54 protein-coding genes and 1 tRNA gene (2 of these 55 cut by a window edge) are annotated in these 56,543 nt (G+C 57.9%); 28 read left to right on the forward strand and 27 right to left on the reverse strand.

Features of this window, described 5'->3' with window-relative positions:
• The 4 genes in view from FIU92_RS16280 to dnaQ are tightly spaced (each overlapping or abutting the next) and all read left to right on the forward strand, a layout consistent with a single transcriptional unit that may run on beyond the window.
• On the forward strand, window positions 1-228 hold the 3' end of the coding sequence (locus FIU92_RS16280; protein WP_152459616.1) for a nucleoside triphosphate pyrophosphatase. It extends 372 nt beyond the left edge of the window; the window shows 228 of its 600 coding nt (coding positions 373-600); its start codon lies beyond the left edge, outside the window; its stop codon occupies window positions 226-228.
• On the forward strand, window positions 225-1,058 hold the full coding sequence (locus tag FIU92_RS16285; protein ID WP_152459617.1) for a shikimate dehydrogenase: 834 nt from the start codon (window positions 225-227) through the stop codon (window positions 1,056-1,058). Before FIU92_RS16280 ends, FIU92_RS16285 begins: the two co-directional genes overlap by 4 nt.
• The gene (coaE, locus tag FIU92_RS16290) at window positions 1,055-1,648 is read left to right on the forward strand and encodes a dephospho-CoA kinase (RefSeq protein ID WP_152459618.1); all 594 of its coding nucleotides are present in this window, start codon (window positions 1,055-1,057) and stop codon (window positions 1,646-1,648) included. Before FIU92_RS16285 ends, coaE begins: the two co-directional genes overlap by 4 nt.
• Entirely contained in the window at window positions 1,641-2,363 is a 723-nt protein-coding gene (gene dnaQ / locus FIU92_RS16295) for a DNA polymerase III subunit epsilon (protein WP_152459619.1), read from the forward strand. The genes coaE and dnaQ overlap by 8 nt, the downstream gene beginning before the upstream one ends.
• A gap of 24 nt (window positions 2,364-2,387) precedes the next feature.
• Here dnaQ and secB read toward each other — a convergent pair whose 3' ends face one another.
• Together secB and FIU92_RS16305 are read right to left on the reverse strand one after the other, a co-directional pair.
• Window positions 2,388-2,888 (reverse strand): protein-export chaperone SecB, encoded by a 501-nt coding sequence (gene secB, locus FIU92_RS16300; RefSeq protein ID WP_152459620.1) that lies wholly within the window; start codon window positions 2,886-2,888, stop codon window positions 2,388-2,390.
• Between the two features lie 54 nt (window positions 2,889-2,942).
• Window positions 2,943-3,443, reverse strand: coding sequence for an FxsA family protein (locus tag FIU92_RS16305; RefSeq protein ID WP_152459621.1), 501 nt, complete (start codon window positions 3,441-3,443; stop codon window positions 2,943-2,945).
• A gap of 108 nt (window positions 3,444-3,551) precedes the next feature.
• Between FIU92_RS16305 and FIU92_RS16310 the strand changes: the two genes are divergently transcribed.
• The 3 genes from FIU92_RS16310 to FIU92_RS16320 are packed head-to-tail and all read left to right on the forward strand — an operon-like array spanning window position 3,552 to window position 5,835.
• On the forward strand, window positions 3,552-4,211 hold the full coding sequence (locus FIU92_RS16310; protein WP_152459622.1) for a Tim44/TimA family putative adaptor protein: 660 nt from the start codon (window positions 3,552-3,554) through the stop codon (window positions 4,209-4,211).
• Window positions 4,208-5,248 carry a murein transglycosylase A gene (locus FIU92_RS16315; RefSeq protein WP_152459623.1) on the forward strand — a complete coding sequence of 347 codons (1,041 nt, stop codon included), beginning with the start codon at window positions 4,208-4,210 and terminating at the stop codon, window positions 5,246-5,248. Before FIU92_RS16310 ends, FIU92_RS16315 begins: the two co-directional genes overlap by 4 nt.
• Window positions 5,248-5,835 (forward strand): Smr/MutS family protein, encoded by a 588-nt coding sequence (locus FIU92_RS16320; protein WP_152459624.1) that lies wholly within the window; start codon window positions 5,248-5,250, stop codon window positions 5,833-5,835. The genes FIU92_RS16315 and FIU92_RS16320 overlap by 1 nt, the downstream gene beginning before the upstream one ends.
• Here FIU92_RS16320 and FIU92_RS16325 read toward each other — a convergent pair.
• The 3 genes from FIU92_RS16325 to hslU form a co-directional block, all read right to left on the reverse strand.
• The gene (locus FIU92_RS16325; protein WP_172978513.1) at window positions 5,832-7,052 is read right to left on the reverse strand and encodes an MFS transporter; all 1,221 of its coding nucleotides are present in this window, start codon (window positions 7,050-7,052) and stop codon (window positions 5,832-5,834) included. The genes FIU92_RS16320 and FIU92_RS16325 overlap by 4 nt on opposite strands.
• Window positions 7,049-8,179, reverse strand: coding sequence for an alpha/beta hydrolase (locus FIU92_RS16330; protein WP_371419720.1), 1,131 nt, complete (start codon window positions 8,177-8,179; stop codon window positions 7,049-7,051). Before FIU92_RS16330 ends, FIU92_RS16325 begins: the two co-directional genes overlap by 4 nt.
• A gap of 68 nt (window positions 8,180-8,247) precedes the next feature.
• The gene (gene hslU / locus FIU92_RS16335) at window positions 8,248-9,555 is read right to left on the reverse strand and encodes an ATP-dependent protease ATPase subunit HslU (RefSeq protein WP_152459626.1); all 1,308 of its coding nucleotides are present in this window, start codon (window positions 9,553-9,555) and stop codon (window positions 8,248-8,250) included.
• A 192-nt stretch (window positions 9,556-9,747) separates the two neighbouring features.
• Between hslU and FIU92_RS16340 the strand changes: the two genes are divergently transcribed.
• On the forward strand, window positions 9,748-10,989 hold the full coding sequence (locus tag FIU92_RS16340) for an MFS transporter (protein WP_152459627.1): 1,242 nt from the start codon (window positions 9,748-9,750) through the stop codon (window positions 10,987-10,989).
• Here FIU92_RS16340 and hslV read toward each other — a convergent pair.
• The gene (gene hslV / locus FIU92_RS16345) at window positions 10,981-11,538 is read right to left on the reverse strand and encodes an ATP-dependent protease subunit HslV (RefSeq protein ID WP_152459628.1); all 558 of its coding nucleotides are present in this window, start codon (window positions 11,536-11,538) and stop codon (window positions 10,981-10,983) included. The two genes, FIU92_RS16340 and hslV, sit on opposite strands and share 9 nt — an antisense overlap.
• A 197-nt stretch (window positions 11,539-11,735) precedes the next feature.
• On the opposite strand from hslV, the gene FIU92_RS16350 reads away from it, so the two are divergent.
• A complete protein-coding gene (locus FIU92_RS16350; RefSeq protein WP_152459629.1) occupies window positions 11,736-11,930 on the forward strand; it encodes a DUF1127 domain-containing protein in 195 nt (64 codons plus the stop codon).
• Between the two features lie 61 nt (window positions 11,931-11,991).
• On the opposite strand, the gene FIU92_RS16355 is transcribed toward FIU92_RS16350, so the two are convergent.
• From FIU92_RS16355 to regB, 10 genes are all read right to left on the reverse strand, one after another.
• Entirely contained in the window at window positions 11,992-12,354 is a 363-nt protein-coding gene (locus FIU92_RS16355) for a Lin0512 family protein (protein WP_152459630.1), read from the reverse strand.
• Complete coding sequence (locus FIU92_RS16360; protein ID WP_152459631.1) at window positions 12,351-12,701, reverse strand: Lin0512 family protein; 351 nt, start codon at window positions 12,699-12,701, stop codon at window positions 12,351-12,353. Before FIU92_RS16360 ends, FIU92_RS16355 begins: the two co-directional genes overlap by 4 nt.
• A gap of 74 nt (window positions 12,702-12,775) precedes the next feature.
• On the reverse strand, window positions 12,776-13,096 hold the full coding sequence (gene trxA / locus FIU92_RS16365; protein ID WP_152459632.1) for a thioredoxin: 321 nt from the start codon (window positions 13,094-13,096) through the stop codon (window positions 12,776-12,778).
• A gap of 60 nt (window positions 13,097-13,156) precedes the next feature.
• The gene (gene addA / locus FIU92_RS16370) at window positions 13,157-16,513 is read right to left on the reverse strand and encodes a double-strand break repair helicase AddA (RefSeq protein WP_152459633.1); all 3,357 of its coding nucleotides are present in this window, start codon (window positions 16,511-16,513) and stop codon (window positions 13,157-13,159) included.
• Window positions 16,510-19,434, reverse strand: a complete 2,925-nt coding sequence (addB, locus tag FIU92_RS16375; protein ID WP_152459634.1) for a double-strand break repair protein AddB — start codon at window positions 19,432-19,434, stop codon at window positions 16,510-16,512. Before addB ends, addA begins: the two co-directional genes overlap by 4 nt.
• Window positions 19,427-20,113, reverse strand: coding sequence for a nucleotidyltransferase family protein (locus FIU92_RS16380; RefSeq protein ID WP_152459635.1), 687 nt, complete (start codon window positions 20,111-20,113; stop codon window positions 19,427-19,429). The genes addB and FIU92_RS16380 overlap by 8 nt, the downstream gene beginning before the upstream one ends.
• The gene (locus tag FIU92_RS16385) at window positions 20,110-21,114 is read right to left on the reverse strand and encodes an aminoglycoside phosphotransferase family protein (protein WP_152459636.1); all 1,005 of its coding nucleotides are present in this window, start codon (window positions 21,112-21,114) and stop codon (window positions 20,110-20,112) included. Before FIU92_RS16385 ends, FIU92_RS16380 begins: the two co-directional genes overlap by 4 nt.
• The gene (gene tsaE / locus FIU92_RS16390; RefSeq protein ID WP_152459637.1) at window positions 21,111-21,584 is read right to left on the reverse strand and encodes a tRNA (adenosine(37)-N6)-threonylcarbamoyltransferase complex ATPase subunit type 1 TsaE; all 474 of its coding nucleotides are present in this window, start codon (window positions 21,582-21,584) and stop codon (window positions 21,111-21,113) included. Before tsaE ends, FIU92_RS16385 begins: the two co-directional genes overlap by 4 nt.
• A gap of 41 nt (window positions 21,585-21,625) precedes the next feature.
• Window positions 21,626-23,134 carry a PAS-domain containing protein gene (locus FIU92_RS16395; protein ID WP_152459638.1) on the reverse strand — a complete coding sequence of 503 codons (1,509 nt, stop codon included), beginning with the start codon at window positions 23,132-23,134 and terminating at the stop codon, window positions 21,626-21,628.
• A 66-nt stretch (window positions 23,135-23,200) separates the two neighbouring features.
• Window positions 23,201-24,598: a sensor histidine kinase RegB gene (regB, locus tag FIU92_RS16400; protein WP_152459639.1), complete on the reverse strand. Its 1,398-nt coding sequence runs from the start codon at window positions 24,596-24,598 to the stop codon at window positions 23,201-23,203.
• Window positions 24,599-24,688: 90 nt separating this feature from the next.
• On the opposite strand from regB, the gene FIU92_RS16405 reads away from it, so the two are divergent.
• From FIU92_RS16405 to FIU92_RS16415, 3 genes are all read left to right on the forward strand, one after another.
• Window positions 24,689-25,315 (forward strand): SCO family protein, encoded by a 627-nt coding sequence (locus tag FIU92_RS16405; RefSeq protein WP_152459640.1) that lies wholly within the window; start codon window positions 24,689-24,691, stop codon window positions 25,313-25,315.
• A gap of 80 nt (window positions 25,316-25,395) precedes the next feature.
• Window positions 25,396-25,950 carry an ActR/PrrA/RegA family redox response regulator transcription factor gene (locus tag FIU92_RS16410; protein WP_152459641.1) on the forward strand — a complete coding sequence of 185 codons (555 nt, stop codon included), beginning with the start codon at window positions 25,396-25,398 and terminating at the stop codon, window positions 25,948-25,950.
• 101 nt (window positions 25,951-26,051) lie between these two features.
• Entirely contained in the window at window positions 26,052-26,423 is a 372-nt protein-coding gene (locus tag FIU92_RS16415; protein ID WP_152459642.1) for a VOC family protein, read from the forward strand.
• Between the two features lie 78 nt (window positions 26,424-26,501).
• Here the strand turns inward: FIU92_RS16415 and FIU92_RS16420 are convergent, their stop codons facing one another.
• Together FIU92_RS16420 and FIU92_RS16425 are read right to left on the reverse strand one after the other, a co-directional pair.
• Complete coding sequence (locus FIU92_RS16420) at window positions 26,502-27,215, reverse strand: GDSL-type esterase/lipase family protein (protein ID WP_152459643.1); 714 nt, start codon at window positions 27,213-27,215, stop codon at window positions 26,502-26,504.
• A gap of 51 nt (window positions 27,216-27,266) precedes the next feature.
• Window positions 27,267-27,860, reverse strand: coding sequence for an HD domain-containing protein (locus FIU92_RS16425; RefSeq protein WP_152459644.1), 594 nt, complete (start codon window positions 27,858-27,860; stop codon window positions 27,267-27,269).
• A gap of 206 nt (window positions 27,861-28,066) precedes the next feature.
• On the opposite strand from FIU92_RS16425, the gene FIU92_RS16430 reads away from it, so the two are divergent.
• From FIU92_RS16430 to FIU92_RS16445, 4 genes are all read left to right on the forward strand, one after another.
• Window positions 28,067-28,381: a hypothetical protein gene (locus tag FIU92_RS16430; RefSeq protein WP_152459645.1), complete on the forward strand. Its 315-nt coding sequence runs from the start codon at window positions 28,067-28,069 to the stop codon at window positions 28,379-28,381.
• Window positions 28,382-28,484: 103 nt separating this feature from the next.
• Window positions 28,485-29,873, forward strand: coding sequence for an adenosylhomocysteinase (ahcY, locus tag FIU92_RS16435; protein WP_152459646.1), 1,389 nt, complete (start codon window positions 28,485-28,487; stop codon window positions 29,871-29,873).
• Window positions 29,874-29,886: 13 nt separating this feature from the next.
• Complete coding sequence (locus tag FIU92_RS16440) at window positions 29,887-30,636, forward strand: extensin family protein (protein ID WP_152459647.1); 750 nt, start codon at window positions 29,887-29,889, stop codon at window positions 30,634-30,636.
• Window positions 30,637-30,776: 140 nt separating this feature from the next.
• Window positions 30,777-31,118 carry a DUF2853 family protein gene (locus FIU92_RS16445; RefSeq protein ID WP_152459648.1) on the forward strand — a complete coding sequence of 114 codons (342 nt, stop codon included), beginning with the start codon at window positions 30,777-30,779 and terminating at the stop codon, window positions 31,116-31,118.
• Between the two features lie 218 nt (window positions 31,119-31,336).
• Here the strand turns inward: FIU92_RS16445 and FIU92_RS16450 are convergent, their stop codons facing one another.
• The 5 genes from FIU92_RS16450 to tsaD all read right to left on the reverse strand — a co-directional run bounded on the left by FIU92_RS16450 (window position 31,337) and on the right by tsaD (window position 35,561).
• Window positions 31,337-32,650, reverse strand: coding sequence for a hypothetical protein (locus tag FIU92_RS16450; RefSeq protein ID WP_152459649.1), 1,314 nt, complete (start codon window positions 32,648-32,650; stop codon window positions 31,337-31,339).
• A 161-nt stretch (window positions 32,651-32,811) separates the two neighbouring features.
• A complete protein-coding gene (locus tag FIU92_RS16455) occupies window positions 32,812-33,234 on the reverse strand; it encodes an EVE domain-containing protein (protein ID WP_152459650.1) in 423 nt (140 codons plus the stop codon).
• Complete coding sequence (locus FIU92_RS16460) at window positions 33,234-33,503, reverse strand: YciI family protein (protein WP_152459651.1); 270 nt, start codon at window positions 33,501-33,503, stop codon at window positions 33,234-33,236. Before FIU92_RS16460 ends, FIU92_RS16455 begins: the two co-directional genes overlap by 1 nt.
• Window position 33,504: 1 nt before the next feature.
• Entirely contained in the window at window positions 33,505-34,467 is a 963-nt protein-coding gene (locus FIU92_RS16465; protein WP_152459652.1) for an NAD(P)H-dependent glycerol-3-phosphate dehydrogenase, read from the reverse strand.
• Window positions 34,464-35,561 carry a tRNA (adenosine(37)-N6)-threonylcarbamoyltransferase complex transferase subunit TsaD gene (gene tsaD / locus FIU92_RS16470; RefSeq protein ID WP_152459653.1) on the reverse strand — a complete coding sequence of 366 codons (1,098 nt, stop codon included), beginning with the start codon at window positions 35,559-35,561 and terminating at the stop codon, window positions 34,464-34,466. The genes FIU92_RS16465 and tsaD overlap by 4 nt, the downstream gene beginning before the upstream one ends.
• Window positions 35,562-35,659: 98 nt before the next feature.
• On the opposite strand from tsaD, the gene FIU92_RS16475 reads away from it, so the two are divergent.
• From FIU92_RS16475 to FIU92_RS16485, 3 genes are read left to right on the forward strand one after another with little or no spacing between them, the layout of a single operon-like run.
• A complete protein-coding gene (locus tag FIU92_RS16475; protein ID WP_152459943.1) occupies window positions 35,660-36,373 on the forward strand; it encodes a uroporphyrinogen-III synthase in 714 nt (237 codons plus the stop codon).
• Window positions 36,374-36,427: 54 nt separating this feature from the next.
• The gene (locus FIU92_RS16480) at window positions 36,428-37,708 is read left to right on the forward strand and encodes a COG4223 family protein (protein ID WP_152459654.1); all 1,281 of its coding nucleotides are present in this window, start codon (window positions 36,428-36,430) and stop codon (window positions 37,706-37,708) included.
• Between the two features lie 10 nt (window positions 37,709-37,718).
• On the forward strand, window positions 37,719-39,212 hold the full coding sequence (locus tag FIU92_RS16485) for a heme biosynthesis protein HemY (protein ID WP_152459655.1): 1,494 nt from the start codon (window positions 37,719-37,721) through the stop codon (window positions 39,210-39,212).
• Between the two features lie 342 nt (window positions 39,213-39,554).
• Here FIU92_RS16485 and FIU92_RS16490 read toward each other — a convergent pair whose 3' ends face one another.
• Window positions 39,555-40,070, reverse strand: a complete 516-nt coding sequence (locus tag FIU92_RS16490) for a TetR/AcrR family transcriptional regulator (protein ID WP_152459656.1) — start codon at window positions 40,068-40,070, stop codon at window positions 39,555-39,557.
• A 152-nt stretch (window positions 40,071-40,222) separates the two neighbouring features.
• On the opposite strand from FIU92_RS16490, the gene FIU92_RS16495 reads away from it, so the two are divergent.
• Complete coding sequence (locus FIU92_RS16495; protein WP_254705323.1) at window positions 40,223-40,696, forward strand: cupin domain-containing protein; 474 nt, start codon at window positions 40,223-40,225, stop codon at window positions 40,694-40,696.
• 259 nt (window positions 40,697-40,955) lie between these two features.
• Here FIU92_RS16495 and FIU92_RS16500 read toward each other — a convergent pair whose 3' ends face one another.
• Window positions 40,956-41,597: a TetR/AcrR family transcriptional regulator gene (locus FIU92_RS16500; protein WP_152459658.1), complete on the reverse strand. Its 642-nt coding sequence runs from the start codon at window positions 41,595-41,597 to the stop codon at window positions 40,956-40,958.
• Window positions 41,598-41,684: 87 nt separating this feature from the next.
• Here FIU92_RS16500 and FIU92_RS16505 point away from each other — a divergent pair, with 87 nt between their 5' ends.
• On the forward strand, window positions 41,685-42,845 hold the full coding sequence (locus FIU92_RS16505; RefSeq protein WP_152459659.1) for an efflux RND transporter periplasmic adaptor subunit: 1,161 nt from the start codon (window positions 41,685-41,687) through the stop codon (window positions 42,843-42,845).
• Between the two features lie 12 nt (window positions 42,846-42,857).
• Window positions 42,858-46,001 (forward strand): efflux RND transporter permease subunit, encoded by a 3,144-nt coding sequence (locus FIU92_RS16510; RefSeq protein WP_152459660.1) that lies wholly within the window; start codon window positions 42,858-42,860, stop codon window positions 45,999-46,001.
• Window positions 46,002-46,519: 518 nt separating this feature from the next.
• Here the strand turns inward: FIU92_RS16510 and FIU92_RS16515 are convergent.
• Window positions 46,520-46,606: transfer RNA gene (locus FIU92_RS16515), tRNA-Leu, on the reverse strand.
• Window positions 46,607-46,807: 201 nt separating this feature from the next.
• Between FIU92_RS16515 and FIU92_RS16520 the strand changes: the two genes are divergently transcribed.
• Window positions 46,808-47,791, forward strand: coding sequence for a complex I NDUFA9 subunit family protein (locus FIU92_RS16520; RefSeq protein WP_152459661.1), 984 nt, complete (start codon window positions 46,808-46,810; stop codon window positions 47,789-47,791).
• Here the strand turns inward: FIU92_RS16520 and FIU92_RS16525 are convergent, their stop codons facing one another.
• Window positions 47,792-48,595: an undecaprenyl-diphosphate phosphatase gene (locus FIU92_RS16525; RefSeq protein WP_152459662.1), complete on the reverse strand. Its 804-nt coding sequence runs from the start codon at window positions 48,593-48,595 to the stop codon at window positions 47,792-47,794.
• 230 nt (window positions 48,596-48,825) lie between these two features.
• Here FIU92_RS16525 and FIU92_RS16530 point away from each other — a divergent pair, with 230 nt between their 5' ends.
• The 5 genes from FIU92_RS16530 to mtgA all read left to right on the forward strand — a co-directional run.
• Complete coding sequence (locus FIU92_RS16530) at window positions 48,826-50,259, forward strand: NAD(P)-dependent oxidoreductase (RefSeq protein WP_152459663.1); 1,434 nt, start codon at window positions 48,826-48,828, stop codon at window positions 50,257-50,259.
• 23 nt (window positions 50,260-50,282) lie between these two features.
• On the forward strand, window positions 50,283-50,720 hold the full coding sequence (locus FIU92_RS16535; protein WP_152459664.1) for a GFA family protein: 438 nt from the start codon (window positions 50,283-50,285) through the stop codon (window positions 50,718-50,720).
• Window positions 50,717-55,249 (forward strand): glutamate synthase large subunit, encoded by a 4,533-nt coding sequence (gene gltB, locus FIU92_RS16540; RefSeq protein WP_152459665.1) that lies wholly within the window; start codon window positions 50,717-50,719, stop codon window positions 55,247-55,249. The genes FIU92_RS16535 and gltB overlap by 4 nt, the downstream gene beginning before the upstream one ends.
• Before the next feature lie 180 nt (window positions 55,250-55,429).
• Window positions 55,430-56,344, forward strand: coding sequence for a Hint domain-containing protein (locus tag FIU92_RS16545; protein WP_152459666.1), 915 nt, complete (start codon window positions 55,430-55,432; stop codon window positions 56,342-56,344).
• A 39-nt stretch (window positions 56,345-56,383) separates the two neighbouring features.
• Window positions 56,384-56,543 carry the 5' portion of a monofunctional biosynthetic peptidoglycan transglycosylase gene (gene mtgA, locus FIU92_RS16550; RefSeq protein ID WP_152459667.1) on the forward strand. Its footprint extends 575 nt past the window's final position, so the window shows 160 of its 735 coding nt (coding positions 1-160); it begins with the start codon at window positions 56,384-56,386; its stop codon lies beyond the right edge, outside the window.

Below are 56,543 nucleotides of genomic sequence, written 5' to 3' on the forward strand. Positions count from 1 at the left end.
CATGTGGGGCAGGTACGATTGCGGATGCGGGCCAGTTCCGATGCCTATCTGAAAGATTACGTCGCGCGAAACTGGGACAGTATCCGCCACGCCGTAGGAGCTTACAAGCTGGAGGAAGAAGGTGTCCGCCTGTTCGCCACCATTGACGGCGACTATTTTAACGTTTTGGGTATGCCCCTGTTGGAGCTGCTCAACTTTCTGGCTGTCAAAGGGGTAATCGATCAATGACGGACTATCGGGTTCCTTTGGCCGGTGTGATTGGACATCCCATTGGTCACTCACGATCCCCCAAACTGCATGGTCATTGGCTGAAGACATACGGTCTTGCCGGTCATTACATCCCGATGGATGTGGCACCCGCCGACCTGGAAACTGTGCTGCGCACCCTGCCCAAGGCGGGTTTTGTCGGCGCCAATGTGACCGTTCCCCACAAGGAAGCCGCCTTGAAGATCGCGGATCATGCGTCTGACCGCGCAACGGTGATAGGTGCGGCGAACACTCTGGTGTTTCGTGAAGATGGCTCGATCCACGCGGATAACACTGACGGGTACGGGTTCATGGAGAATCTTCGCACCGGTGCGCCAGACTGGAATGCAAAGGACGGACCGGCTGTTGTCTTCGGGGCCGGAGGGGCCGCGCGCGCCGTGTTGCAGGCATTGTCTGACGCGGGTGTTCCAGAAATCCTGCTGACCAACCGAACCCGCGCCCGAGCGGATCATCTGAAAGAGGAATTCGGTCAACGTATCCGCGTGGTGGATTGGGTTCAGGCCGGAAATGTCATCGAAAACGCAGAACTCGTGGTGAACACCACTTCGTTGGGCATGCAAGGCCAACCGGAATTGCGGGTTCCGCTTGACGGGTTGCAGCCCGGTGCCGTGGTGACGGATCTGGTTTATGCGCCATTGAAAACCCGCCTGTTGCAAACCGCTGAACAGGCTGGATGCACCGCAGTCGATGGGCTGGGCATGTTGTTGCATCAGGCAGTGCCCGGTTTCGAACGCTGGTTCGGCATGCGCCCCGAAGTTGATGCTGATGCGCGTGCGGCGGCCTTGGCATGAGTTTTGCGCTTGGCCTAACCGGTTCCATCGGCATGGGGAAAAGCACAACGGCGCAGATGTTCGTCGAAGAAGGTTGTGCCTTGTGGGATGCGGACGCGGCGGTGCATCGCCTGTATTCCAGGGGGGGCGCGGCCGTTGGCCCCATGGAACGATTGTTTCCGTCGGCCATTCAGGACGGTGCGGTCAACCGGGAGGCGCTGAAACAGATAATTGCGGCCGATCCTGCTGCGCTGAAGGCCATCGAAGCCATCGTCCACCCTCTGGTCGCTGCTGACCGCGCAGCATTTCGTGAAGCCGCGACAAACGACATCCTGGTCTTCGACATTCCGCTTTTGTTTGAAACGGGCGGTGACGTGGCGATGGACGCGGTGGCTTGTGTTTCGATCCCGGCCAACGAGCAAAAGCGGCGTGTCATGGAACGTGGTACAATGACCGAGGCGCAGTTCGAGCAAATCCGCGCCAAGCAGATGCCGAATGAAGAAAAATGCGCGCGGTCGGATTACGTCATCGTGACCGACACTCTGGACCACGCCCGCGCGCAGGTGCAGGATGTGGTCAGGCAAATACGGGCGGGGATGGCAGATGCGTGAAATTGTACTCGACACCGAAACCACGGGTTTCGATCCCGAAAGCGGTGATCGGATCGTGGAAATCGGCGCCGTTGAACTGTGGAACCACGTCGCAACGGGTGAGACGTATCACGTCTACATCAACCCCGAACGTTCGATGCCGGAAGAGGCATTTGGCGTGCATGGCATCGGCCCGGACCTGTTGGAAAACCCACGTCCGCCGGAAAAGGGTGAAGTGACGCTGAAAGACAAACCGGTTTTTGCCAAGATCGGTCACGCTTTTCGCGAATTCGTCGGCGATGCGCGGCTAGTGATCCACAATGCATCTTTCGACATGAAGTTCCTGAATGCCGAACTGAAATGGATGGGTGCCCCGCTCATCCCGATGGAACAGGCGCTGGATACGCTGGCGATTGCGCGCAAACGGTTTCCCGGTTCGCCGGCCTCACTGGATGCGCTTTGCCGTCGCTTCAATATCGACAACTCGAACCGTGTGCTGCACGGCGCATTGCTCGACTCGGAAATCCTGGCCGAGGTTTATCTTGAGCTGATCGGAGGACGACAGCCCGATTTTGGACTGTCAACATCTGCATCATCCGTGGCAGGCGGCGGCGATGATTGGCGACCGGCACCACGAGCAACGCCACTGCCGTCTCGTATTACCGAGGATGAACGCGCGGCACATGATGCATTCATAGAAAAACTGGGCGACAATGCCCTATGGACCCGCACCTGACCCTGTCAGGCACGGGCCAAACCCTCAGGCGTCTGTCTTCTGGGACTGTTCGGCCTGACGACGCATCAATTCGTTGCGGTACAGGGCGACGAAATCGATATTGTCCAGATTCACCGGTGGGAAACCGCCGTCACGGGTGATGTCGCTGACGATGCGGCGCAGGAACGGGAACAGCATCCGCGGGCATTCGATCATCAGGAACGGGTGCAGCTGGTCTTCCGGCACACCTTCCACGTGGAACAGGCCGCAATAGTCCAGTTCACAAAGGAACAGAACGTCTTCCAGGCCTTTGGCTTTGGATGTCAGGTTCAGCTTGATCGACACTTCGAACTGGTGGTCTGCCGGGCGCTTCTTGGCGTCAAGATTCACCTGAACCGCGATTTCGGGCTGTACGTCACCGGAAACACCCTTCTGGGCCATCACGTTCTCAAAGGACATGTCGCGGATGAACTGCCCCAGAACACGCATCTGAACTTGCGGGGCGGCTTTGGCCGCAGTGTTTTCTGCAGCTTTTTCTTCGGCCATGGATCTACTCCAAAAATGAAATTCGCCACTGCTTATCAAGTTGGGCGCGGCACCTCAATGCCGGTGGGGGCCTTCCACCCATTTAGACGGCTTTGACGGATCATTTTTCGGGCGGACCTCGGTAAAGTCGCCATCTATGATGTCACCCTGATCGAACGGATTTCCCCGAGACTGAAAACCGGGGCCTTGGCCCATCTGAAACTGGGTAACGGTGACTTTTGATCTGAGATACCTGAAAACCGCAACCCGCACGCCGGGAACAAGCAACGCAAATCCAATGGCATCAGTGAAAAATCCCGGTGTAAGCAACAAAGCGCCCGACAACAGGATCATCGCACCATGCGCCAGCGGTTCGGTCGGGTCGTCCAGTTCGGCAAACGACCGTTGCAGGTTTCCCAACGCCATGCGACCTTGTGTCCGCACCAAAACAGTGCCCAAAACCGCCGTCAGCACTACGATGGCAAGGGTTGGCCACAAGCCGATCAACCCGCCAACCTGAATAAACAGCGCGATCTCGATGATAGGCACCAACAAAAATGCCAAGAACAGATACATTTGCGTTATCCTTTCCCTTAGGCCGGGCTGTGGACTTGCCACCTACGGTCACCTACATAGTGGCATGAGGCCGCGTATACAAAGCCGCGGTTCTGAAAAGAGGATGAAATGAACGAACCCATGATCCAGTTGCTGGTCCTGGCCGGAATTGCCGTTTTCCTGATCCTGCGCCTCAAGAGCGTGTTGGGCACGCGTGAAGGTTTTGAGAAACCGCCTGTGCAGCAGCAGCCCGAAGCGCATAAGTCGCGCCGCGATTTCGAAGTGATCGAAGGCGGCCCGGATCATGACATCACAGACCATGTCCCGGAAGACAGCGAGCTGGCACAGACGCTGGCGGCGATGAAACGCGTTGAACCCGGTTTTTCCGTCACCGAGTTTGTTCAGGGTGCCCGCGGTGCCTATGAAATGATCGTGATGGGGTTTGAGAAGGGCAACCTGGACGAGATCCAGCCATTCCTGTCGGAAGAAGTTTTTGAATCCTTCGTTGCGGGCGTCGCCGCACGAGAAGATCAGGGCCTGACGATCGAGGCCGAGTTTATCGGTGTCCGAGAGACGACCCTGACGGATGTGAAATTCGACAAGGATACCAATCAGGCCGAGATCACTATGAAATTCGTGGGTGAACTGACATCGGTCGTGCGGGATCGCGGTGGCGATATCGTCGAAGGCAGCCCCAACACCGTGAAACGCCAAAAGGACAGCTGGACCTTTGCCCGTGTGATGGGCAAGGACGATCCGAACTGGCTGCTTGTTGCCACGGACGCATGATTGCCACGCTCCGGTCGCTTTTACTGGTGGGTGCAATGACCACTGCCAGCGCTGCCGGGGCCGAGGCAACGCGATCCATTCTGTCGTTCGATGATCTGCGTGGCTGGGCCGAGGATGACCACGGTGCAGCCCTGTCAGTTTTTCTGAACACCTGCGGGGATCTGAAGGATCCCGATTGGCGGGCCCTGTGCGGTGTGGCAAGAACCTATGATGCCGAAGCGGCACGGTCGTTCTTTGAGCTCTTTTTTCGCCCTGTTCTGGTCGAGGATGGTGAGGATGCCCTGTTCACGGGGTATTTCGAACCCGAACTTGATGGTGCACGTACCCGGACGGATCGTTTCAAATACCCCATCTACAAAATGCCGCCCGAGGCCCGCGCTGAGGGGCCCTGGCTGAGCCGGCGAGAAATCCTGACCAGTGATGTCATGCAGGGCCGCGGGCTTGAGATTGCCTGGGTCGATGACCCTGTAGAGTTGTTTTTTCTGCAAATCCAGGGTTCGGGCCGCATTCGATTGCCGGATGGCGGCGCTTTGCGCGTCGGGTATGGCGGTGCGAACGGGCATCCCTACAGGTCAATTGGCGTGGAACTGGTGCGGCGCGGCATTCTTGGCGCGCATGAGGTCAGCGCGCAGATGATCCGCGCCTGGGTGCGCAAGAACCCCGAGGCCGGCGCGGAATTGCTGCTCCACAACCCATCATACGTGTTTTTCCGCGAAGTTTCACGTGTCGCGCCCGAGCTTGGGCCGCTGGGCGCCATGAACCGATCTGTCACGACCATGCGCAGCATCGCGGCTGATCCGGCCTATACCCCGCTGGGTGCGCCGGTGTGGGTGGAAAAAGACGGCAAGGAACCGATCCGCCGCCTGATGATTGCGCAGGATACGGGTGCGGCCATCAAAGGCGCGCAGCGGGCCGATATCTTTTTCGGAACGGGGGACGAAGCCGGTCAGGCCGCGGGCAAGCTGAAGGATCCTGGTCGGATGGTGCTGTTGCTGCCCATCCAGCGTGCCTATGCCCTGCTGCCGGATGAATTCTGATGACCCGGCGCAAACTGACAAGCGAAGAGATCGAGCTGTGGCGCAAGGTCGCCAAACAGGCCGAGAGGCTGCACCCCGAGATCCCGCAGACGATCCATCCGACCTCTTTGCCGAAACCCAAGCCCAAGAAAACCCCGAAACCCCGTTTTCAGGCATTCGAACTTGGACAGACCCATCAGTCGAAACCGAAACCGAACGACCTGAAGCCCACGGTGACGGATGCGTTGCGCAATGCACCGGTTCAGATGGACAACAAGGCCTTTGGCCGGATGAAGCGCGGCAAGCTGAAACCCGAAGGCAAGCTGGATCTGCACGGTATGCGGGTGGCTTCGGCCCATCCGACGTTGATCCGATTCATCCTGAGCGCGCAAGCACAGGGTAAGCGTCTGGTTTTGGTCGTGACCGGCAAAGGCAAGGATCGGGACGAGCCCGGTCCGATTCCGACGCCGCGAGGTGTTCTGCGAAATCAGGTTCCTCACTGGTTGTCGATCCCACCGCTGGCCCAGGCGGTGTTGCAGGTCACGCCGGCTCATATAAGCCACGGCGGAGACGGGGCGTATTACGTGTATCTCAGGCGGGTGCGTTAAAGGTCGCGACACGCGCGGGAAATACCGACCCAAACAAGGCTGCATACCAGCACGAAGAACAGACCAATCCAGAAAAACTGAATGCTCAGCGGGATACCAAGGTCAATCAGAACGCCGGTCAGACCTGGGCCGATGGCTGACCCCAGTACCATGACAGCCGCAGCCAGCGCCTTGATGGCCCCGATATGCCGGGTCCCATAGAATTCTGCCCAGAACGCGCTGGGCAACGTGCTGTTCGCTCCGACCGTCAGGCCAAGAAACACCAACCCGATCGTCGCGCCGCTGATTGATTCAGTCATGCCCAAAACCACAAACCCAACCGCCATCGGAAGCTGATAGAATGGCATGATGCGCGCAGTGCCCCATTTGTCCAATGCCCAGCCCGCAGCAAACATCGACAGCAGTGATACTCCGGTAAAGATCGGGAACAGAGCGACCAGTTGGATATGCTGCCAGCCTTTGACCTCGGCGAAATAGACCTGATGGAAGAAAAACGCGGTGATGAATGCCGATGGCGCAAGCACGGCGGGCACCATGAACCAGAACAAGGGGTCAAACAGCGCGTCGCGACGGCTCCAGTGGCGACCCTGCATCCCAATGGCAGAGGATTCGCTGGCAAGGCTTTGCGGTGTTCGTTCCTCGCGCAACAGCCGCATCAGAACGGGTATTCCCAAGGCAGTCATCCCTGCCGCGACCACCCACAGCCAACGCCAGTCCAGGTAAACCATGGCTGCAACAAAGATCAGGGGCAGCAGGGCCTCACCGATGGCATAGCCGATGGATGCAATGGAAAGCGCCTTGCCCCGCGTGACCGTAAACCACCGCGCCATGGCGACCGCGGCCAGATGTGTGCTCATCCCCTGACCCAGCAGGCGCAACAGAAAAATCACCACCGGCAACAGCAGAAGCCAGGTATTCAGCGCCATGGCAAGGGCGGCCAGGGCCAACCCAGCCAGAACCGCCGGACCCAGCACCCGGACGCGAAAGATATCCGTCAGCCCTCCGGCCCAAATCATCACGATGGCCGACAGGGTTGTGCCCAATGTGTATAGCCCACCCCACGCACCGTGGCCGAGGCCGAATTCCGCGCGGATTTCACCGGCAAAGATCGAGATGAAGAATGTCTGCCCGAAGCTGGATAAAAACGTCAGAAGAACGCCGGCGCCAAGCCAGGTGGCATTGTCCAGAAGATACCGACGCAGCTTGAACCGCGTCACGGAGTGGTAACCTGTGCCTGCCCAGTTTCCGTCAGAACAATTTCAGTGGCCCCGTCTGGATTGCGCTCGCTGGGTGGCACCAGAATATCAATGGTCGGTCGATCTTCCCGCCCGAAGGTATTGTTGACACGCCGCAACGAGTTGAGGATCGACAATAAAGCCGGAGAGGTCGCGGCAACGAAATGCGAGGATGCCGCGTCACTGTTGAAAGCAGTCGTGTCGATCACGCTGATCGGGAATTCCTCGAGCGAGTCAACCGAACTGATGTTCCCCAACCGCTGGCCCTCATCCGTGCCACGCAAACGGCCCGAGATGTTCAGGATCTTGTCCTTTTGCGACACCATTACGATGAACGGATCGGGGGGGTTGTCGATACGTTTCATCTGCGAGCGAAACAGATCAAGATCAAGGTCAGGCGAGATCAGAACGACCCCTTCGATGTTTCGCTTGGCCCAGCCGGGTTCCTGCAATTCGGTTTGCCGCATCATCTCCATCGTCAACGCGCCGCCCATGGAATGCGCGACCAGAATAACGCGTTTGACACCCATGGCTTTCAGTTCGCGGATGGTCTGTTCCAACCCGTCGCGGGCGAACAGCATACTGTCCAGATCATAGGCATATCCATAGCCCGTCGCGCGGCTGGGCCAGGAATACACCAGCGTTGATCCGGGGAGGCCGATGTCATGTGTCAGCTGCGCCGCGCGGAAGATCGTTTCGGTCTGGGTCGAATTGTAGCCGTGCACAAAGATAGTGACGTCATCCTGTCCTCGCAGGTGTTTGCGCAGCCCCTGCGGTCCATCCAACTCGGTCACGTCTGCCAGAACGAATTCTTTCCGCGGATTCGGGTTCGCGTAGGAGAAGCGGAGCGTACCCGGAGTATGCGTGGGTGGAATAGAAACCGTCGTTTCCAGGAACCTGAGCGTTTCACCGCGTCGGAATCCATAGGAGCCATCGGCCTCACGCGCGCGGGTCGTGCTTGCGAAGATGGTTTCAGGTTTTCCGATGTTCACGGCACCGGGCACGACCTCGGACACCGTCCGGTCGACACAGGCGCTGAGCGAAAGGGATATGAACAGAATGACGAAGTATCGCAGCACGGGCCAGACCTCGGGGTGACTTGTGCACACGCTAGCCTATTCCTGCGCGACGTCCAGCATGGCAAGACCAAAACAACGGCAAAAAACGGCTGGCCGTGTTACAAAACGTAACGGCTCAGATCAGAGGACTTGGTCAATTCACCAAGATTGTCGCTGACAAACTGTGCATCAACGGTGATCTCCGAACCGGCTTTGTCCGGTGCAGCGAAGGACAGTTCTTCGAAAACCCGCTCCATGACCGTGTAAAGCCGCCGCGCGCCGATGTTTTCGATACTCTGGTTCACGTCAGCCGCAATCTTCGCCAATGCCGCGATGCCGTCTTCGGTAAAGCTGACGGTCACGTCTTCGGTGCCCATCAACGCCGTGTATTGCAAGGTCAGGGCATTGTCGGTTTCGGTCAGGATGCGCACGAAGTCTTCTTCGGTCAGGGCGCGCAGTTCAACGCGGATCGGCAGGCGCCCCTGCAATTCCGGCAACAGATCCGACGGTTTGGCGATGTGAAACGCACCCGAGGCGATGAACAGGATATGATCCGTTTTGACTGGGCCGTGCTTGGTGCTGACGGTGGTTCCCTCGATCAAGGGCAGAAGGTCGCGCTGCACGCCTTCGCGGCTGACATCGCCGCCGCGTGCGTCAGAGCGGGCGCAGACCTTGTCGATCTCATCCAGAAATACGATGCCGTTCTGTTCGACGGATTCCAGCGCGGTGCGGGTGACGGTTTCGTCATCCAGCAGCTTGTCGGCCTCTTCCCCGATAAGCGCATCATAGCTTTCGGCGACGGTCATGCGTTTCTTGACGGTCCGCCCGCCAAAGGCCTTGCCGAAAATGTCGCCCAGATTCATCATGCCCATCTGACCGCCCGGCTGCCCCGGAATGTCGAACATCGGCATCGGGTTCGAGGTGTCGGACAGTTCCAGCTCGATCACCGTGTCGTCCAGTTCGCCGGCTTTCAGCTTTTTGCGGAACATCTCGCGCGTGCCTTCGCGCGCATCTGCGCCTGCAATGGCTTCGATCACCCGATCTTCGGCGGCCTGATGGGCCTTGGCCTTGACGTCTTCGCGCATGAACTCGCGGGTTTGCAGGATGGCCGCATCTGCCAGATCGCGCACGATCTGTTCCACGTCACGACCGACATATCCGACTTCGGTGAACTTGGTGGCCTCGACCTTTATAAACGGCGCGCGGGCCAGTTTTGCCAGGCGGCGGCTGATTTCGGTCTTGCCAACGCCGGTGGGGCCGATCATCAGGATGTTCTTGGGATAGACTTCTTCCCGGATGTCGTCCGGCAATTGCTTGCGGCGCCAGCGATTGCGCAGGGCGACGGCCACGGCGCGCTTGGCGTCCTTCTGCCCGATGATGAAGCGATCCAGTTCCGAGACAATCTCGCGCGGGGTCAGGTCGGTCAAAGGGCAGTCCTTTCGGTCGGCATTTGTGTCATGCGGCTTAGGTAATCACCGCGCGGGCGAAAACAACCAAGCCTGTATTCATGGCCGCGTTGGTTAGCAATGCCGGCTCAGGTTTGCAAATGCTTTGCTTGGGGAATGCGCGAACCCTCTGCTACAGTGATTTCAAGGGTTTGAGGGTCAGGAGCGTAAGACATGACAAATATTGCCAAGATTACCCTTCTGTTTGTGGTGTTTGTGGATCTGATCGGACAGGGGTTGGTCTTTCCCATCATCAACTCGCTGATCATGGAAACGAAATCCGGGTTTCTGCCCGAAAACACGCCCGAGGGGCGCAGGCATTTCTATTACGGCCTTGTGATCGGGTGCTTTTTCCTGTCGTGGTTTCTGGGCGTTGTCTATGTTTCGAAAGTATCGGATTCGATCGGGCGCAAGAACGCTTTGCTGGTGTGTCTGGGCGGTGCTCTGGCCGGGTATGCCCTGACCATTGCCGCGCTTTATCTCAACAGCCTTCTTCTGCTGATCGTCGGGCGTTCGATCACCGGGTTCACAGCGGGCAACCAACCCATTGCGCAAGCGGCGATGATCGACGGCAGCACCGACGCGACAGACCGGGACCGGAACATGGGCTATATCGTGACGGGCGTCAGCTTTGGCCTTGTGGGCGGGCCGATCATCGGCGCGGTCTTGTCTGACGCCGCCCTGCTGGGCGGCTTCGCCACGCTGAGAACGCCCTTTTACGGCGCATTTGTCCTTGTGCTGATTGCAATCTTTCTGGTCCTGTTTTTCTTTCAGGATACCCGAACGGATCGTGCGCCCTTTGTTTTCCGCCCCCGTGACATAACAGACAGCCTGATGGCAGTGCGTAGTCATCCGATGGTGTTGAAGATCCTGCCGGTCTATTCGTTCTTCATGATCGCCAATGTCACCTTCTACGTCTTTGTCGACAATTTCCTGACCAGCGCCTTCGGATACGGAGTCATCGGCGGCAGTATGGCGATGGTCGTCATCGGTGTGGCGCTGGCCTTCTCCAGCACGTTCCTGGTGAAACCCGCGCAAGAGAAATTCAGCAAACATGCGATAATCCACACGTCACTCATCGTCATGGTGATCTGCGGTTTCGCGTTCGCCTTCAGCCCAAGCGGCGTGGTCAGTTATGTGCCGGTCTTTTTCTTCTATTTCCTGTTCGGAATCGCCTACCCCACCATGCTTGGGCTGTTCTCTTCCAGCGTCAGCGAAGCGGATCAGGGCTGGGTCATGGGTGTGACCACTGCCGTGTTCTGCCTTGCGGGCGGGATCATGTCGCTGATCGGGGGCGGATTGATGAGCATCGATATCCGCGTGCCCTACTACATCGTGATCATCGCAGCGATCATTGGCCTGATCGGCATGCATCGCCGCTGGAAAGGCAAGGAGATTTCGGCGCTGTTAGCCTGAGATCGTCTCAACCGTCAGATTACCATTGGTATAGACACAGATATCGGCCGCGATGGCCATTGCCTGACGCGCGACCTCTTCCGCCGACTTGTCACTGTCCATCATCGCGCGGGCAGCGGCCAGGGCAAAATTGCCCCCGGATCCGATGGCAGCCACGTTGTGTTCAGGTTCCAGCACGTCACCCGCCCCGGTGATCACGAACATGTCCTTGCCGTCCGTGACGATCAGCATCGCTTCGAGCTTTTGCAGGTATTTGTCGGTACGCCAGTCTTTGGCCAATTCCACAGAAGCACGGGCAAGTTGGCCCGGTGTCGCCTCGAGCTTGGCCTCCAGCCGTTCCAGCAAGGTGAAGGCGTCTGCCGTCGACCCGGCAAAGCCGGCGACAACTTCGGACCCTCCGGGGGACAGGCGACGCACCTTGCGGGCCGTGCCCTTGATCACGGTTTGACCAAGGCTGACCTGCCCATCACCGGCTATGACGATCTGACCATCCTTCTTGACGCCAATGATCGTCGTGCCGTGCCAACCGGGAAAGTCGTTGTCTGCCATGATCGTCTCCGTTTTCGCTGGCGGTATATATGGGCTGGGTCGCAGGTTGGCGCAACCCGTTCTTCAATTGCCTAAAAGATATGCAAAAAACGCATTCCGGGGTTACCAGACCAGCAATTGTGAGTCCGGGCATGCAGGACTACATGGGGCTTACAACCGACAACGGGTCGGCTGTTTCTTCACAAAGGACCGCGCACATGGCAACCACAGCTAACATTCATGCGCCGCTCGGAGCAGCTACCATCCTGCACGTAGTGGACGCGTTCACCAATGTCGTCAACACCGTTGTCGAATGGAAAGAATCCCGCAAAACCCGCAAACTCCTGTCGGAACTCAGCGACGCCCAGCTTGACGATATCGGCCTGAGCCGCGCAGACATCGCCGATCTCTGATGTTCCCGCAGATCAGCAACTCGAGACAGCCGCACGGATTTCCGAGCGGCTTTTTCTTTGTTCAGCCCTGAACGTATTTTCCAGCAAGATCAGGCAGAAACGCCTCGATCGCCGCAGTTGCAACCACGTGCCGCGTTCCCGCTTCTTCGTCGACAACGTCAAGCCCACCTTTGACTGCGCGAACCTCGGCCCTGCCCCGCGGCAGATCCGAGGCAACCAGATCGCAATCCACCTGTTCAGGATCCTGCACGCCGATCGTGACGCTGACGCGCATTTCGGAATGGTCGATCCCCAGCTTTGAAAACAACGTGATGGATGAATGGTGCAAAGCATCCTGCACCGCGCGGCGGGCTGCCTTGGTATAGTCCTGGCCGTACAGATCGTTACCTGTTCCCATCTCCAGAATGATGCGTTTTTCGCTCATTGCGCGGGCTCCATGTCGAAGGAAACGATCAGGGCGGCGTTGGCGATGACCGTGTGCCCGTCACTGTGGGGTTTTGCGATGTCCAGCCCGCCTTTGGTGACAGTAATGTTGGGATGACCATAGGGAAAGACAGCCTTCAACGCTTCGGTGTCCACCTGATCCGGCTGCTGAACCCCTATTTCGGCATCAATGATCATCGCCTCTTTCGGAAACCCGAACAGTTCCGCGATGTTGACCGAGTTGTGCCAAAGCGCATCCTTGATCGCCCGCAGTGACGCCTGAGTATAGTCCATCCGGCGCAGGGATGTGCCCATCCCGAATTCCACAAGGACCCGCGTTTTTGCCATTGGTGTCTCCGATGTCTTCAATAGAAAAGGCGCCCCGATCTGAGGCGCCTTCGAGATAATCTGTTAGAACCAGATCAGATGGATTCGTCGATCCAGCTTTGCAGGGCGGCTTTGGGCGCCGCGCCCGCGCGGTTGGAAACGACCTGACCGTCCTTGAAGATGAACAGCGCGGGGATGCCACGTACACCCATGGCGGCGGCTGAGTTCGGGTTGCTGTCCACATCGACCTTGGCGATTTTGACTTTGTCGCCATACTCGGCCGCCAGCTCTTCCAGCGCAGGGCCGATTTGCTTGCAGGGGCCGCACCATTCGGCCCAGAAATCCACGACCACGGGAACGGTCGAATTCTTGACTTCGGCGTCAAAGGTGTCGTCGGTAACGGCTACGGTCGACATATTCTGTCTCCTGAATGGGGTAAACTTGGGAACAGAACGTATGTGCCGCTTCGGGTAAGGTCAAGATATCTGGGTGCGGGCCAAAGCATCTGTCACAAGATCGTGTGGCAACCACATCAGCCGCGCCGTGCGGGTCCACAGAATGGCGGTACGAATGCTGCGATCCGGATAGATCTGCGCCAGCGCCTGCGCGTATGCCCCCATCTGTCGCAGCAGGCCTTCGGGGCAGTCTTCCGCGCGGTTTGGAACAGTGGCATTTGATTTGAAATCAATCACATGCACTTCCGTTGCCGACAGGATCAGACGATCCACAACCCCAAGTATCCGCTGCCCGTTCAGAGCGGCAGTAATGGGCACCTCGGCCAACGTGTCAGGTGCAAAGACGGGCTGCAAACCTTCCGCTGTCAGCACAGTTACGGCTTCGTTCAAAATCTCGTGCCGGTCCGTTTCGTGCATATCGGGCAGCAACCGCGCGCAAAGCTCTGGCCAAAGGTCTTTCTCGGCCACGGGAAGGTGTTCCAGCAACAGGTGCAGGCGGGTTCCGCGCAGTTTGGCCGCATCTTCATCCAGGCCGGCATCTCCGGGCAACGCCTTAGGACCACCCAGATCCGAAGGGCTGAGCGTGCCGGCAGGCGCAACCGGATCCGGTGCAGGGTGTTGGAACATGTCCGGCAATTCGACTTGCTGAACGGCAGTGTTCGGTTGATCGATCAAGGGCAGCGCGTCCCAATCCCCGTGGGACAGGCGGCGGATATCGGTACCCGGCACCTGCGAGGCCCCGGCCCGATCCATCGCCGCCTCGACCATCTGATACCAGCTGTTGCTGTCTTTCCCCAAATCACCTGCCGCCGCCACGATCAACCACTTTTCCGCCCGTGTCAGAGCCACATACAGCAACCGAAGCCGTTCGTTTTCCTCGCGGTTGCGCGCCTCTTCCCGCGCCTGCGAGATCAGGTTTGGTGACGCGTCCGCCGACACTTTCCACAAGGGTGTTCCGCCGGCCAACATGATCTCGGCGTCACGCGGGGGCTGGCGTTTGCCGGTATCCGGCAGGATGACGATCGGCGCCTCCAACCCTTTTGAGCCATGAACGGTCATCACCCGGATCCTGTTGCCGACGCCGCTCATCTGTCGTTTGATTTCCAGATCGTCCGTCTGCATCCAGACCAGAAATCCCGTCAGGCTGGGGATATCCGTTCGCTCATAGGCCAGAGCCTGGGACAACAGCGCGTTGATGCCGTCTTCGGCTTCTGCCCCCAACCGCCCCAACAGCTTGCGCCGTCCGTCATGGCGGGTCAGGATACGTTCGATCAGATCATAGGGGCGCAGAAAGTCGATCTGGCTGCGCAGATCGTTCAGCACCGACAGAGTTTCGGGAAACTCTTCCGCGCGGTTGCGCAGTGCGGCCCAAAGGAACTGTTCCTTGCGACGGTGCGCCAGATCGAAAAGCTGCTGTTCGGACCAGCCGAACAAGGGGGATTTGAGAACCGTCGCCAGGGACAGGCTGTCTTCGGGCGTGGCCAGAAAGCTGAGCAAGGCCGCTAGATCCTTGACCGCCAGTTCAGCGCCCACTTTCAACCGATCTGCTCCGGCGATAGGTAGATGCAGCGCCTTGCAGGCACGGATGATCTCGGCAAACAGGTCCGAGCGGCGTTGCACAAGGATCAGAAAATCCCCCGGCTGCACCTTTCGACGAACGAATTGGCCGGATTTGCCATCTTCCGGGATCGTCTCACCCCGTTCGATCATGTCTTTGATCGACTGTGCAACCTTTTCGGCCAGAATGACGGTGTGATGTCGTGCGCCGGGACGATCAACCGGATCGGTCCAATCCCCGTCTTCGGTATCTGCAACCTTTTCAACCACGGGCCAAAGATCAACACGACCTGGCAGATCGGCCTTGAAAGCACGGTGCTGACTGTCCTTGTGAAACCCCGCATCAGAGCGGTTTTCGAACAGGATATCGACCAGAGTCAGGATCGCGCTGGAGGATCTAAACGAGTATTCCAACGTCGAATCCCACAGTTTAGAGCCTGATTCAGCCAGTCTCCGGCCAAACTCTTCCTGCATTCTGTCAAAGGCTTGTGGATCGGCGCCCTGAAAGGAATAGATCGATTGCTTCTTGTCACCGACGACGAAGATCGTGCGTTCAACCCCGGATCGGGCCCCTTCCCCGCTGGTGAATTCCTGCGCCAGTTTCTCGATCACGTCCCATTGATCGGGGCTGGTGTCCTGTGCTTCGTCCACAAGAATATGATCGATGCCCCCGTCCAGTCGGTACAGCACCCATTCGGCCACTGCCGGATCGTTCAACACCTGCCGCGCGCGCAGGATCAGGTCGTCGAAATCCAGCCAGCCGCGCAATTGCTTGCGCCGTTCGTATTCCGGCAGGAAGGCTGCGGCAAAGCGGTGCAGAACCGCGGTTTTCTGCGCCGCGACCAGCGCCAGACGCTGTTCTCGTGCGGTTTCGATCCGCAGCATGAAGGCCTCGAGCTGCGGCATCCGGTCGGCCAGCACACCTTCGCGCAGGGGTTTGGTCGGAAAAGCGTTGAGTTTGGCCGTGAAGGGTTCCTTTGCGCCCTTCCCTGTCAGAAACACGCTTTCCAACATAGGTAGATGTGCCAATCTGGCTTCGTTGAACCCGGCCAGTTTCGCGGCGGCCTTGGCGTTGTTGCCACCGCTTTCGGTCAAAGCGGGCAGCATGGACCGGATCAGGTCGATTTCGCCACCAAGAAAAACCCGCCCAAGCAGCGCGGTTTCGTCAAAGCCGGCGGGCAGATCGAAGCGATGCAGCAGATCGGACCACCCAAGCGGCTGCACAAACAGATTGCGTTTTTGCGTGAGTGCAGCAGTCAGTTTGTCAAAACCCGTGTCCGTGACAAACCGGGCCACATCTTCAATCAACCCGGCCTGAGGGCCTGCGGCGAAATCTTCGACAATCTCCTCTCGCAACAAGGCTGCTGCGCGGTCTTCCATTTCGGTGAACTGCGGGCTGACGCCAGCCTCGAGCGGGAATCGTCGCAGCAACGAGGCGCAGAACGAGTGGATGGTCTGGATTTTCAGACCTCCCGGCGTTTCGATGGCGCGGGCAAACAGGGTGCGTGCTTGCGCCAGCTTGTCCGAGCTGATTTCGCCGGGTACACCGAGATCGGTCAGCTGTTCCAGCAGAGAGCTGTTATCCAGCATTGCCCATTCACCAAGGCGCTTGAACAACCTGTTCTGCATCTCGCTGGCGGCGGCTTTGGTGTAGGTCAGGCACAGGATGTGCTGAGGCTGGACTCCGTCCAGCAGCAAACGCGCCACCCGGTCCGTCAAAACCCGCGTCTTGCCTGATCCCGCATTGGCCGCCAGCCAGGTCGAGGCATCGGGGCGCGCGGCCTGCACCTGCCGTTCTGTTGCATCGTTGCGCGGGCTCATGTCAGGTCCTCAGGGCATGTTTCGGCTGTCCGGTCCCATTCGCCGAACCGAGCCAGGTGATCATAATCACCGATATCTGAATCCTTGTGCAGCATACGACGGGACGAAAATCCCTGATCAGGCTCTAAATAAGCGGAAATCAACTCTTTCAGCTCGGCAAGAACCTTGTCGGTCGGTTCTTTTTCCAAGGGCGCGGCAACCTCCTTGTAGCTGCCACCCATACCGATGAAGATGGCTTCGGCCACGCCTGTCGGGTCAAGGCCCTCAATCCCGCCCTGCTCGGCCATGGCCGCTTCGATCAGCAACTGCTTGTCGAATTTGGATTGCTGACTTTCCGTGGGTGGCGCGCCGGTTTTATAGTCGATGATCCGCAACGCACCCCGGCTGTTGCAATCGATCCTGTCCGCGCGCCCGACAATGGTGAAATCCAGAGGGTTCAGCACCAGCTTCATTGCCGCCTCAAACGCCACCGGCCCGCCATCAGCCCGGCGCGCGAGTTCTGCGCCAAGGAAATCCTCCGCGATCCGTTCCAACCGGGCCAGCCACAGTTTGCGGGCCGTCGGCCAGGCGACGTGTTGATCCAATAGAGCATGCGCCCGTTTCAGGAAATTGCCCCGCGCCAGCAAAGCCCTGTCGAGGACGCTGTCCTTGATGAAATGCTCGAGGATTTCGTGAATCACAATTCCTCTCAGCAAGGCATCGGGGGCCTGTACAAGCGGATCTAGCGGTTTCAGCCGAAGCACATGTTTGGCGTAAATCGCGTATGGATCGCGGATCAGCCTCTTTATCTCGGTCACAGACAGACGGCGCGGACGCGCGGCGGCCGGTGGGCGCGGAGAAGGACGCGGTGCGGGGTCGATCCGCGGCGCATCTTCCAGTGCCTCGGACCAGTTCAACCATTTTTCGCCCTGAGCGCGCATTTTGACCAGAGCTTCGGGGCCACCCTGACCCGGCAAACCCTGCAACAGGTTGGTCAGTCGGTTCAGCCAGCGCGACGGTACCGTCTCGGCATCATCCGAGCGGGTCGCGCGGGTCAACCACACTTCGGGTGCGCCGATGGCCTGCTGGAAGTCATGCGCAGACAGGCCGATCCGGCGTTCGGGCAGCAACAAGCCGGCTTTGTCACGCATCTGCCGGTTCAACCAGGGATCGGGCGTTGGCGCCTCTGGCCAACTTCCTTCATTCAACCCGCCAAGGATCAGCAGGTCGGCGCCCTGCACCCGTGCCTCGAGCGTGCCCCAGATCATGATGTGCGGATGCGGCGCATCCCGGTCACGAACCTCTTCACCCGCAAGCAGAGCACCCAGCAGATCGGCAAAGTCATGGGCCGTCATCAGGCCGCCATGCTGCGCCTCTGCGCTGAGAGAATTCAGCACCCCCAGTGCCTTTTGGCCTGCGTTTTTGTCCCACAGAGTGCCCGTTTCACCCGTGCTGCCGGCCGAGATCGCCTCGGCCAGTGTCATCAAACGCGCCACCCAGTCCGCGAGGTGCAGTTCACTGGTGATCTGCTGGTCGCAGAAATGCTGCACGACCCATTTCACCCAGCTTTCCTGGGCCTCTTTGCGCACTGCAAAAGCCGCAAGGCTTGCACTGTCAGGAAAGGGCGGGCCGTGACGGCGCAGGTCAAGTTCCAGGTCACGCGTGTGCAGCAAATGAATTCCGCGGTCACCGCCATCATGACATAGCGGGTGCTTCAAAAGGGTCAGCAGCGCCTCGCCTTCCAGACGGCGTGTGAACAGGTTGGCCACATGGCGCAGAAAACGTCCCGGTGGGGAAAGTTGCAGCGGCAGGCCCGCACTGTCGTCCGGCACGATGTTCCACCGATCCAGCGCGGCGCTGACCTGGCGGGTCAACATGCGATCCGGCGTGATCAGAGCGGCGGTCTGTCCTGTTTCCGCCGCCTGCCGCAGGCGCAGGGCGATGGCCAATGCCTCGGCGCGAGGCGATTGAGCCTCGACCAGTGTCAGGCCGTCGGTTGCGCCTTTTATTTCGGACAGTCTGGGGCCTTCGGTCATCCAGGCGTCAGTGACGGGTGCCGGACGTAAAGCTAGGGATATCAAGCGGTTACGCGAGGGTGAGGGAGCCGATAAATCCGTCCATTGGGTGATCTGACCCGGTGTAAGTTCCAGCGCGCGCATCAACTTGCGGAAACGGTATTGTGGGTGATCTTCAGACGTCAACGCATCATCCAACCCCTGCCAAACGTGATCCGGCTGGTCGAAATCAAATCCGGGCAGCACCAATGCGCCTTGCGGCAGGCGCGCGATGGCTTCCATCAACATCAGGGTGGTGCCACGGGACCCGGTAGAGCCCGCCAGAATGACCGGGTGTTGCGGGGGGGCAATCTGCCATCGCGCGATCAGGTTTTCGACCACGCGGCGCTGGCGGGCCTGTGCATCCATCGTCTGCCCGCCGGTGTCGATGAATTGATCCGCGATGCCGATAAAGGCTTGTGCCCGCGACCAGTGTCCGGACATATCGCTGACGTCCAGCTGCCGGATCGCTTCGGGCGATACGCCTTCGCCCTGCATTTCGTCAATCAGCGCGGCCAGACTGTCGGACAGGTCAAAGATCGATGACCGGGCGGCAAGGTCCGGCTGTTGTTCCAGCAGTTTGGATACAAGCTGAGTCAACTCAAGACGCCGCCGCAGAGGCGGGATAGCAGGCGGGATCCGCGCCAGATCAACCCTTTCACCCAAGTCCGTCACCAACGAGAGACGGGGCAGAAGGCAAGGTGGCCCCTGATTGAACAGATCGCGGACGCGCCGTTCCATGCGTCGTGTGTTCAGGATCAACTCTACCCGCGCCAAAGCTTCGGGTGGGCCCGAACAGCGCTGCCGCAGGCCATCGACCAATGCCTTGGGGAAATCCGTACCGGGAGGCACGGCAAATACACGGGGCACGGTGCCGGATTCAAACATCTGCCAGCAAACCCTCGGCCAGCGCGATGCCTTCCGGACGACCTACATCGCACCAGCGTCCAGGGTATTCGACCGCAAAAAGCCGACCCTGATCAAGCATCTGGTTCCAAAGCAGGTTGAGTGAAAACGCTGTTTGCGAGAACGAATGCAAACCCTGGGCCTTGAGGATCTGGGCCCCGCCGTAAACCAGACCAGGACCGCGCGTGATCCGTCCATCTTTTCCAGCGGTGAAATCACCCGATCCAATATGACCAACGGTTCTCGCAACTGGAACACACATCAGCAGCGCATCCATACGACCCGGGTCCCAGGCGTGCTGCAACAGGGTCAAAGGGTTTGGCCCTGACCAGATCGCGTCCGTGTTCAACGTGAATACGGGGTCGGTGCCCAGCATCGGCAAAGCCGCCCGCAATCCGCCACCTGTTTCCAGTATTTCAGGGTCTTCCCGAGACAGCAGAACGCCTTTGGGGCCGAGATGCGCCGCGAGCTGATCAGCGTGATAATGCAGGTTGGCAACGGTACGGACGGGATCAAGATCTTCGACAAGATCCAGCGCATGATCAATCAGTGGTCGCCCCGCCACTTCGATCAATGGCTTCGGCCGGTCTTTGGTCAGCGCGCCCATGCGGGTGCCGAACCCGGCTGCGAACAGCATTGCGGCAAATGGCGATCCGGTCATTGCGTTCTCAACTTGGCCAGGTTTTGCGGTGTGGGTCTGGGCAAAGCTTCGTGCAGCAGGGACGCCACCGAAACCAGGGCAGGGTGATCCAGATCGCGCATCAGATGTGCCCAGACGGCCGGGATCATGTCCACATAGTGAGGCTTGCCATATTCCGTCGCCAGACGTGCAAAGACGCCAAGGATACGCAGGTTTCTCTGGGCCCCCAAAACACTGTAGGCCGTGCGGAAATCATGGTCGTCCATACCTGACGCAGAGATGTAGTGGTTGATCATCTGCATTTCGATCCCGGCCGAGACATCTCGGCGTACATCCTGTAGCAGAGACACCAGATCGTAGGCCGGGTGCCCCAGCATGGCCAACTGAAAGTCCAGCAACCCGACGCGCTTCACGCCTTCGCGCTGCGGCAGCCACAACAGGTTTTCCGCGTGATAATCCCTGAGAACGACGACTTTCGAACCGGATGTTTCACGATGCAGGATGTCCGCGAACCGGTGCTCGAACCGGGACATGGCGTCTTCATCACATGTTCCCAGGATACCGGCCGCATACTTGGTGAAAGCCAATGCCGCCAGTTCCGTCATCAGGGACGGATCATAAGACGGCAAGGCAAGAGAAGGCGCCTGATGCAGGTGGAGCAGCACGTCGGTGGCGGCCCGGTACAATTCACGCTCTTTGCCCGGGTCTTTTTTCAGGACGCGCGCAAAAAGATCATCACCCAGATCTTCCAGCAACAGAAAACCGTACTGGGTATCTTCGGCATAGATTTCCGGCGCGCTCAGACCAACCGATCGGAGGTATTCGGCAACCCGCACGAAGGGTTCAACATCGTCACTTTTTTCAGGTGGCGCGTCCATCAAAACCGCAGTGCGCCCGTTGGTTGGATCAACTAGCCGTTCGTATCGCCGGTTCGAGGCATCGCCTGCCAGTGGCCTACGTGTTGCCCCGGCCCAGGGTGTTTGCGCAATCAGGGCCTCGGCCAGGACCGTCCTGTTGGTCATGCGGTTCTCTCCAGTTTTTCCGCCCATTTCGGAGCAGTCCAAGACAGGGTCACACAGCGGAAATCGATATTGTTTGGGTCTGTTTCAAAGGTCAATGTCAACGCACCTTGGGGCGCCAACGGGCCCAGCTTGTCCGGCCATTCCACAAGGCAGATTGCCGTATCGAAAGCGTCCGTCAGACCCAGTTCGTCAACTTCTTCGGCCGCGCTCAGACGATACAGGTCGCAATGCCATATTTCCCCTGATGGCGTGTCGTAAGCCTGGACCAAAGTGAAAGTTGGCGAGGGCACATCTTCGGTTTCTGCCATCAATGACTGAATGAGGTTGCGCGCGAAATGTGTCTTGCCGCTGCCGATCGGGCCCTCCAGCAGAACGACATCGCCCGGGCGCAGTGATGTTCCCAATTGCCGTGCGAAAACTGCGGTTTCTTCGGGCGATTTGAAAGTCAGAGATCGGGCGGTCTGTGTCATGCCGCCACAATGGCCTTGCGCCTGACCGGCTGCAACCCGGTTCAGGCGCTGATCTGTTCCATCGCGGTGGATTTCGAGGGAAACTCGGATTGCGTAAACCGCACGATTGTCGCGCCGTTATGAACCGGTGTGACGGTGCAATCCACGGTTATGCCGGTTCTCATCTGGATTTCAGCTGTCCATTCGGCGCGGTTTTCCCGCATTTCGACAAAATCCCGCACCTCACCCAAAACCGGTGTCGCAATACAGAGGTCTTGCCAGCGTCGCGTGACGTCGGTGACCGTTTCGCTTTGGAACCCGACCTCGTGCGCGTCTCCCCACAGCTTTTGATACGCATAGTTGGTGAAGGCCAGCGTACCGTCATCCGCAAAGACGGCAATCGCGTCCGCCAGTTTGTCCAGGATGGACTGCATCAGATCCATTTCTGATCGAAAGCGCCGCGTCAGGGTGATTTCGGCGGTGATATCCTCGAATAGAAACGCCACTGCGCCGTCCGGGTGAGGGCGGCCGCTGACGGAATAGACCGATCCGGATGGCAGCGACCACGTCTCGTGATAGTTTCCATCTTCAGCCGCTTCGAGAAGGTCGTTCATCTGACGCCGCCAGCTGCGGTAATTCTTCGGCTCCGGCATCATGTGTTGATCCCGCAAGCGGTCGAAGAAACTGCTCAGGCTGGGGCGGCAACTGAGGAAATCGGGCGGCAACGTGGTCAGATCGATCAGGGCCGGGTTGAACAGGGCCAATTGCCGATTGCGGTCAAAAATGGCGAGACCAATGGACAATTGGGCAAAGGTCTTGGTCATGGTCTGCACGAATTTGCGCTGGGCGGTTTCCGCCTCGACAATCGCGTTGACGTCAACGGCGTAGCATAGATGACCGTTTTCGTGTTCGATCCGAGTCAAATCGAACCAAAGCTTGCGATCAGTATCTGCCACATCCACCGACACGCGGGTTTTTCCGGTAGGTCTTGTGGCATCCTCCAGGCTTTCAAAAAGCGGCGCAGTCAGATCGGCGTCCTGATCACGTGCCTTTTGAACAAGTGCGACATAGGCGGCATTGCACCATTGCACCCGATTGTCGTTATCCGCCAACCATACCGGGTAAGGGGCCAGATCCATTGCCAGACGGGTCGGTTCGCCTGGGGTAACCGATCCGGCCGAGGAGGTCCTGGCGCATTCGCAAAGTCGAACGCGGACGATACCGTCGATCCACTCACACACGACTTCTCGTTCAACCGTGCAGTCAATGGCCGATACCAGGATTTTGCCCTGATCGCGCACTTTGTCGGAAGTTTCGGGAAAGGTGGGGAAATCCCTTTGCAACAAGCGCCGCAGATCCAGCCAGTTTTCAACATGCTCAAACCCGGCCAGTGCGAAATCAGAATGGCTGATCAGTTGGTCGCCATCGAACAGGAATACGGCATCAAACAGCGAGGTGTTCGAAAACAGACCAAAAGCCTTGTCGCGCTGAGCCCGGCGTGGCAACAGCCACAGAACGGCGAAACAGCACGAAACAAGACTGATCGCGGCCAGAATAATCCAATCGGCCATCAAATTCCCCAAGCCTGAACGATACAAGCACAGACTATGCGTGGGATTGGTTAACGGTCTCTTAATTCACACCTGGATGCGCGTGTTGGATCCCGACGGGACCGGGGTGTCACCCTTCTGTGCATCAATCAGTTTGCGTGGCCAGGTCACCTTGACGATTGCCCCGCGCCGTTCAGGATTGTCGGTCAGATGCTGGTAGGGGTCCGAGCCATTGGCGAATTCCAGTTCGGCGCCGCTGCGTTCCAGCAGGGTTTTGGCGATGAACAATCCCAGGCCCATGCCTTCGTATTCCGGGCGTGCTCTCTGATCGGATTCCGCCCGTCTGCGACGCATAAAGGGGTCGCCGATGCGTCCGATCATGTGGGGCGGGTATCCACGCCCGTCATCCATGATGCTGACGGTGATCCTGCCGTCGGTCCATTCGGCCTCGACCCAGACATTTGCACGGGCGAAATCCACCGCATTCTGAATCAGGTTGCGCAACCCGTGAATGATCTCGGGTTTGCGCAGGATCGAGGGCTGCTGAACATCCCCGTCCTGCGCGGGGCCTTCTGAAAAATGAACCTCTTTGCCGCGACCGACATGTGGTTCGGCCGCTTCGTTCACCACTGTCGAAAGCGGCGCCTGCCGCAGATGCAGATCATCTTTGCCCGCCCGCCCCATGTCGCGCAGAATGTCACGGCAACGGTCTGCCTGCTCGCGGATCAAAGCGGCGTCTTCTTTCAGGTCCGGGCGGTCGTCAAGTTCTTCGATCAGTTCCGCGCTGGTCAGTTTTATCGTCGCCAGAGGCGTGCCCAGTTCATGCGCGGCAGCGGCAACGACGCCCCCCAGATCGGTCAGTTTCTGTTCGCGCGCCAGCGCCATATGCGTGGCGGCCAGCGCTTCGGACATGGATTGGACTTCGGAACTGACGCGGTGGGAATAGGCGCCGATGAAGACGATGGCGATTACGATCGCGGCCCAGTTTCCAAACAGAAGGATATCGGGGATATCCAGAACAAGCCCCAGACTTGTCCGCAACGGAAGGTGAAATTCCGCCAGCACAGTTGTCAGAACGATTGCGACGGCGCCGACAATCAGGGTCGATCGTGTGCTCATGACATTGGCTGAAATCGTGACCGGGCCCAGCAGAAGCAGCGCAAACGGATTGTTCAGCCCGCCTGTCAAGTACAGCAGAATTGACAATTGCAGCAGGTCGAACAGAACCATCAGGAAGTTTTCAAACTCGGTCAGGCGCTTGTTCTGCGGAAACAGCAATATGGCAGTCAGGTTGCCCATGACCGAGATTCCGATGGCCAGGTAACACAGGCCCAGTTCCAGCTGCACGTCATAGTATCGCTGGGCCACCGTGATTGCGGTGAGCTGGCCGATGATGGCCACCCATCGCAAAAGGATCAGGGTCCGTAGACGAATCCAGCTGCTGCGTTCCTGGCCGCGCCAAAAAGTCTGATTGGATTCTGCCATCGGTCGCTTATGTCCTGTTGCATCGGCTGGTCATCTTGATAGGTGTCCCGGCCGGAACGATCAACAACCCCTTGAGACCGGATAATCGAAATGACCCGCCTTCTCGCAATTCTCGCAACTGTTGTTCTGGCTATCGGACTTGGGGCCATGTGGATTCTGACGCGGGGTGGCGGGTCCGATGACAAATTCGCGCAATGCCGGTCCAGCCAGATCGCCGGGGGTGCCGCCGCAATTGGTGGACCATTTGAACTGGTGAACGGCAAAGGCGAGACGGTTACGGACAAAGATGTGATTACCGAACCGACGCTGGTTTACTTCGGATACACGTTCTGCCCGGACGTTTGCCCCTTCGACATGTCCCGCAACGCCGACGCTGTCGATATTCTGGCTGAACGCGGGCTTTCGGTGACACCTTTGTTCATCTCGATTGACCCGGATCGCGATACGCCCGAAGTCATGGCTGACTATGCTTTCAATCTCGGGGGCAAGACGATCGCCCTGACCGGCTCGCCAGAACAGGTCAAGGCGGCCAGCAAGGCCTACAAGACCTATTACAAGGCGCATGACAAGGGCGATGAATTCTATCTGGTTGACCATTCCACATTTACCTATCTGGTTACACCCGAAGATGGATTTCTGGAGTTCTTCAAGCGCGAAGACACGGCCGAACAGATGGCGGACAAGGTTGAATGCTTCCTGAAGCAGGCCGCGTCGTAACAAGGTTGTTTGACCTTTGTTCCCGCGCTGCTATTACTCATGTTCGAGCCAAAGGCATGAAATAGCGAAAGACCTAACATATGGCAGACACTTCTCAGCTTGACATCGGCCCTGACAAATCCCTGCTTTTGGTTGATGATGACGAGCCGTTTCTGAGACGTTTGGCCAAGGCCATGGAAAAGCGTGGCTTCGAGGTTGAGACCGCAGGATCCGTCGCGGCAGGGCGCGCGATATCCACCGCCCGGCCCCCGGCTTATGCCGTTGTCGATCTGCGGCTTGAGGATGGCAACGGATTGGACGTTGTCGAGGTATTGCGGGAAAAACGCCCTGACAGCCGTGTCGTTGTTCTGACCGGATATGGTGCGATCGCGACCGCTGTCGCGGCTGTCAAGATCGGCGCGACCGACTATTTGTCAAAGCCAGCCGATGCCACCGACATCACGAACGCGTTGCTGGCAAAGGGTGACGAGATGCCCCCGCCGCCGGAAAACCCCATGAGCGCGGACCGTGTGCGCTGGGAACATATCCAGCGCGTCTATGAGCTGTGTGACCGGAATGTTTCCGAAACCGCGCGACGGTTGAATATGCATCGGCGGACGTTGCAGCGGATACTGGCGAAACGCAGCCCTCGTTAGGTCGGCCGGCCGCTCGATGACGGTTTAGTGACTTGTAACCTTGGACCCTGTCGAGGACTGTTCGGCACATCTGGAATCTTTTGTCAAAACAGGACCACTTTATGATCGGATATGTGACCGTTGGCGTTTCGGACATGGAGCGCGCCAAGGACTTCTATACCAAACTTTTCGCGGACAAGGGCGCGAAAGTGGTTATAGACGCAGGCCGGATCGCGTTCATCGGCAACAAACCCGAAGCGCCGATGCTGGCGGTCTGCGAGCCCTACGACGGTGATGCCTGCGCCGCCGGAAATGGCAACATGGTCGCCTTTGCAGCCGACTCCAAGGATGAGGTCAAGGAACTATATGACAAGGCAATCAGCCTGGGTGCGGTGGACGAAGGCGAACCTGGTCAACGCGTCCCCGACAGGTTCTATGGTGCCTATCTGCGTGACCCGGATGGCAACAAACTGTGCTTCTACGTCTTTGGCTGAAACGGCGTGAACACAAACCCTGCCCAAGTTTCAGACAAGTCTGCGGGCAGCGGTGCTTACCGTACCCATTCAGTACCTTCAGGGTGAGCAGGAAATTTCTGCGCAGAGCTGCCGCGCCAGCTGACGATATCCGATTGCGTTGGGATGCAACCCGTCTGATGTCCAGTCGGCGGTGTTCTCGGCGAAACCGTCCGGCGGGGTCAGAAACGTGCAGTTCGCCATATCCTGACAGGCCTGTTGTGCAGCCGAATTGAAGGCCGTTCGAAACGCCTCTTGTTCCGCGGTCCAGTTTGCACCGGTGACGGGCAACACAGCACGCCAGATCAACCTGTCAGCAGGTATGAACAGGGCCTTCAACTGTGCGACATAGCCTGCAATCTTCTCTGGCGGTGTGGCGGTCAGAGCGTCATTGACCCCGATTCCCAGATACCATGTCGGAACATGGGCAATCAGTTCCGGTTTTGCCCGTGCGATCAGGCCCGGGGCGGTGTCGCGGCTGATCCCAAGATTCAGCGAGTTGGGCAGGATGTTGCTGGTCAACCACCCTTCGATTATCGAATCGCCGATGAAAGCGATCTGAATATCCGGTGAGGCGAGCGCCTGAGAAATCGGCCGCTCGTGCAGCCAGACCATGAGCTTGTAGTGATCGGTTTCCGTGACCGGGACATGTGTGCCCGAGATTTTTCTGAGCGCCTTCGAGACATACCCGGTTTCGACCAACGCTGCCGCAAGACCAACAGTCAGCACGACATTGACGACAAGCAAAACTCGGGTTCCGGTTTTTGTTTTCATCTTTCTTCCACCAGTTCCCCCGTACCACTCACCGCATTCGGAAAGCGCCTCTCAGATCTGAGCGATCAATTCTGCGTGCCGCGCCGTAAAGGCGTGCCGCACCTCGACCGGGGGTCGCAGCCTGATCTGTAAACCCGCCACGATCCCCCTGTCCGGGCGGCCAAAGAATTTCGTGGCTTCGGCCTCGGAAAACCCGGCAATCTGTGTCGCCTCCATCCAGGCGCTGATCTTGTCGGCCTTCTTGATCTGGCGCTTCACCGTTTTTGGGACCTCAGCCGGTAGTCCAAACCGTATATGGATTGCTGCCGCCAGCCGGTCGTCCAACGCGCCGTAGTCTGGGCCGACGGCGGATTTCACGGGTGAGATCATATCGCCGATCACATATTCGGGCGCGTCATGTAACAGGGCCGCCAAACGCCATTTCATGGGTGCTTTGGGGGCAATACGGCCAAAAATCTCTTCAACCAGCAGGGAATGTTCGGCCACGGAATAAGCGAAATCGCCGTTTGTCTGACCGTTCCAACGAGCGACAAAGGCAAGGCCGTGTGCGATGTCTTCAATCTCGATATCCACCGGTGTCGGGTCCAGAAGGTCCAGCCTGCGGCCCGACAGCATCCTTTGCCACGCTCTGGGTTGTGTTGCCATTCTGCCATGCCTTGTGAAGTTGGACACGTTCAATTCGCGTTTTTATGGTATGATGTACCTGTCTGGATCACACGCTGCCAACATTTTCTTGAGCGTTCGTGCTTTGAAACGGCGCGGTATGATCCCGACATTGAAGACTGAGGGGGGTGCATTCTCCTCCCAGTGTGCCCCTCTCGAACTGAAACACGTATCGAAAGGAGCACCCTATGTTCAAACGTTTATTCGCAATCGCACTGACCTTCGGAATGGCCGCCACCGCGCCGCCTGCCTTTGCCCAGAATTGTGCGGCACGGGATCACATCATATCCAAATTGCAGGAGAATTATGCCGAGGAATTGGCCTTTGGCGGCTTGCAAAAAACACGCGGCGCGCAAGCGGTGATGGAGGTTTGGACCTCGAAAGAAACTGGAAGTTATACCGTTTTGGTAACCAATGCGAACGGTATCAGTTGTATTGTTGCCGTTGGCACCGATTTTTTTGAAGCGATACCAAAGATCGAAATTGAAGGCACACCAAGCTGATATTGGCCTTATCGTTTCCGACCACAGTCTTCAAAGTTGCCACCTGCCCCAAGGAATGCTAGGGGCAGCGAGGACTGTGAATTACCGGAAAATGGAGCACCTGATGGCCGGGGACTATATCGTTAAAGACATTTCATTGGCTGGCTTTGGCCGCAAAGAGCTGGACATAGCCGAAACCGAGATGCCGGGCCTGATGTCCCTGCGCGCGGAATACGGCGACAGCAAGCCGTTGAAAGGGGCGCGCATCGTCGGGTCGTTGCACATGACCATCCAGACGGGCGTTCTGATCGAAACGCTGGTGGCGCTGGGCGCGGATGTGCGCTGGGCGTCGTGCAACATCTTCTCGACCCAGGACCACGCCGCCGCCGCGATTGCCGAGGCGGGTATTCCCGTCTTCGCCGTCAAGGGCCAGACACTGGAAGAGCACTGGGATTATCTGGACAAATCTTTCCTGTTCGAGGAAGGCCCGAACATGATCCTGGATGATGGCGGCGATGCAACGCTGTACATCCTGCTGGGTGCCCGTGCCGAAGCGGGCGAGGACATCATCCCTGTTCCGGGTTCGGAAGAGGAAGAGGTGATCAAGAAGCAGATCGCCAAGCGTATGGCGGCAAGCCCGGGCTGGTTCACAAAGATGCGGGACCAGATCAAGGGTGTTTCCGAGGAAACCACCACCGGAGTGAACCGCCTGTATCAGCTGGTGAAAGACGGCCACCTGCCGTTCCCGGCGATCAACGTGAATGACAGCGTCACCAAGTCGAAATTCGACAACAAATACGGCTGCAAGGAATCGCTGGTCGACGGTATCCGCCGCGCCACCGACACGATGATGGCCGGCAAGGTTGCAGTGGTCTGCGGTTACGGTGATGTGGGCAAAGGCTCGGCCGCGTCGTTGCGCGGTGCTGGTGCCCGTGTGAAAGTCACCGAAGTCGACCCGATCTGCGCCCTGCAAGCCGCGATGGACGGTTTCGAAGTGACCCTGCTGGAAGACGAAGTCGCCAGCGCGGATATCTTCATCACGACCACCGGCAACAAGGACGTGATCCGCATCGAGCATATGCGCGAGATGAAGGACATGGCCATCGTCGGCAACATCGGCCACTTCGACAACGAAATTCAGGTGGCCAGCCTGAAGAACCACAAATGGACCAACATCAAGGAACAGGTGGACATGATCGAGATGCCCTCGGGCAACCGCATCATCCTGTTGTCCGAAGGCCGTCTGCTGAACCTGGGCAACGCCACCGGGCACCCGTCCTTCGTGATGTCGGCCTCGTTCACCAACCAGGTTCTGGCCCAGATCGAGCTGTTCACCAAGGGTGACCAGTACGAGAACAAGGTCTACATCCTGCCCAAGCATCTGGATGAGAAAGTGGCCCGCCTGCATCTGGATCGCATCGGCGTGAAGCTGACCCAGATGGATGCGGATCAGGCCGCTTACATCGGTGTCAAACCGGAAGGTCCGTACAAGCCGGAACACTACCGCTACTGATCGCCGTCTGGGTATGACGCAGAAATCTGGGCGCCGCCGGTATTTGTACCTGGCGGCGTCTTTCTTTTTCAGGCTGGCGGTTGTTGTGATCCTTTTGGGCGGTGGTGTCTGGTGGGTGTTGGCGCATCCCGAAACGCCGATACCGTCACATTGGAACCCGTTGCGTGATCTGAAGGTAACCGCCCCGATTACACCCGTCACCAAGCTCCAACTGAACCGCGCACTGGCCAGCGAAGCACAGTGTCGGGCCGCTCTGGAAGACGCAGGTGTTCGGTTTGAGGCGATGGCGGACTTGGTTGTCGATCAGAATTGCGGCATCGCCGGTCGGGGTCGTCTGACCAAATTGGTGACATCAGGGATTGAGGATGTTGAAACCAGTTGCGCCACGGCTTTGCGCCTGACCATGTGGGAACATCACGTCGTGCAGCCCGCCGCACGCGATCTGCTTGGGACCACCGTTTCCCGATTGCGCCACATCGGCAGTTACAATTGCCGCCCCATGCGCACTGCGCAGGGTGAAAACAGTGGGTGGAGCAGCCATGCCCGCGCGGATTCGATAGATATCGTCGGTGTGGATACCTTTGACGGTCGGACGCTGACCTTGTTGTCAAACTGGCAGGGCTCGGGACCGGAAGGCGCCTTTTTTCGACGGATCTGGCGCGGGGCCTGCGGTTGGTTTCGCGTGGTTCTTGGGCCCGATTTCAATCGTTTGCACGCGGATCATTTCCACTTGCAAGGCCCGGGGTGGGGCTATTGCCGCTAGGCTTTTCAGCAAGAAACGTGCAGGCTGCGACCAAGGGGGAGAAATCGCAAATTTTTTTCCTTTTGGAAAAGCCTGCGACGCGGCTAGTCTTTCGATCATCGGTAAAAGGTGCCGGGTAAACGGATCAAGGAGACTAGGATATGGGCAAGCGCGACGAGCTGATCGCCAAATACGCAGAAGACCTGAAAACCAAATGCGGGATGGACCCCGATATGGACCTGCTGACCAAGGTCACCATCGGTTGTGGTCCGGCGATCTATGACGCAGATGCGGCAACTGTCGCGGCCAGCCAGGACTCGGAACTGGAAACCGTCAAGAACAACTTCCTGATCAAAAAGCTGGGTCTGGCAGATGGCCCCGAGCTGATGGAAGGGATCAACAAAGCCATGGAAACCTACGGCATGTCCGAGCGCAACAAGTACCGTGCCGTTGTCTATTATGTTTTGACCAAGCATTTCGGAAAAGAATCCGTTTACAGCTGACCCGGTCGAAATCTACCAAACGCCCGCCGAGATTCTGGCGGGCGTACTTAATTTGAGTTTCAATTTAAAGACTTGGCATTTGAAACCAAGGGTGCGGCTGGGCTAAGTTCAACCTGTGACCAGGACGGTCAGAACTAGATATTTCCATACGCGTGTGGTGAGTAGGGAGCACGCGGGGGTAGGGAAGGTTCTGTATCGTCAGAGCCTTCCCTCGTTTCTTATCTGAGTTCGCCAAGAATACGCGCAATGAAATTGTCGAATTCCGTGGGCCTCGGGTCCGAATTCCTGGATGACGCGCCACCGCTGCCTGCCAGGTAGACTTCTATCCGCCCCGGACGGGTCTTGCTGCCCGAATTCGTGAAATCCCTCAATATTCCGTCAAGAGCATCAGCTGCCAGCGCCGCGTTTTCAGCGTCGCTTGGATGGTAGAAACGAACCTGTGTTTCTCTGACTCGAAAACCCACGCGGTCTGTTGATACAACAGTCGCGCGGCCCTGCGTAAGCAGTTCCAAAGCCCGGCTGCTGGCGTCTTGCGACACTCTCAACGGAACAAAAAGCGAGACTTCCAGATCAATGGGGGATTGTGCGGGCGAAAGCGGTTTTACCTCTGCATAAGACGGGACCGCAGATAAAGTGATCTCTTGCAGAACAGGGTCCAAAACCATCAAGGATGTCTGCGAAAAGCTGTCTTTGTTCGACCGGTTGGTGTGGCGCCACGGAGGTTCGGCAGAAGCTGGAAACAGGGTTTGAATATCCGCAGAAGAAGCGGTGGCCAAGATGGGTTCGAGCTGTGGCGGAATGAATATGGCTGGCGGGGACAAAGACACGGCCGGTTCCGCTTCTGGGGTTGGGGGTCTTGGCTCCACCCTGTCTTGGTCATCCGCAGCCGAAATGTCTTCGGCTGGAACGGGTGGCGTCACGAGCGCTTCAACCGAGACGCTCTGGTCGAGAGGTGCGCCTGTGATCGCATCCTCGACCTCTTCGATGATTGCCGGGTTGGAAACGGGTGCGACTTCGGAAGACGCTGAATCGGCGGGGCCCTCGGCTGCTTGTGTGTCTCGTGGGGCCGGTGACTCAGCGATTCCGACGGTGGGGGCTCTGTCTGAAAGCAGCTCCTCGATTTCAGGAAGAGTTTCAGTCGCCGCATCCAGGCTGGCTGGGGGCGTTCCACCGGTGGAGCGCAAAGTTCCGGCAATATGTGTGACCGCCCATTGCAGGGACGCGCCGCAAACCAAGGCGGCCAGAATAATTCCTGCTCTAACCAAGGGTTTTTTCCGGGTTTTTGGTTCTTCCAAATGCAGGGAACGGACCCGGTCTGATACGATCTCTTCGATTTTGGATTCGTCCGGCCGGGGTAGGTGTTCTGTCTCGGAAGGTTTCAGGGCGGGTTTTTCCTGCGCTTCACCCTGCGCCCCGCTGAGCACTCTGGCACGCTTTTCACGCGCCTCTTTCAGGCGCGCTTCCCAGTTTTTTGAATTCTTTGCAGCAACGGCGTCTTCGAATATCCCATTGCCGCCTTCGTCGTCAGACATGGGTTTTTGCTTTCAAGAAAGACCGATCTTTACTCGAACACCACCAAGCAATTTCAATCGCGGAAAAACGCGACCGACATGTTCTCACCCGGCAAAGCCCATGGAAAGATAGCATCTTGCCAGGGGTTTGAGAAGTTCTGCGCCCGGTGCCACTGTCCCGTTCAGTCAGGCTGGGTTTCACCCAGCATGCAAATCACCCGCCATTCATCCTCGGTCACGGGTTGCACCGACAAACGAGAGTTCTTCACCAGCACCATGTTGGCCAGACGCTCGTCCGCCTTGATCTGGTCCAGCGTTACGGGTTTGGAAAAGGGCCGCACGGCTTTGATGTCGACACACTCCCACCGTTCATCATCGGTGGTGCTGTCGGGATGGGCCTCGGCACAGACCTCGACAATGCCAACAACGGACTTGTCCTTTTGCGAATGGTAGAAGAACCCCCGGTCCCCAACCTTCATCTGACGCATGAAATTGCGCGCCTGATAATTGCGGACACCGTCCCATTCCTCGCCCGCGTCGCCCTTTGCGACTTGCTGATCCCAACTCCAGGTCGACGGTTCCGACTTGAACAACCAATAGGCCATCAACCGATCACCTTTTTCCACGGGATCAGCTCAACCGATTGGAACAATCCTGCCTTCGCGTAAGGGTCGCCGTCGGCCCACGATTGTGCGGCGGCCGGGTCTTCCACATCGAGGATTATCAATGAACCGATCATGGCGTCACCGTTCAGCAACGGTCCGGCCTGTGACACGACGCCGGTTTCTTCGATATAGGCTAGGTGGGCCGAGCGGTTGTCTAATCGGGTTTGCAACGCGTCGGGTTTGTCACGAGCGATGAGGGCGATCAGCATGTTATTCCTCCTTGAGGGGTCGATTTAATAGGTTTTGAATGGCCTCGGTGACACTGTAGGCGCCATGGCTCAGGTCCGCCACCGTGGCGCTGATGGGCATATCCAGCCCTTCCTTGGCGGCAATGTCCGACATGGCACGAGCGGTGGCGACGCCTTCGACCGTTGTTTGGCTGTCAAAGGGCTGATTCAGACCCAAACTCAGGCCAAAACGATAGTTTCGGGACAGTTCGGAAGAGCAGGTCAGCACAAGATCCCCCAACCCGGACAAGCCCATCAGGGTGTCGGGGCGCGCGCCGCGCATCGCGGCAAAGCGCTGCATCTCGGCAAACCCGCGGGTCATCAAGGCCGCCCGGGCGCTGTCTCCCAGACCTGCGCCGATGGCGGCACCGCAGCCAATGGCCATGACATTCTTCAGCGCGCCGCCAAGTTCGGCGCCGATCGTGTCTGTGGTGCGGTAAAGGCGCAGGTTCGCCGTCGTCAGCTCGGCCTGAAGCGCCTTGCCAAGTTCGGTATCCTCGCAAGCCAGCGTCAGAGCGGTGGGCAGGCCATGTGCAATGTCATCTGCAAAACTGGGCCCGGTCAGAAGCGCGACGCTGGCATCCGGCACGCCCTCTTTGATGACCGCGACAGGTCCAAGCCCCGAGGTCAGTTCAATTCCCTTGCAGCAGGCCACCAGAGTCTTGCCGCGCAGGGCCGGGGCGTGATCTTGCAAAGCGCTGCGCAATTTCTGCATTGGCACAGCCAACAAAAGCGTGTCAGCCGTGAGCGCCTCGGCGATATCCCCAGTCACATTGATGTCCCCGGGCAAGGTTATGTTGGGCAGCCGGGTTGCATTTTCGCGCGTCTCGCGCATCTGCTGCGCCCGATCGGCGTTTCTTGACCACAGTGTCACTGGCCCATTGCCTGCCAGCGAGATAGCCAGAGCAGTGCCAAACGCACCGGAGCCCAGGACGGATACGCTCATGCCTTGGCCCCTTTCTTGCCACCGCCCAGCATGGCCGGGCTGTGCTGATCCAGAGGCCAGCGAGGGCGGGCGGTCAGGTCCAGCCCATCCCGCGCGCCGGCACGAAAGCGTTCCAGGCCAGCATAGGCAATCATCGCCGCATTGTCCGTGCACAACGCCAACGGGGGGGCGGTAAATTGGGTATTTTTTTCAGCACAAACAGACTCTAATGCGGACCGAATGGCCGAGTTCGCGGCAACCCCTCCGGCAACGGCAATCACGGGTTCAGACGGAGAGGTTTCCAGATACAAATCAATCGCACGCCGGGTCTTTTCGGCCAATGTGTCCACAATAGCCTGCTGGAATCCGGCGCACAGATCTGCGCGATCCTGGCGCGTCAAACCACCCTTTTCGTTCACGATCTGGTCGCGCATCCGCATCAAAGCCGTTTTCAATCCCGAAAAGGACAGATCGCAACCGGGCCGGTCCAGAAGCGGCCTTGGAAACCGGAATCGTTTGGGATCACCGGCGCGCGCCTCGGCTTCGACGGAAGGGCCACCAGGTTGCGGCAGACCCAGAAGGCGGGCGGTTTTGTCGAAGGCCTCGCCCGGCGCATCGTCGATGGTGCCGCCAAGGCGGGTAAAATGCTCGGGCCCGTGGGCGATCAGGAATTGGCAGTGGCCGCCAGACACCAGAAGCATCAGGTAGGGGAAGGCAATGTTGTCCGTCAGTCGTGGTGTCAACGCGTGACCGGCAAGGTGATTGACACCCACCAGCGGCAGACCGGTTGCCGCACTGATCCCCTTGGCGCACATGACGCCCGACATGACCCCTCCGATCAGACCCGGCCCCGCGGTGACCGCAACGGCGTCCACGTCCTTCAGGGAAAGACCAGCGGTGTCCAGCGCTTGCAGAACGCAGACATCCAGCTTTTCCGCATGCGCCCGGGCCGCGATCTCGGGCACGACGCCACCAAAAGGGCTGTGCAGTTCGGTTTGGCCATGTACCACGGATGACAGGATTTCGGCTTTGGCGCCCGTTGTTTGACGCACGATGGCCGCGGCGGTATCGTCGCAGCTGCTTTCCAATCCCAATACGGTAAGTGTTTGCACCATCACCCTGATCCGTTGCATCATGATCTAACGGCGGGGTATCACCCTGCGCGGATGCAAACAATCCTGAAGGGCCAAGGGGCCGCACGTTGTATTTGTTGATGACCCGCCCGCGCGCTGCCTCTGAACGGTTCGTCGCGCAGCTGCCGACCCGCACCAAATCCCGGGTTCAGGTCATCTATTCTCCGATCATGGAAATCCGGCCGTTGCCGGTCGAGGTTGAGACCGAGGGTGTGCAGGGATTGATTTTCACGTCGGCCAATGCGGTGAATGCGGCAGCCCTGAAAGGTGTGGACCGCAACCTGCCCGCTTTCTGCGTCGGACCGACAACGACCAGCACAGCGAAGGGTTGCGGCTGGCGGGCCGAACTGGTCGGGGCCACGGCGGAAGAACTGGTGGGACATCTGCTTAAGCGGAGGCCCAAAAGCCCGTTGTTGCATTTGAGGGGTGAGAACACGCGCGGCAATGTTGCCGGTCGACTGACCGAATCCGGCCTGACCGTGGGGGAACTGCCAGTCTACCAGCAATTGCTGTTGCCGCTAACATCCGAAGTGACCCGGGTGGCAGATCTGGATTCGCCAGTAATCGCACCGCTTTTTTCGCCAAGAACGGCGCGACATTTTGCCGATATTTGGACCGGATCCGCGCCTTTGTGGTTGGCTGCAATCAGCCAGGCCACGGCGGATCCCCTTTATTCATTGGACTATGCACGCCTGAAGATCGCAAAGAAGCCGACACCAAAGAAAATGCGTAAGGCTGTCAAAAAGCTTGTGAAACATGCGTTGCGGGTTGAGGGCGGCGCGGTCCCCGATTAACTTGACTGGGGCTGTTATTCATCTGAATTTGGATTCGATAAGGGGAATATTGCGGTGGCTGGTAAGAAAAAGTCCGAAGAAAAGCCGGTGGAAACCCCCAAGGCAGATGACGTCGTCGAACCCGAACTGCAACAGGAAGATACACCTGTTGACCCGACTGAGACCGTAGAAGAAGAACTTTCCGAAGCCGAAGCCGAAGCCGAAGCCGAAGCCGAAGCCGAAGCCGAAGCCGAAGCCGAAGCCGAAGCCGAAGCCGAAGCCGAAGCCGAAGCCGAAGCCGAAGCCGAAGCCGAAGCCGAAGCCGAAGCGTCGACTGAAGATACTGCCCCGGCCGAAGAAAAAGTGGTCGAGCGTGTCGTTGAAAAGCGTGGCGGATTTGTTTCCGCTTTGCTGGGCGGTGCCATCGCTGCCGCCGTCGGGTTTGCGCTGGGTAATGGCGGGCTGTTGTCAACTGGCTCGGACAGCTCGGATACCTTGGCGACGTTGGAATCCAAACTGGCAGACCAGTCCGACCAGATTGCCAAGCTGTCTCAGGCGCTTGCAAACAGTCCGGATGATGCTGGTCTGACGGATCAGGTCAAAGCGCTGTCCGACAAATTGACACCCGTGGAAAGTGACCTGAGTGCGATCAAATCCACTGTGGATACGCTGTCAGGCCAGATCGGACCATTGTCAGACCGCATTGCGACGCTTGAGAAAACCCCGATCGAATCCAGCGTGTCGCCCGAATCCATGGCCGCGTTCGAAGCTGAGCTTAAGAAGCTTCAGGACTCGCTGGCCTCGCAACGGGCCGAGGTTGAAAAAATGGTTTCCGACGCTCAGGCGCTGGAGGCGAAAGCATCAGCTGATGCGCAGGCCGCGGCCAATGCCGCCGTTCTGTCGCGCTTGCATGGGCAACTGGATGCGGGTCAGCCCTATTCCGATCTGGTTGCAGAACTGAAAGCAGGCGGTGTGGATGTGCCGGATGCCCTGTCCGGGCCGGCTGAGAAGGGTGTTGAAACACTCTCTTCTCTGCGCGACAGTTTCGCGCCTGCGGCCCGAACCGCGCTGGCCCAAGTCCGTGAAGCCGACAAGGGCACCGGCCTGATCGCATTCCTGCAACGTCAAACGGGCGCGCGCTCGGTCACGCCCCAGGAAGGGGATGGGCCAGATGCCATCCTGTCACGGGCACAGGCTGCGCTTGCGGACGGAGACCTGGCCAAAGCCTTGAGCGAACTGAAATCACTTCCCGAAGCGGCACAGGCTGCAATGTCCGATTGGGAACAGGCGGCCCAAACACGGGTCGCCGCCGTCGATGCGGCGAATACACTGGCTTCCAGCCTGAACTCGAACTGAAGGACCTGCCATGCTGTGGTCACTGTTTAAGATCCTCGTTTTTGTTGCGATTATCGGCCTGCTGGCGTTGGGCGGTCACTTCCTGATGCAAACCAGTGGCGGGGTTCAGATTACCGTCGCGGGCACGGAATTCACGCTGGGGCCGCTTCAGTCAGTGATCGCGCTGGCTGTATTGGTTTTTGCGGTCTGGCTGTTTTTCAAGTTGCTCAGCCTGCTGATCGCAACGCTGAAATTCCTGAACGGTGACGAAACGGCCCTGTCTCGGTATTTTGACCGCAATCGCCAGCAAAAGGGATACCAGGCGCTGGCTGATGGTCTGTTGGCGCTGGCCTCGGGCGAAGGCCGCGTGGCGATGACCAAAGCCAGCAAGGCCGAAAAACTGCTGAACAAGCCCGAGCTTACCGACCTGCTGGTGGCACAGGCCGCCGAGATGACCGGGGATACGAAAAAGGCATCGGATACTTATAAAAAACTGGTGACCAACAGCGCCACCCGTTTCGTTGGCGTGCGCGGGATCATGAAGCAGAAGCTGGCCGAAGGTGATGATGAAACGGCCCGCAAACTGGCCGAGAAGGCCCTGGCGATCAAACCACGTCATGAAGAAACGCAGGACGTTCTGCTGAACCTGCAAACCAAGGCGCAGGATTGGGCCGGTGCCCGTTCGACCCTGACGGCCAAGCTGAAAGCCGGGTATTTGCCGCGCGATGTCTTCAAACGGCGTGACGCGGTTTTGGCCTTGTCCGAAGCCAAGGGAATTCTGGACGAAGGTGCGACGGTCGAACAGCAGGAGCGCGCGATTGAAGCCAATCGCCTGTCGCCTGATTTGGTGCCTGCCGCTGCCATGGCGGCCCGCGCGTATATCGCCAAAGGCAAACCCCGGGCCGCAACCAAGATTCTGAAAAAAGCATGGGAGGCGCAGCCGCATCCGGATCTGGCCCATGCCTTCGCCGACGTCGTGCCGGATGAAACCCCCGACCAACGGATCAAGCGGTTCACCGCGCTGACCCGGATTCACCCCGAGAACATGGAAACGCGTCTGATACTGGCCGAATTGAACATCGTGGCCGAGGACTTCCCCGAAGCCCGCCGTGCGCTGGGCGATGTGGTCGAAACGCAGGGTGATGCGCGCGCCTATACGTTGATGGCCGCTATCGAACGGGGCGAGGGGGCTTCGGACGCCATTGTGCAAGGCTGGTTGGCCAAAGCGCTGAATGCGCCGCGTGGTCCGCAATGGGTGTGCACCAGTTGCCATGATATCCAACCTGAATGGGGACCGGTCTGCCAGAACTGCGGCAGCTTCGACACGCTCAGCTGGCAGACACCACAAACACCCGAAATCGCAAGCGCGACCGGCGTACATATGTTGCCTTTGATCGTTGGTGCGCTCGAAGATCAATCCGAAGAGCCTGAAGTCATGGAGCCCGCGGACGAGGACGATGTGGTCGAAGTGACACCAGAGTCGGCAGAGGTGGCAGACGAAGCCGAGGTTCAAAAGCAGGCCTGAGCCCTGCAACGTCTGTTTTTGCCTGCTTGCGCTCATTGAGATTGATGCGACGCCGCGCTTTTTTGGTGAAGCCTAACCGGACGCCAGTGGTCCGAAGGGTCGTGCTTTTTCGTCTCTCTCAGCGGCTTGTCGACGCGTTGGCGGCCTCTTGCATTTTCAGGCTGTGTTGGCCGCTTCCTCCGCAAAGCAGCCGTTTAATAAAGGCGTAGTTAACGTCCGAGATGCGGTCAAAAAGGCCGTTCACGTTCATCGTTTCGAAGTATAATTTCAATCCAAATTGGACGTTTAACTGGTGTCTATTTTCCAGCAGTATTGGGATGAAGTCGGCATCTGAATTCTGCCTCAGTTTTTTGGTAAGTACCGATCCAACAGAGCATCGACCAACCCTTCCTGAAGTTGGTAACCAGTGGCTTTGTCCACTCGCAAAATGTCTTCCAGAATAATAAGTTGTTCCATGCCCGTCGTCATGGACAATCGCTTTGCCAGGTCGTCAATTTCCTTAGGCTTCATCAATGGCTGAACTGGTGCAAGTGCTTCCGAAAAAGCCGCCACTCTTCTGGCGCCACGCATTTTGACAGTTCCATCTTCAAGTGATGCCTTGAGTGATTCAGCAAGAAACTGCCGGAAGTGCGCCTCATGAACCCGAGAAAAATCCAGATAGTATCGCGCTACAGCATGTACGCGGCTCCTGACGTTATTCAGCCCCTCGAGAAGTTCTGAAGTTGGAGTAACTTCAAGATCGAGCGTCGCATCCAAAGCCAAGACACTTGGATCAGAAAAGTAACGATAGACCGTCGCACGACTGGTTTTGGCACGCTCAGCGACTTTTGCCAGCGTGACTTCTTTGCCTTCCGACATCAAGTCACGTGCAGCTGAAAGAAGTGCTTCTCGTGTTCGATTAATTTGATTTGTACGCGACGCCAATACCAAGCCTTTTATGATACACTTGTCTCATTAGTAGATATATGTATCATAAGGGCAGTGTGTTTCAAGTAAAGGGAGTTGAAGTAATGGCTGAACCTCGCCCGCGAATTTATCATCTTCTAGGAAACCTTCTGACCTTTCACGCCTTTCCCAGTGAGACCGGAGATCGTTGCACAATCGTTGAGATAAAGACGGCGCCGGGTGCCGGTGCGCCACCCAATCATCATGCTGGCGAAGACGAGAGCTTCTATGTGCTCGATGGTGAATTCGAGTTCTTTGTGAATGGTGAGACAATCAGCGCAAAAAGTGGTGACTTCGTCAAAGTTCCGGACGGCGCAGTGCATGCCTTTACATGTACTGGGGAACGGCCTGGCCGGCTACTTTGCATAAACGCACCTGGCGCGATGCATGATACTTTCTTTACTGAAGCTGGCGAAGCAATGCCTGACGGTACGACAGACATTCCGGCGCCAGATGGACCGCCAGACATTCCGGCAATCATGGCCGTAGCAGACCGAGCAGGAATGACGATCTTGGTGCCTGCAGAAGTTCCCAGCTAACGAACGCGCCCGTATAATTCCAGGTTGAGAAACGGAAGTATTGGACTGAAAACTCTGCTATAGACCCTATCTGGTACCACTAGCTCAATCCCAAGCCAGTATTCACGACGAAACCTTGCGATTGTGGATAGCGGACATTCGCTGCGCTGTCCAAAATGTCTTCTATGTGAACCAGAGCAATCGTTTAGGCATAGGCGTGATAGCGGCTTAGATTGTCTGCTATCTGTGCTAGGTTAAGTTCGTTTTGGCGTGAGAACGCTCAATTCAGCATTCTTTCCGAAACGTCCTCAAGAAGGGTATGAAGATCGAAGTCTTCGCCTTTCTCAGCAAGCCCTTTGTCATGCAGAATGAAGGACAGACCGTGCACGAAACTCCACAACAGAAAACCACGGCGGCGAACTTCGTCTGTGATTCCCGGTTCACCGAGACACTTTGCTACCTCAGTTAAAAGAATCCCGAAACTTTGCTGGCCACCTTCCTCCAACCGGGGATCCGCGATGCGATCTGTGAAGCCGCCAAATTTCAGTCTGAAGATCCCGGGTTCATTTAATGCGAAGGCAACATACTCCATCCCGATGGCAGTAACGCGCTCGGGAGATCCTTCGGGAACGCCTTCCAGTGCGGCAAGCATTTTGTCTCGGTGCCGATCCATTCCTTCCAGAACAGTGGCGACCAACATTTCTGTCTTGTCTTTGAAGTGCTTGTAAGGTGCCGCGGTTGAAACGCCCGCGCGTCTGCACGCCTCGGATACAGAAAAACTGTCGGGTCCTTTTTCTTCAACCAACTGTCGGGTTGCTTCGATCAGTGCAGCGCGGAGATCGCCATGATGATAGGCTTTCTTGCCCACCGATTGACCGGTTGCCTGGCTGATTGTTGAGTGACTTTTTTCTATGCTGGTCATGATCCAACATGTGCCAGATCACGTATCTCTTGTCAAAGTGAGAACTTCTAACATATGTTAGAGATGCTAACTTGATGAGGTCCGCAAATGCCAAGTCCCGCGAAATACTTTACTGAAAAGACCAAGCCGAGCCTCTTTTTGCGTGTTTTACGCGGTACCGTGCGTGTCGGGGTGACCGTTAGCTTCATAGGTGTTGCAGCGGCCGCAGTTTACTTCGGTGCATCGGAGCTGACGCGCAGAGCAGATGCTGTACCGGCGCCAGATGCCGCTGCCGCAACCCCGGTCTCCGCCACACCAATCACGTCCGAAAGCGCCTACACAGTCGACCGTGTATTCATCGGTCAGGTCGAGCCTCAGCGTTCGGCAGATATCTCTTTCGAGTTGAATGGGACGCTTGATCAAATTCAGGTGGATGAGGGTGACGAGGTTGCTAAGGGCCAACTTCTCGCAACGTTGGACGTAGCTCTGTTGGAGGTTGAACGCGACCGACTGACAGCATCTCGTGATGCCATTGCAGCCCAGCTTTCATTTGCCGAGAAAACGGTCGAGCGAAACGCGAAACTCATCGAACAAGGCTTTACCAGTCAAGCTCGCCTAGATGAGGCAGTTTCCAGACAAGATGAATTGTTGTCTAGAATTGGGGAACTGGATGCAGCGCTGCGGGACGTAACCGTTCGGATCGAAAAATCCAGCATTGAGGCTCCGTTTTCTGGTCAAATAACCGCGCGACACGTCGACGGCGGTGAAACTCTGCGCTCGGGTGAACTGGTTCTGGGTATGGTCGAGGTCGTGTCGCCGCAGATTCGGATCGGTATCCCACTCGACGTTGACCCGGCGCTTCTGACAGATGTTGAAATCGAGATCGCTGGTCAAAGCTATCGGGCTAACCTTGCAACCTTGCGGCCGGACATTGATCCGGTAACCCGCACCAGAACCGCACTTTTCGATCTGAGGAACGCGCCGGACGTTGCCTTCGGGCAGACCGCTCGTGTGCATATAATTGATCCCGTACAGAGTGCGGGAATCTGGGTGCCCACGACATCCTTGAAAGAAGGTACGCGTGGGCAATGGACACTGCTGGTTGCTGACGCGCAGAAGACTGTGCGCCTGGCGACGGTCGAAGTTCTGCATGCTGAAGATGACCGTGTCTTTGTGCGTGGCACGTTTCCGGAAGGCACCGTCCTGATCGATCAGGGGCCGCAGCGCGTAACCGTTGGTCAGCGCGTCGCCTTCAACACTGGCGAGTAACGGAGCAATCTGATGGAAACTCTTACCTTTCGCCACCCCCGGCTGGTTGCCCTCATCATTTTGGTGCTTGTATCTGCAGGTCTGTCTTCGTTCCTGTCGCTGGGACGGCAGGAAGACCCAACGATTACCAACCTCTTCGCAACTGTGACAACGCAGTTCCCGGGTGCAGACCCTGAACGGGTCGAAGCGTTGGTTACCGCAGAAATCGAAGAAGAGCTTCGGAAAATTGCCGAGGTGGATGAAATCAGCTCTGTATCCCGGTCGGGCGTATCGGTCGTTTCGGTAGAGTTGCTGGAGACGCTGGATGAAGCAACCATTGAGCAGGTTTGGGCCGAAGCTCGGGATGCCGTTGAAGATGCTCGACAGAACTTTCCGAGTGGAGTGTTGCCGCCGGAATTCGATGCCGAGGGTATTTCTGCCTATTCTGCTGTCATTGCCGTTGCGGCCGAGGACCCCGACTTTCCGTTAACTTTGCTGTCGCGGCATGCCGAAGCTCTGGGTGACAGGCTGCGCGCGATACCCTCTACGCGAGCCGTGGACTATTTCGGTCAGCCGGAAGAAGAAGTGCTCGTAAATGTCGATATGGACAAGGCCGCTGCGCTTGGGCTCAGCGCTGCCGAGATCTCCCAGCGGATTGCAGAAGCAGATGGGAAGGTTAAATCCGGGCGGTTGCAGTCCGATGTCGACCTGACAATAGGCATAAGCGGAGAAATTGAGACTTTGGACCGCATTCGAAGCATCGTCCTGCGAGAAAACGCAGACGGTGCCGTGGTGCAGCTCGGAGATATTGCCAGCGTAGACCGGGGCGCGCGCAAACCGCAGCCCTCAATCGCGTTTGCCAACGGAAAGCCCTCGGTTTTGATAGGAGTTCTGGCGCAGGACGGGGTACAGATCGACCGTTGGACGGGCTTTCTTCGGGATGAGCTTGAGGCCGGCGCCGCATCGGTACCTTTGGGCATGCAGGAAATACTGCTGTTTGATCAAAGCGAGTACACGACGGATCGTTTGTCAGAGGTTGGGATCAACATGGCCATTGGCGTGGCACTGGTCGTGGCAGTTTTGTTTGTTACGTTGGGGGTTCGGGCAGCTGGGATTGTGGCTTTGGTATTGCCGGTTGTCTCATTGGCAACTCTGGCGACGATGAACATGATTGGATTGCCAATTCATCAGATGTCCGTGACGGGCCTGATTGTTGCCCTCGGTCTGCTCGTTGACGCAGCCATCGTCATGACCGATGAAATTCGACGTCGTCTGCAGGATGGGATGGATCGGCTTGCAGCCGTACGGGATGCTGTTCGCCGGTTGGCCGCTCCATTGCTGGCATCGACTGTCACAACGGCGCTTGCTTTCACACCGATGATCTTGCTGCCGGGACCCGCGGGTGACTTTGTCGGTGCTATTGCTATCGCCGTGGTGCTTATGCTTGTCTGGTCGCTGGTTGTGGCCTTGACGGTGACTCCGGCGATTGCGGGCTGGTTGCTGTCCGATCGCCCAGACGCAGGAATGCTGAGTCGCGGCATCAGTATCCCGCCGCTTTCCCGCTTGTTCGAGGCCTCAATCCGATTGTCCGTTGCCAATCCGGTGCGATCCATCGCCTTGGCACTGGTCTTGCCCGTGCTTGGCTTCGCGGCCTTTCCAACGCTTACTGCGCAATTCTTCCCGGGCGTCGACCGAAACCAGTTCTATATCGAGGTCGACATGCCGGGTGGAACATCAATTTCCACCACCGAAGCGACCGCACGCCAGATTGACGAAATGCTACTGGCAGATGAAGGTGTTAAGAGTGTCTACTGGACGGTCGGAGAGTCCGGCCCGGCATTCTACTACAACATCGTTGGCAACCGTTCACGCGAGCCCGGTTTTGCACAGGCCATGATCACGACCGACACGGCCGACGATGCGGCCCGCCTTGTTGGAGCGTTGCAGAGCCGTCTGGATATCGACTTTCCTGACGCACAGATCATCGTGCGCAATCTTGTTCAGGGTCCTCCGGTCGCCGCACCGGTTGAAGTCAAAATTCAGGGGCAGGACATCTCGGTATTACGTAATCTGGGCGACGAGGTGCGTTCAGTAATGGCCAATCTCGATCTGGTGACGCAGGCGCGTGCCAGTGTGAACGGCGGCAACCCTCAAATCCGGTTCGAGATTGATGAGGTCAAAGCCCGTTTGCTGGGGCTGGACGTGGCGGATATAGCGGGTCAGCTGGACACGGCGCTTGTTGGCATCACCGGTGGGTCACTGATCGAAGGGACTGAGCAGTTGCCGGTGCGCGTTCGTTTGGGTGACGAGGTGCGATCAGATCTAAGCGCGATTGTCAGTATGCCCATTCTACTGCCGAACGCTGCCGAAATATCCGCGACCGGAGTTTTCCCCGCCGTACCTTTGTCGGAACTAGCCAGACCCATAATCGAACCTGCGGAAAGCGTCATAACCCGAACGGATGGCGTGCGAGAAAACACCATACAGGCGTTTATCGTACCCGGTGTTTTACCGGAAGAGGCTTTGCAGGACATATTGGAAGCGCTTGATGCGTCCGGGTTTGTGTTGCCGCAAGGCTATTCGATGTCCTTAGGCGGCGACAGTGATGCCCGATCCAATACCGTGGGAAATTTGCTCGCCTCTGTCGGGTTGATCGTCACACTCTCCATCGCGACGATCGTTCTGACCTTCAACTCGTTCCGGCTGACCCTTGTGACCTTGGTCGTGTGCGTGTTGTCTGCAGGCCTTTCACTGCTGTCGCTGGCAGTCATGCAATTCCCGTTCGGAATAACGGCAATCATCGGGGTGATCGGCTCAATAGGGGTTTCGATCAACGCGGCGATCATTATTTTGACCGGGTTACAACAAGACAGAGAGGCCAGCCAGGGAGATCGCGCAGCCATGGCTCGCGTAGTTACTGGTTCCAGCCGTCACATTGTTTCGACAACGGTCACGACCTTTGGCGGCTTCCTACCCCTGATATTGGGTGGAGGTGCATTTTGGCCACCATTCGCCGTAGCAATCGCAGGCGGTGTTCTGTTATCAACCGTTGTATCTTTCTACTTCACCCCTCCCGTGTTCGCTTTGGTGTATCGTAGAACACTCAACAAACAACGTCTGGCCAAAAACCGCCATTCCGAACCACGCGAAGCCGTTGTCGCGCTGGTGGCGGAATGAGAATTGCGCCTACTTCTCCTTGTGAGTTGGTGTGGTTCAAAGCCGCCGTTGTTCGAAGTAAGAGTCAAGTTCTGCTGTGGGCCGAACGCCGGATTTTGCAGTGTCTGGTTTCTGCGCGTTGACGTCGTTATCGCGGACTGCAGCACCTGGTTACTTTGTGGCCGGATCGGAAATTTGCTCTACTGAGATGCACTACTGCTTTGCGGTGCTTTTCCGTCAGTGACCCGCTTGCGCCGGTTGTGCGGAGGATACGACTCATAATCGATTTGGGCTATCCGTCTCGTTGTAGATTGCGCAGCCTTGGCTTTGATCATTAGGACCATTGAAACGGGCGGAACAACCATAACTAAACCTAACAACTCGGTTGCAGTCAGCGGACGATTCTGCCGAAGCTTGGAAGCTGCGCGATACCAACCAATACCTACAGATCTATCTGCGAAAAGTCGGGAGATAAATCAGGGGGGTATTTTGATGCCCGCAAAGAAAATTTTTGTGTTTCAACATCTTGCGGGGAGATATGGTGCCCAGGAGAGGACTCGAACCTCCACGTCCATACGGACACTAGCACCTGAAGCTAGCGCGTCTACCAATTCCGCCACCTGGGCAGGTGTCGTGGAGGGGCGTTTAAGCCTAGTCGCGGGGGGCGTCAACCAGATTCGGTGAGATTTTTTTAAGTTTTTTGAATTCGGTTCCCGGCCGGTGTTTTCCACGCATGGTTTTCCACGCCGTCGCGGCGAATTAGCGCCTTGTTTGACTGGCCTGCGGGCGCTAGTTCTAGGGCGCAATTTCTCAGCAGGAGCCCTCTCATGTCGAAACTAGTGACGATTTTTGGCGGATCGGGATTTGTCGGTCGCTACATCGCGCGGCGCATGGCGAAAGAGGGGTGGCGTGTCCGGGTGGCCGTACGTCGTCCGAACGAGGCCATGTTCGTGAAACCCTATGGTGCTGTGGGTCAGGTCGAACCGGTGCTGTGCAATATTCGGGATGATGCCTCGGTGGCGCTGGCGATGCAGAGCGCCGATGTGGTTGTCAACTGCGTGGGTGTGCTGAACGAGCTTGGCAAAAACGGGTTTGATACCGTTCAGGCCGAAGGAGCTGAACGCATCGCGCGTTTGGCGGCCGAGCAGGGCATCAAGCGGATGGTTCACATCTCGGCCATCGGTGCGGATGCGAATTCAGCCAGTGCGTATTCCCGGACCAAAGCACATGGTGAAGCGGGCGTGTTGAAACATATGCCAGATGCCGTGATCCTGCGTCCTTCGGTGATCTTTGGCACCGAAGACCAGTTCTTCAACCGTTTCGCCGGAATGACCCGCATGGGACCATTCCTGCCTCTGGTCGGGGCCGAGACAAAATTCCAGCCCGTTTACGTAGACGATGTGGCGCAGGCTGCCGTCAAAGGCGTTCTGGGGCAGGCAGAGCCGGGTGTTTACGAGCTTGGCGGCCCCGAGGTTAAGACCTTTCGTGCCTTGATGCAGCAGATGCTTGAAGTGATTCACCGTCGCCGCGTCATCATCGGCCTGCCGTTCTTTGCCGCGCGGATTATGGCGGGTGTGCTGGATATCGTTAAATTTGTCAGCTTCCAGCTGTTCCCCAACAACATTCTGACTCGCGATCAGCTTAAGAACCTGCGTCACGACAATGTTGTCGCCGAGGGCGCAAAGTCTTTTACAGACCTTGGTATCGTGCCGACCACGCTGGAATCGATACTGCCGGAATACCTGTGGAAATTCCGCCCCTCGGGTCAGTATGACGACATTCAGAACTCGGCCAAAAACCTGCGTATCTGATCAGCTGTAGGCCATGATCAAAAGGATCACGCCTAGAATGACGCGGTAGATGACGTAGGGTGTGAAGCTGACGCTGCGCAGAAGCCGCATCATCAGGCTGAGCGCCAGCAGGGCCGAAAGAAAGGCAAACAGCGCCGCAATGGCCCCATCCCGGGCCAGTTGCATATCGGCCCCGCGCACGGCATCCAATGCCAGCAGTGTGCCCGACGCCAGGATTGTCGGGATCGACATCAACATCGCGATCCGCGCGCCGTCTTCACGGGTATATCCCAATTGCCGCGCGCCGGTTATGGTTATCCCGGATCGCGATGTGCCTGGGATCAGAGCAAGAACCTGCCAAAGGCCCATGATGAACGCGTCGCGTATTCCCCAGTTTTCGGCCTCTTTGGTTTCAGGAGCCCTCTGATCCACCCAGTACAGCAGCAGACCGAAACCCAGCATTGTCCATCCGATGACCGTGATCGAGCGCATGGCCTGGCTCAACCCGGTGACATGCAGAATGAGGCCCGCGATCACGGTAGGAACAGTTGCAACGATCAGGCCCAGAGCAAGCCGGGCCTGCGGTGTATCCGCCCGTCCGGTCAATGCGCGCGGCAACCCGGCAAGGGCCTGTTTTACATCTGACCGGAAATACAGCACCACGGCGCCCAGGGTTCCCACATGCACCGCGACATCAATGGCTTGACCCTGATCCTGCAACCCCGACAGGTTGGGCAGCAGGATCAGGTGACCAGATGAGGATATGGGCAAAAACTCAGTGATTCCCTGAATGATTGCTACGAGAATCAGGTGAAACAAACTCATCTGCCCTGCCGTGCTGCTGCCACGTGTTCTTTGTGAGTTATGGGTATAAGGGCGATGGAAAAAAGGAAAGCGCGCATATAGGTCCGAATCGGATCTAAAATTTCCAATTATTTCCCACTTTTCTTAAAGGCGCGCTGCATTTTTTCAATTTAGGTCAGTATAATTGACTTTTCATCCAAAAGCGCATCCCGTAAAGAAACGGAACCTAGCCAATTCATGGAGTCTGACCCGTGGCCAAGCAACCGATGCTGAAATTTGTGCAGATCGACCGCGTCATGCCGGAAAAGCGTGCTGCCAATGACCGCAAGGACGACTTTGACGAGATCTATTCCGAGTTCGCCGCCGAAAAAGCAGCCGAGCAGGCGAGTCGGTGCAGCCAATGTGGTGTTCCGTACTGCCAGTCGCATTGCCCGCTGCACAACAATATTCCCGACTGGTTGCGCCTGACTGCGACCGGGCGCCTGGAAGAAGCCTATCAGGTAAGTCAGGCCACCAATACCTTCCCCGAGATCTGCGGGCGCATCTGTCCGCAGGACCGCCTGTGCGAGGGCAACTGCGTGATCGAACAGTCGGGCCATGGAACCGTCACGATTGGTTCGATCGAGAAATACATAACGGATACCGCATGGGAAAAAGGTTGGGTCCAGCCGGTTGCTCCATCGGCCGAACGCGCTGAAAGCGTAGGTATCATTGGTGCAGGCCCTGGTGGATTGGCCGCTGCGGATATGCTGCGCCAGGCTGGTATCCAGGTCACGGTATACGACCGCTATGACCGGGCCGGTGGCCTGCTGATGTATGGCATTCCGGGGTTCAAACTGGAAAAAGACGTTGTTCAGCGCCGCAATGACCTGTTGGCTGATGGTGGGGTCGAGTTTGTTCTGAATTGCGACGTGGATGCGGCCAAGTTCGAAGAAATCCGGGCCAGGCATGATGCCGTTATCATCGCGACCGGTGTCTACAAGTCGCGCGACCTGGCAATGCCGGGCAGCGGTTTGGCCGGGATCGAAAAGGCGATCGACTTCCTGACAGCCTCGAACCGGAAAAGCTTTGGCGACCAGGTCGAAGAATTCGACAACGGTCGCTTGAACGCCCACGGCAAGAAAGTCGTCGTGATTGGCGGCGGTGACACTGCGATGGATTGCGTGCGCACTTCGATCCGTCAGGGCGCGACTTCTGTCAAATGTCTGTATCGCCGGGACCGGGCCAACATGCCGGGGTCACAGCGTGAAACGCAGAATGCCGAGGAAGAAGGCGTGATCTTCGAATGGCTCAGCGCGCCCAAAGGGTTCACGGGTGAAGACACGGTCAAGGGTGTCATCGTTCAGAAGATGCGCCTGGGACAGCCAGACGCATCCGGTCGTCAGGCCCCCGAAGTGATCGAAGGTGCGGACTATGTCGAAGACGCCGATCTTGTGATCAAGGCGCTTGGATTCGAACCTGAAGACCTGCCGACGCTGTTCGGACAACCTGATCTGCCGGTCACCCGCTGGGGTACGATCAAGGCGGCGTTCCAAACCGGCGAGACCGAAATGGACGGAGTCTATGCAATCGGTGACATCGTACGCGGTGCCTCGCTGGTGGTCTGGGCGATCCGGGACGGTCGTGACTGCGCTGATGCGATCATCGAACGCTTCAATGCTAAATCTGCCGTTGCGGCCGAATAATCCCGCGATCAGGAGGCTTCGAAATGCCTGAATTGCAAGGCCAATGCATGTGTGGCGCAGTTACGGTGACGGCAACTCCGGCGCGGGATGCGCTGGGGGCCTGCCATTGCGACCAGTGCCGGCGCTGGACCAGTTCCATGCTGGTGACGTTTCAGGCCGAAGAAGGCTATGCCGCGCTTGGACCGGTCAAAACCTTCACTTCCTCTGACTGGGCCGAGCGCGCCTTTTGCGCCGATTGCGGCTCGGCGCTTTGGTATCGGATCACGCTCCCAGGCGAGATGCACGGCCAGACGCAAATGGCGGCAGGTCTGTTTGACAACGCCGCAGGCAACCCGCTGAAACTTGAACTTTACATCGACAAAAAGCCCCAGGGCTACGCGTTCGCAGGCGAACGCCGGCAGATGACCAAAGCCGAGGTCGAAGCCATGTACGCCCCCTCTGACGAAGGAGACAGCCAATGACCAGATATGATGCCGATTGGGTGCGGGCCGAAGAAGCCAAGCGCAAATGGATGGCTGAAAATGGTCTCTATTCCGAGGAAGAAGAGCATTCTTCCTGTGGTGTGGGTCTCGTTGTGTCCGTGGATGGGAAAGCGTCGCGCAAGGTTGTGGACGCCGGTATCGACGCGCTCAAGGCGATCTGGCACCGCGGCGCGGTTGATGCGGACGGAAAGACCGGCGATGGCGCGGGCATTCACGTGCAGATTCCGGTCTCGTTTTTCTACGATCAGATCAGGCGTACAGGCCACGAGCCCAAATTGGACAAACTGATCGCTGTTGGTCAGGTTTTCCTGCCGCGCACCGACTTTGGCGCACAGGAACAGTGCCGGACCATCGTGGAAAGCGAAGTTCTGCGCATGGGCTATTACATCTATGGCTGGCGTCATGTGCCGGTCGATGTCACCTGTTTGGGTGAAAAAGCCAACGCCACCCGACCCGAGATCGAGCAAATCCTGATCTCGAATTCCAAAGGAGTGGACGAAGAGACCTTCGAGCGCGAGCTCTATGTCATTCGTCGCCGTATTGAAAAGGCTGCCTCGGCTGCGGGTATTTCCGGACTGTACCTGGCGTCGCTGTCGTGCCGTTCGATCATCTACAAGGGCATGATGCTGGCCGAGCAGGTTGCTGTCTTCTATCCCGACCTGATGGACGAACGGTTTGAATCCGCCTTCGCAATCTACCACCAGCGCTATTCCACCAACACTTTCCCGCAATGGTGGCTGGCGCAGCCTTTCCGCATGTTGGCGCATAATGGCGAGATCAACACGCTGAAAGGCAACATCAACTGGATGAAAAGCCACGAGATCCGCATGGCGTCCTCGACATTTGGGGATTATGCCGAGGATATCAAGCCGATCATCGCCGGAGGATCGTCGGATTCGGCAGCATTGGACTCGGTTTTTGAGGTTCTGGTGCGTGCGGGCCGCTCGGCCCCGATGGCGAAAACCATGCTGGTTCCGGAAAGCTGGTCCAAGCAGGCGGTGGAACTGCCGCAGGCGTGGCGCGACATGTATTCCTACTGCAACTCGGTGATGGAGCCGTGGGACGGCCCCGCCGCACTGGCCATGACGGATGGCCGCTGGGTCTGTGCTGGACTGGACCGCAACGGCCTGCGTCCGATGCGTTATGTCGTGACTGGCGATGGTCTTGTCATTGCGGGATCCGAGGCCGGCATGGTGCCGATTGATGAGTCCACAGTGACCGAAAAAGGCGCGCTGGGCCCCGGTCAGATGCTGGCTGTCGACATGAAAAAGGGCAAGCTGTATCGCGACACCCAGATCAAGAACAAGCTGGCGAGCGCATTGCCGTTTGGTGAATGGGTCGGCAAGATCAACGATCTGGACGAGGCGCTGGCAGGTGTGACCGAAAAGCCGATATTCTCGGGCGAAGATCTGCGCAAACGCCAGATCGCGGCAGGCTATTCGGTCGAAGAGCTAGAGCAGATTCTTGCGCCCATGGCCGAAGATGGTAAAGAGGCGCTGGCGTCCATGGGTGACGATACGCCCTCGGCGGTTCTGTCCAAACAATACCGCCCGCTCAGCCATTTCTTCCGGCAGAATTTCTCTCAGGTCACCAACCCGCCGATCGACAGTTTGCGCGAATACCGCGTCATGTCCTTGAAAACCCGGTTCGGGAACCTGAAGAACGTGCTGGATGAGGACAGCAGCCAGACCGAGATCATCGTTCTGGAAAGCCCCTTTGTTGGAAACGCGCAATGGGATGAACTGGTTGGGAACCTCAATGCTCCGCTGGCCGAGATCGATTGCAGCTTTGAGCCTGGTCAAGGTGCGCTGAGCGCGGCTTTGGCCCGTGTCAGAGCCGAAGCTGAAGAGGCTGTCCGGTCTGGCGCCGGGCATCTGGTGCTGACCGACATGCACTCGGGTGAAGATCGTGTGGCGATGCCGATGATCCTTGCCACCAGCGCAGTGCACTCACACCTGACCCGTCAGGGCCTGCGGACGTTCTGTTCCTTGAACGTACGCTCGGCTGAATGTGTCGATCCGCATTACTTTGCGGTTCTGATCGGCTGTGGCGCGACCGTTGTGAACGCCTATCTGGCCGAAGACTCGCTGGCCGATCGTATCGATCGTGGGCTGCTGGACGGCACCCTGACCGAAAATGTTGCGCGCTACCGCGAAGCCATCGACCAGGGCCTGTTGAAAATCATGGCCAAGATGGGAATTTCGGTGATCTCGTCTTATCGTGGAGGTCTGAATTTCGAGGCTGTAGGCCTGAGCCGCGCGATGGTCGCCGAGTACTTCCCGGGTATGACCAGCCGTATTTCCGGCATCGGCGTCACCGGTATTCAGGCAAAGGCCGAAGAAATCCACGCCAAGGGCTGGAACAGTGGTCTGGACGTGTTGCCGATCGGTGGTTTCTACAAGGCGCGGCAATCGGGTGAAACCCATGCGTGGGAAGCGACCTCGATGCATATGATGCAGATGGCTTGCAACAAGGCGTCCTATGAGCTGTGGAAACAGTATTCTGCCAAGATGCAATCGAACCCGCCGATCCATCTGCGCGACCTGATGGATTTCAAACCATTGGGCAAACCGGTGCCGATTGAAGAGGTGGAATCGATCACCTCAATCCGCAAGCGTTTCGTCACGCCGGGCATGTCACTGGGCGCGCTCAGCCCCGAGGCGCACAAGACGCTGAACGTGGCCATGAACCGGATCGGAGCGAAATCCGACTCGGGTGAAGGTGGTGAAGATCCTGCACACTTCGTGCCGGAGCCGAATGGCGACAACCCCTCGGCCAAGATCAAACAGGTGGCCTCGGGCCGGTTCGGTGTGACTGCCGAATACCTGAATCAATGTGAAGAACTTGAGATCAAGGTGGCCCAAGGCGCGAAGCCTGGTGAGGGTGGTCAGCTGCCAGGCATGAAGGTCACCGACCTGATCGCGCGTCTGCGTCACTCGACCAAGGGTGTGACGCTGATCTCACCGCCGCCGCACCACGACATCTACTCGATCGAAGACCTTGCGCAGCTGATCTATGATCTGAAACAGATCAACCCGCGCTGCAAGGTGACGGTGAAACTGGTGGCGTCTTCGGGCGTCGGCACGATTGCTGCCGGTGTGGCCAAGGCGAAAGCGGATATTATCCTGATTTCGGGTCACAACGGCGGTACGGGTGCCTCACCCGCCACCAGCATCAAATATGCTGGTCTGCCATGGGAGATGGGCCTGACCGAGGCGCATCAGGTTCTGGCGATGAACAACCTGCGCGACCGGGTGACTCTGCGCACCGATGGCGGCCTGCGCACCGGGCGCGACATCGTCATGGCAGCGATGATGGGGGCCGAGGAATACGGCATCGGCACCGCCGCCCTGATCGCGATGGGCTGTATCATGGTGCGTCAGTGCCAGTCGAACACCTGCCCCGTCGGCGTCTGCACGCAGGATGAATCGCTGCGTGCCAAGTTCACCGGCAACGCGGACAAGGTGGTGAACCTGATCACCTTCTACGCGCAGGAAGTGCGCGAGTTGCTGGCCAGCCTTGGCGCGCGTTCCGTGGATGAAATCATCGGTCGGGCCGATCTGCTGGCGCAGGTTAGCCGGGGTTCGGCACATTTGGACGATCTGGATCTCAACCCGCTGCTGATCACCGTCGATGGTGCGCATAACATCGTGTACAATCGCGACAAGGACCGCAACGCCGTGCCCGACACGCTGGATGCCGAGATCGTGCGCGATGCGGCACGGTTCCTGAAGGACGGCGAGAAGATGCAGTTGTCATATGCCATCCAGAACACGCACCGCACTGTCGGAACCCGTATTTCCAGCCACATTGTGCAGAACTTCGGCATGCGGAACACGTTCCAGGATGACCACCTGCACGTGAAACTCCAGGGTTCGGCCGGTCAGTCTCTGGGGGCTTTCGCTGCCCCGGGTCTGAAGCTGGAAGTGTCGGGGGATGCCAATGACTATGTTGGCAAGGGCCTGTCTGGCGGCACGATCGTTGTGCGCCCGCCGCAGGTCAGCCCGCTGAAGGCAGACGACAACACAATCATCGGCAACACGGTTCTCTACGGTGCAACTGACGGCCATCTGTTTGCGGCTGGCCGCGCGGGTGAACGGTTTGCCGTGCGCAACTCGGGTGCCACAGTTGTGGTTGAAGGGTGTGGCTCGAACGGGTGTGAGTACATGACCGGCGGTGTGGCCGTGATTCTTGGTGATATCGGGGCCAATTTCGGTGCCGGGATGACCGGTGGCATGGCATATCTGTACGATCCCGAAGGCAAGGCCGAAGCGTTGATGAACAAGGAAACGCTTGTGACCTGCCCGGTCACCGTGGACCATTGGGTGGATCAATTGAAAGCCTTGATCACGCGTCACGCCGAGGAGACTTACAGCCGCAAGGCTGCGGATATTCTCCAGCATTGGGATGTGGAAAAGGGCAACTTCTTACAGGTTTGTCCCAAAGAAATGCTCAACAAACTCAGCCACCCGCTGAGCGAAGAAGCCACGGCAGTTCCGGCGGAGTAAGCCGAAATTCCACCAAAAAACCGGCCCCGCGTGCCATTTGCAGCACGCGGGGCCACAGTTTTTGTGAGGTTTCGGTGGGATTCTTGCTTGTTCTTCCGAATTTCGCCATGCTTTTTTCACCTTGTAGTGATAGCCATTGCCTGTTTCGGTTCCTAATGGTGACAGAGTAGGGGCAACAGGATGCCAACGACATATCGCGATCAGTTCTTCACCTTTGATCCCGCAAGCCCGCCACCAGCGGGAACGGCCGTCACGGTCAGCAATTTCACCCTGACTGATGCGAATGATGACAATCTTATTGACGCACCCAGTGGTGACACGGTCAACGGGCAAGACGTTACAAATTCCTGGCCAGGCGATACCGTAACGATCAACGTGTCAGGCGTTGGGAACGTGACCTATACAGGAACCACGTTCTACCTTGCTGATGGGTCGCGGGCTTTCACCCCCACAGACGGCCAGGTGCTGCAGCCCGGAACGCTGGTGTCGACCACTTTTGTCAACACGTCAGGCCCGCTGAATGTCGGTAACCTTGGGCCGCCGTGCTTTACGGCCGGGACCATGATCGCCACACCGGAAGGTGAGCGCGCGGTTGAGGGTTTGAAGGCTGGTGATCTGGTCATCACGGTGGATCACGGACCACAACCCTTGATCTGGGTCGGGTGTACAACCGTCGCAGCCGAAGGCAAACTGGCCCCAATCCGTTTCGATGCCGGGGTGTTTGGTCTGGATCGCCCCTTGCTGGTTTCACCGCAGCACCGGATGCTGATCGAAGACTGGCAGGCGTCCTATCTGTTCGGTCATACCGAAGCGCTGGTTCCGGCGCATACTCTGGTCAACGATGACACCGTGAAACGGGTCGAGGGCGGTGAGGTTGAATATTTCCACCTGTTGTTCAAACAGCATGAGATCGTTTTCGCCAACGGAGCAAAGAGCGAAAGCTATTATCCCGGGCACGCGTTGTCGGCTTCGGATCGGGCAACGCAAAGCGAAGTGCTGCACTTGTTTCCCGAGTTGACCGGGCTTGATCCGATGTCGCTGAAAACCGCGCGCCCGATCGTTCATCCGCGCGAGGCGCGCGCTTTCGCGATTTAGGCCGTTTCAAACCGGAACCTTGCGTCGTATAGCTGAGACATGGCGAAGAAAGCAGCCCGCAAATCCGGCGGAAAAAAACGCAAGGCATCCAGAAAGAAGGAACCAGTGGCGCGGCAGATTCGCCGCTGGGTAACGCGAGCGGTCATGGCGGTTCTGGGCCTCGTGGTTGCTCTGGTCCTGATTTACTCGGTGGTGAACC

The sequence above is a fragment of the Ruegeria sp. THAF33 genome (assembly GCF_009363615.1).
In the GTDB taxonomy this organism is placed as follows: Bacteria; Pseudomonadota; Alphaproteobacteria; order Rhodobacterales; family Rhodobacteraceae; genus Ruegeria.

Bases quoted from the DNA above. Each gene is read 5' to 3' on its own strand.
- FIU92_RS16285 (WP_152459617.1), top strand. From the start codon at position 225: ATGACGGACTATCGGGTTCCTTTGGCCGGTGTGATTGGACATCCCATT.
- coaE (WP_152459618.1), top strand. From the start codon at position 1,055: ATGAGTTTTGCGCTTGGCCTAACCGGTTCCATCGGCATGGGGAAAAGC.
- dnaQ (WP_152459619.1), top strand. From the start codon at position 1,641: ATGCGTGAAATTGTACTCGACACCGAAACCACGGGTTTCGATCCCGAA.
- secB (WP_152459620.1), bottom strand. From the start codon at position 2,888: ATGGCCGAAGAAAAAGCTGCAGAAAACACTGCGGCCAAAGCCGCCCCG.
- FIU92_RS16305 (WP_152459621.1), bottom strand. From the start codon at position 3,443: ATGTATCTGTTCTTGGCATTTTTGTTGGTGCCTATCATCGAGATCGCG.
- FIU92_RS16310 (WP_152459622.1), top strand. From the start codon at position 3,552: ATGAACGAACCCATGATCCAGTTGCTGGTCCTGGCCGGAATTGCCGTT.
- FIU92_RS16315 (WP_152459623.1), top strand. From the start codon at position 4,208: ATGATTGCCACGCTCCGGTCGCTTTTACTGGTGGGTGCAATGACCACT.
- FIU92_RS16320 (WP_152459624.1), top strand. From the start codon at position 5,248: ATGACCCGGCGCAAACTGACAAGCGAAGAGATCGAGCTGTGGCGCAAG.
- FIU92_RS16340 (WP_152459627.1), top strand. From the start codon at position 9,748: ATGACAAATATTGCCAAGATTACCCTTCTGTTTGTGGTGTTTGTGGAT.
- hslV (WP_152459628.1), bottom strand. From the start codon at position 11,538: ATGGCAGACAACGACTTTCCCGGTTGGCACGGCACGACGATCATTGGC.
- FIU92_RS16350 (WP_152459629.1), top strand. From the start codon at position 11,736: ATGGCAACCACAGCTAACATTCATGCGCCGCTCGGAGCAGCTACCATC.
- FIU92_RS16355 (WP_152459630.1), bottom strand. From the start codon at position 12,354: ATGAGCGAAAAACGCATCATTCTGGAGATGGGAACAGGTAACGATCTG.
- FIU92_RS16360 (WP_152459631.1), bottom strand. From the start codon at position 12,701: ATGGCAAAAACGCGGGTCCTTGTGGAATTCGGGATGGGCACATCCCTG.
- trxA (WP_152459632.1), bottom strand. From the start codon at position 13,096: ATGTCGACCGTAGCCGTTACCGACGACACCTTTGACGCCGAAGTCAAG.
- addA (WP_152459633.1), bottom strand. From the start codon at position 16,513: ATGAGCCCGCGCAACGATGCAACAGAACGGCAGGTGCAGGCCGCGCGC.
- addB (WP_152459634.1), bottom strand. From the start codon at position 19,434: ATGTTTGAATCCGGCACCGTGCCCCGTGTATTTGCCGTGCCTCCCGGT.
- FIU92_RS16380 (WP_152459635.1), bottom strand. From the start codon at position 20,113: ATGACCGGATCGCCATTTGCCGCAATGCTGTTCGCAGCCGGGTTCGGC.
- FIU92_RS16385 (WP_152459636.1), bottom strand. From the start codon at position 21,114: ATGACCAACAGGACGGTCCTGGCCGAGGCCCTGATTGCGCAAACACCC.
- tsaE (WP_152459637.1), bottom strand. From the start codon at position 21,584: ATGACACAGACCGCCCGATCTCTGACTTTCAAATCGCCCGAAGAAACC.
- FIU92_RS16395 (WP_152459638.1), bottom strand. From the start codon at position 23,134: ATGGCCGATTGGATTATTCTGGCCGCGATCAGTCTTGTTTCGTGCTGT.
- regB (WP_152459639.1), bottom strand. From the start codon at position 24,598: ATGGCAGAATCCAATCAGACTTTTTGGCGCGGCCAGGAACGCAGCAGC.
- FIU92_RS16405 (WP_152459640.1), top strand. From the start codon at position 24,689: ATGACCCGCCTTCTCGCAATTCTCGCAACTGTTGTTCTGGCTATCGGA.
- FIU92_RS16410 (WP_152459641.1), top strand. From the start codon at position 25,396: ATGGCAGACACTTCTCAGCTTGACATCGGCCCTGACAAATCCCTGCTT.
- FIU92_RS16415 (WP_152459642.1), top strand. From the start codon at position 26,052: ATGATCGGATATGTGACCGTTGGCGTTTCGGACATGGAGCGCGCCAAG.
- FIU92_RS16420 (WP_152459643.1), bottom strand. From the start codon at position 27,215: ATGAAAACAAAAACCGGAACCCGAGTTTTGCTTGTCGTCAATGTCGTG.
- FIU92_RS16425 (WP_152459644.1), bottom strand. From the start codon at position 27,860: ATGGCAACACAACCCAGAGCGTGGCAAAGGATGCTGTCGGGCCGCAGG.
- FIU92_RS16430 (WP_152459645.1), top strand. From the start codon at position 28,067: ATGTTCAAACGTTTATTCGCAATCGCACTGACCTTCGGAATGGCCGCC.
- ahcY (WP_152459646.1), top strand. From the start codon at position 28,485: ATGGCCGGGGACTATATCGTTAAAGACATTTCATTGGCTGGCTTTGGC.
- FIU92_RS16440 (WP_152459647.1), top strand. From the start codon at position 29,887: ATGACGCAGAAATCTGGGCGCCGCCGGTATTTGTACCTGGCGGCGTCT.
- FIU92_RS16445 (WP_152459648.1), top strand. From the start codon at position 30,777: ATGGGCAAGCGCGACGAGCTGATCGCCAAATACGCAGAAGACCTGAAA.
- FIU92_RS16450 (WP_152459649.1), bottom strand. From the start codon at position 32,650: ATGTCTGACGACGAAGGCGGCAATGGGATATTCGAAGACGCCGTTGCT.
- FIU92_RS16455 (WP_152459650.1), bottom strand. From the start codon at position 33,234: ATGGCCTATTGGTTGTTCAAGTCGGAACCGTCGACCTGGAGTTGGGAT.
- FIU92_RS16460 (WP_152459651.1), bottom strand. From the start codon at position 33,503: ATGCTGATCGCCCTCATCGCTCGTGACAAACCCGACGCGTTGCAAACC.
- FIU92_RS16465 (WP_152459652.1), bottom strand. From the start codon at position 34,467: ATGAGCGTATCCGTCCTGGGCTCCGGTGCGTTTGGCACTGCTCTGGCT.
- tsaD (WP_152459653.1), bottom strand. From the start codon at position 35,561: ATGGTGCAAACACTTACCGTATTGGGATTGGAAAGCAGCTGCGACGAT.
- FIU92_RS16475 (WP_152459943.1), top strand. From the start codon at position 35,660: ATGACCCGCCCGCGCGCTGCCTCTGAACGGTTCGTCGCGCAGCTGCCG.
- FIU92_RS16485 (WP_152459655.1), top strand. From the start codon at position 37,719: ATGCTGTGGTCACTGTTTAAGATCCTCGTTTTTGTTGCGATTATCGGC.
- FIU92_RS16490 (WP_152459656.1), bottom strand. From the start codon at position 40,070: ATGTCGGAAGGCAAAGAAGTCACGCTGGCAAAAGTCGCTGAGCGTGCC.
- FIU92_RS16495 (WP_254705323.1), top strand. From the start codon at position 40,223: ATGGCTGAACCTCGCCCGCGAATTTATCATCTTCTAGGAAACCTTCTG.
- FIU92_RS16500 (WP_152459658.1), bottom strand. From the start codon at position 41,597: ATGACCAGCATAGAAAAAAGTCACTCAACAATCAGCCAGGCAACCGGT.
- FIU92_RS16505 (WP_152459659.1), top strand. From the start codon at position 41,685: ATGCCAAGTCCCGCGAAATACTTTACTGAAAAGACCAAGCCGAGCCTC.
- FIU92_RS16510 (WP_152459660.1), top strand. From the start codon at position 42,858: ATGGAAACTCTTACCTTTCGCCACCCCCGGCTGGTTGCCCTCATCATT.
- FIU92_RS16520 (WP_152459661.1), top strand. From the start codon at position 46,808: ATGTCGAAACTAGTGACGATTTTTGGCGGATCGGGATTTGTCGGTCGC.
- FIU92_RS16525 (WP_152459662.1), bottom strand. From the start codon at position 48,595: ATGAGTTTGTTTCACCTGATTCTCGTAGCAATCATTCAGGGAATCACT.
- FIU92_RS16535 (WP_152459664.1), top strand. From the start codon at position 50,283: ATGCCTGAATTGCAAGGCCAATGCATGTGTGGCGCAGTTACGGTGACG.
- gltB (WP_152459665.1), top strand. From the start codon at position 50,717: ATGACCAGATATGATGCCGATTGGGTGCGGGCCGAAGAAGCCAAGCGC.
- FIU92_RS16545 (WP_152459666.1), top strand. From the start codon at position 55,430: ATGCCAACGACATATCGCGATCAGTTCTTCACCTTTGATCCCGCAAGC.